Source organism: Rhizobium sp. UGM030330-04 (assembly GCF_003208455.1).
GTDB classification, from domain to species: domain Bacteria; phylum Pseudomonadota; class Alphaproteobacteria; order Rhizobiales; family Rhizobiaceae; genus Agrobacterium; species Agrobacterium rhizogenes_A.
On sequence record NZ_QKML01000013.1, the window covers coordinates 57,290 to 114,960 of the forward strand.

At 61.4% G+C, this 57,671-nt stretch carries 49 protein-coding genes (2 of these 49 running past the window's edge); 33 read left to right on the plus strand and 16 right to left on the minus strand.

Annotation, left to right across the window (positions count from 1 at the left end):
• The 4 genes in view from N434_RS19375 to N434_RS19390 are tightly spaced (at most 9 nt apart) and all read right to left on the minus strand, a layout consistent with a single transcriptional unit that may run on beyond the window.
• Positions 1-38, minus strand: partial view of an ABC transporter ATP-binding protein gene (locus N434_RS19375; RefSeq protein WP_110759926.1) — the beginning only. It extends 766 nt beyond the left edge of the window; the window shows 38 of its 804 coding nt (coding positions 1-38); it begins with the start codon at positions 36-38; its stop codon lies beyond the left edge, outside the window.
• Positions 35-865: an ABC transporter permease gene (locus N434_RS19380; protein ID WP_110759927.1), complete on the minus strand. Its 831-nt coding sequence runs from the start codon at positions 863-865 to the stop codon at positions 35-37. The genes N434_RS19375 and N434_RS19380 overlap by 4 nt, the downstream gene beginning before the upstream one ends.
• The gene (locus N434_RS19385; RefSeq protein WP_110759928.1) at positions 862-1,851 is read right to left on the minus strand and encodes an ABC transporter permease; all 990 of its coding nucleotides are present in this window, start codon (positions 1,849-1,851) and stop codon (positions 862-864) included. Before N434_RS19385 ends, N434_RS19380 begins: the two co-directional genes overlap by 4 nt.
• Before the next feature lie 9 nt (positions 1,852-1,860).
• On the minus strand, positions 1,861-3,468 hold the full coding sequence (locus tag N434_RS19390) for an ABC transporter substrate-binding protein (protein ID WP_181424021.1): 1,608 nt from the start codon (positions 3,466-3,468) through the stop codon (positions 1,861-1,863).
• A gap of 377 nt (positions 3,469-3,845) precedes the next feature.
• Between N434_RS19390 and N434_RS19395 the strand changes: the two genes are divergently transcribed.
• Together N434_RS19395 and N434_RS19400 are read left to right on the plus strand one after the other, a co-directional pair.
• On the plus strand, positions 3,846-6,569 hold the full coding sequence (locus N434_RS19395) for a DNA translocase FtsK (RefSeq protein WP_110759930.1): 2,724 nt from the start codon (positions 3,846-3,848) through the stop codon (positions 6,567-6,569).
• A 289-nt stretch (positions 6,570-6,858) separates the two neighbouring features.
• Positions 6,859-7,935, plus strand: coding sequence for an Ldh family oxidoreductase (locus N434_RS19400; RefSeq protein WP_110759931.1), 1,077 nt, complete (start codon positions 6,859-6,861; stop codon positions 7,933-7,935).
• Between the two features lie 18 nt (positions 7,936-7,953).
• Here N434_RS19400 and N434_RS19405 read toward each other — a convergent pair whose 3' ends face one another.
• Positions 7,954-9,948, minus strand: a complete 1,995-nt coding sequence (locus N434_RS19405) for a putative bifunctional diguanylate cyclase/phosphodiesterase (protein ID WP_110759932.1) — start codon at positions 9,946-9,948, stop codon at positions 7,954-7,956.
• A gap of 316 nt (positions 9,949-10,264) precedes the next feature.
• Between N434_RS19405 and N434_RS19410 the strand changes: the two genes are divergently transcribed.
• From N434_RS19410 to N434_RS19420, 3 genes are all read left to right on the plus strand, one after another.
• Positions 10,265-11,311 carry a class I SAM-dependent methyltransferase gene (locus N434_RS19410; protein WP_181424022.1) on the plus strand — a complete coding sequence of 349 codons (1,047 nt, stop codon included), beginning with the start codon at positions 10,265-10,267 and terminating at the stop codon, positions 11,309-11,311.
• 286 nt (positions 11,312-11,597) lie between these two features.
• Positions 11,598-12,422 (plus strand): bifunctional allantoicase/(S)-ureidoglycine aminohydrolase, encoded by an 825-nt coding sequence (locus N434_RS19415; protein ID WP_110759933.1) that lies wholly within the window; start codon positions 11,598-11,600, stop codon positions 12,420-12,422.
• 167 nt (positions 12,423-12,589) lie between these two features.
• Entirely contained in the window at positions 12,590-14,095 is a 1,506-nt protein-coding gene (locus N434_RS19420) for a sensor domain-containing diguanylate cyclase (protein ID WP_110759934.1), read from the plus strand.
• An 18-nt stretch (positions 14,096-14,113) separates the two neighbouring features.
• On the opposite strand, the gene N434_RS19425 is transcribed toward N434_RS19420, so the two are convergent.
• Positions 14,114-14,743, minus strand: coding sequence for a TetR/AcrR family transcriptional regulator (locus N434_RS19425; protein WP_110759935.1), 630 nt, complete (start codon positions 14,741-14,743; stop codon positions 14,114-14,116).
• A gap of 177 nt (positions 14,744-14,920) precedes the next feature.
• Here N434_RS19425 and gap point away from each other — a divergent pair, with 177 nt between their 5' ends.
• The 7 genes from gap to N434_RS19460 all read left to right on the plus strand — a co-directional run bounded on the left by gap (position 14,921) and on the right by N434_RS19460 (position 25,185).
• Positions 14,921-15,928 carry a type I glyceraldehyde-3-phosphate dehydrogenase gene (gap, locus tag N434_RS19430; RefSeq protein ID WP_110759936.1) on the plus strand — a complete coding sequence of 336 codons (1,008 nt, stop codon included), beginning with the start codon at positions 14,921-14,923 and terminating at the stop codon, positions 15,926-15,928.
• Between the two features lie 373 nt (positions 15,929-16,301).
• Positions 16,302-17,513 carry an efflux RND transporter periplasmic adaptor subunit gene (locus N434_RS19435; protein WP_077768025.1) on the plus strand — a complete coding sequence of 404 codons (1,212 nt, stop codon included), beginning with the start codon at positions 16,302-16,304 and terminating at the stop codon, positions 17,511-17,513.
• Between the two features lie 11 nt (positions 17,514-17,524).
• Positions 17,525-20,659 carry a multidrug efflux RND transporter permease subunit gene (locus N434_RS19440; RefSeq protein WP_110759937.1) on the plus strand — a complete coding sequence of 1,045 codons (3,135 nt, stop codon included), beginning with the start codon at positions 17,525-17,527 and terminating at the stop codon, positions 20,657-20,659.
• 104 nt (positions 20,660-20,763) lie between these two features.
• Positions 20,764-21,387: a TetR family transcriptional regulator gene (locus tag N434_RS19445; RefSeq protein WP_110759938.1), complete on the plus strand. Its 624-nt coding sequence runs from the start codon at positions 20,764-20,766 to the stop codon at positions 21,385-21,387.
• Positions 21,388-21,581: 194 nt separating this feature from the next.
• On the plus strand, positions 21,582-23,105 hold the full coding sequence (locus tag N434_RS19450; protein ID WP_110759939.1) for a sugar ABC transporter ATP-binding protein: 1,524 nt from the start codon (positions 21,582-21,584) through the stop codon (positions 23,103-23,105).
• Positions 23,106-23,157: 52 nt separating this feature from the next.
• On the plus strand, positions 23,158-24,159 hold the full coding sequence (locus N434_RS19455) for an ABC transporter permease (RefSeq protein ID WP_110759940.1): 1,002 nt from the start codon (positions 23,158-23,160) through the stop codon (positions 24,157-24,159).
• A 72-nt stretch (positions 24,160-24,231) separates the two neighbouring features.
• Positions 24,232-25,185 (plus strand): substrate-binding domain-containing protein, encoded by a 954-nt coding sequence (locus N434_RS19460; RefSeq protein ID WP_110759941.1) that lies wholly within the window; start codon positions 24,232-24,234, stop codon positions 25,183-25,185.
• A gap of 224 nt (positions 25,186-25,409) precedes the next feature.
• Here N434_RS19460 and N434_RS19465 read toward each other — a convergent pair whose 3' ends face one another.
• The gene (locus N434_RS19465) at positions 25,410-26,303 is read right to left on the minus strand and encodes a LysR family transcriptional regulator (protein ID WP_065117027.1); all 894 of its coding nucleotides are present in this window, start codon (positions 26,301-26,303) and stop codon (positions 25,410-25,412) included.
• A gap of 539 nt (positions 26,304-26,842) precedes the next feature.
• On the opposite strand from N434_RS19465, the gene odc2 reads away from it, so the two are divergent.
• From odc2 to N434_RS19525, 11 genes are all read left to right on the plus strand, one after another.
• Positions 26,843-27,976, plus strand: a complete 1,134-nt coding sequence (odc2, locus tag N434_RS19470; protein ID WP_110759942.1) for an ornithine/lysine decarboxylase — start codon at positions 26,843-26,845, stop codon at positions 27,974-27,976.
• Between the two features lie 192 nt (positions 27,977-28,168).
• Positions 28,169-28,738, plus strand: a complete 570-nt coding sequence (locus N434_RS19475; protein ID WP_110759943.1) for a GNAT family N-acetyltransferase — start codon at positions 28,169-28,171, stop codon at positions 28,736-28,738.
• 205 nt (positions 28,739-28,943) lie between these two features.
• Positions 28,944-30,185, plus strand: coding sequence for an MFS transporter (locus N434_RS19480; protein WP_110759944.1), 1,242 nt, complete (start codon positions 28,944-28,946; stop codon positions 30,183-30,185).
• A gap of 93 nt (positions 30,186-30,278) precedes the next feature.
• Positions 30,279-30,680: a MarR family winged helix-turn-helix transcriptional regulator gene (locus tag N434_RS19485; protein ID WP_110759945.1), complete on the plus strand. Its 402-nt coding sequence runs from the start codon at positions 30,279-30,281 to the stop codon at positions 30,678-30,680.
• 89 nt (positions 30,681-30,769) lie between these two features.
• Complete coding sequence (locus tag N434_RS19490; protein WP_110759946.1) at positions 30,770-32,065, plus strand: MFS transporter; 1,296 nt, start codon at positions 30,770-30,772, stop codon at positions 32,063-32,065.
• A 560-nt stretch (positions 32,066-32,625) separates the two neighbouring features.
• On the plus strand, positions 32,626-34,005 hold the full coding sequence (locus N434_RS19495) for a GH1 family beta-glucosidase (RefSeq protein ID WP_110759947.1): 1,380 nt from the start codon (positions 32,626-32,628) through the stop codon (positions 34,003-34,005).
• Between the two features lie 303 nt (positions 34,006-34,308).
• Positions 34,309-34,938 (plus strand): NAD(P)H-dependent oxidoreductase, encoded by a 630-nt coding sequence (locus N434_RS19505; RefSeq protein ID WP_110759949.1) that lies wholly within the window; start codon positions 34,309-34,311, stop codon positions 34,936-34,938.
• Between the two features lie 370 nt (positions 34,939-35,308).
• Positions 35,309-36,349, plus strand: a complete 1,041-nt coding sequence (locus N434_RS19510) for a methionine ABC transporter ATP-binding protein (RefSeq protein ID WP_110760018.1) — start codon at positions 35,309-35,311, stop codon at positions 36,347-36,349.
• Positions 36,339-37,007: a methionine ABC transporter permease gene (locus N434_RS19515; RefSeq protein ID WP_110759950.1), complete on the plus strand. Its 669-nt coding sequence runs from the start codon at positions 36,339-36,341 to the stop codon at positions 37,005-37,007. The genes N434_RS19510 and N434_RS19515 overlap by 11 nt, the downstream gene beginning before the upstream one ends.
• 33 nt (positions 37,008-37,040) lie before the next feature.
• A complete protein-coding gene (locus N434_RS19520; protein WP_110759951.1) occupies positions 37,041-37,820 on the plus strand; it encodes a MetQ/NlpA family ABC transporter substrate-binding protein in 780 nt (259 codons plus the stop codon).
• A 197-nt stretch (positions 37,821-38,017) separates the two neighbouring features.
• The gene (locus N434_RS19525; RefSeq protein WP_181424024.1) at positions 38,018-40,261 is read left to right on the plus strand and encodes a putative bifunctional diguanylate cyclase/phosphodiesterase; all 2,244 of its coding nucleotides are present in this window, start codon (positions 38,018-38,020) and stop codon (positions 40,259-40,261) included.
• Between the two features lie 114 nt (positions 40,262-40,375).
• Here N434_RS19525 and trhO read toward each other — a convergent pair whose 3' ends face one another.
• The 3 genes from trhO to N434_RS19540 form a co-directional block, all read right to left on the minus strand.
• The gene (gene trhO / locus N434_RS19530) at positions 40,376-41,320 is read right to left on the minus strand and encodes an oxygen-dependent tRNA uridine(34) hydroxylase TrhO (protein WP_110759952.1); all 945 of its coding nucleotides are present in this window, start codon (positions 41,318-41,320) and stop codon (positions 40,376-40,378) included.
• 101 nt (positions 41,321-41,421) lie between these two features.
• Positions 41,422-42,330, minus strand: coding sequence for a CHAD domain-containing protein (locus N434_RS19535; protein ID WP_110759953.1), 909 nt, complete (start codon positions 42,328-42,330; stop codon positions 41,422-41,424).
• Entirely contained in the window at positions 42,314-42,802 is a 489-nt protein-coding gene (locus tag N434_RS19540; RefSeq protein WP_110759954.1) for a CYTH domain-containing protein, read from the minus strand. Before N434_RS19540 ends, N434_RS19535 begins: the two co-directional genes overlap by 17 nt.
• 172 nt (positions 42,803-42,974) lie before the next feature.
• Here N434_RS19540 and N434_RS19545 point away from each other — a divergent pair, with 172 nt between their 5' ends.
• From N434_RS19545 to N434_RS19565, 4 genes are all read left to right on the plus strand, one after another.
• Positions 42,975-43,613: a 2-dehydro-3-deoxy-phosphogluconate aldolase gene (locus N434_RS19545; protein ID WP_065117012.1), complete on the plus strand. Its 639-nt coding sequence runs from the start codon at positions 42,975-42,977 to the stop codon at positions 43,611-43,613.
• A gap of 109 nt (positions 43,614-43,722) precedes the next feature.
• Positions 43,723-44,418 carry a tellurite resistance TerB family protein gene (locus N434_RS19550; RefSeq protein ID WP_065117011.1) on the plus strand — a complete coding sequence of 232 codons (696 nt, stop codon included), beginning with the start codon at positions 43,723-43,725 and terminating at the stop codon, positions 44,416-44,418.
• A 279-nt stretch (positions 44,419-44,697) separates the two neighbouring features.
• Positions 44,698-45,390: a GNAT family N-acetyltransferase gene (locus N434_RS19560; RefSeq protein ID WP_110759955.1), complete on the plus strand. Its 693-nt coding sequence runs from the start codon at positions 44,698-44,700 to the stop codon at positions 45,388-45,390.
• Positions 45,377-45,604: a hypothetical protein gene (locus N434_RS19565; RefSeq protein WP_110759956.1), complete on the plus strand. Its 228-nt coding sequence runs from the start codon at positions 45,377-45,379 to the stop codon at positions 45,602-45,604. Before N434_RS19560 ends, N434_RS19565 begins: the two co-directional genes overlap by 14 nt.
• Positions 45,605-45,689: 85 nt before the next feature.
• Here the strand turns inward: N434_RS19565 and N434_RS19570 are convergent, their stop codons facing one another.
• From N434_RS19570 to N434_RS19580, 3 genes are all read right to left on the minus strand, one after another.
• Positions 45,690-46,751 carry a nickel/cobalt transporter gene (locus N434_RS19570; protein ID WP_065117008.1) on the minus strand — a complete coding sequence of 354 codons (1,062 nt, stop codon included), beginning with the start codon at positions 46,749-46,751 and terminating at the stop codon, positions 45,690-45,692.
• Positions 46,745-47,386, minus strand: coding sequence for a DUF1007 family protein (locus N434_RS19575; protein WP_110759957.1), 642 nt, complete (start codon positions 47,384-47,386; stop codon positions 46,745-46,747). The genes N434_RS19570 and N434_RS19575 overlap by 7 nt, the downstream gene beginning before the upstream one ends.
• A gap of 109 nt (positions 47,387-47,495) precedes the next feature.
• Complete coding sequence (locus N434_RS19580; RefSeq protein ID WP_065117006.1) at positions 47,496-48,674, minus strand: hypothetical protein; 1,179 nt, start codon at positions 48,672-48,674, stop codon at positions 47,496-47,498.
• A gap of 269 nt (positions 48,675-48,943) precedes the next feature.
• On the opposite strand from N434_RS19580, the gene N434_RS19585 reads away from it, so the two are divergent.
• The 3 genes from N434_RS19585 to N434_RS19595 all read left to right on the plus strand — a co-directional run bounded on the left by N434_RS19585 (position 48,944) and on the right by N434_RS19595 (position 51,798).
• A complete protein-coding gene (locus N434_RS19585) occupies positions 48,944-49,231 on the plus strand; it encodes a hypothetical protein (RefSeq protein WP_065117005.1) in 288 nt (95 codons plus the stop codon).
• Between the two features lie 533 nt (positions 49,232-49,764).
• Positions 49,765-50,412, plus strand: a complete 648-nt coding sequence (locus N434_RS19590) for an outer membrane protein (RefSeq protein ID WP_110759958.1) — start codon at positions 49,765-49,767, stop codon at positions 50,410-50,412.
• A 204-nt stretch (positions 50,413-50,616) separates the two neighbouring features.
• Complete coding sequence (locus N434_RS19595; RefSeq protein WP_110759959.1) at positions 50,617-51,798, plus strand: MFS transporter; 1,182 nt, start codon at positions 50,617-50,619, stop codon at positions 51,796-51,798.
• 213 nt (positions 51,799-52,011) lie between these two features.
• On the opposite strand, the gene N434_RS19605 is transcribed toward N434_RS19595, so the two are convergent.
• From N434_RS19605 to N434_RS19620, 3 genes are all read right to left on the minus strand, one after another.
• On the minus strand, positions 52,012-53,004 hold the full coding sequence (locus tag N434_RS19605) for a WD40 repeat domain-containing protein (protein WP_065117002.1): 993 nt from the start codon (positions 53,002-53,004) through the stop codon (positions 52,012-52,014).
• 483 nt (positions 53,005-53,487) lie between these two features.
• A complete protein-coding gene (locus N434_RS19615; protein WP_110759960.1) occupies positions 53,488-54,627 on the minus strand; it encodes a CobW family GTP-binding protein in 1,140 nt (379 codons plus the stop codon).
• A gap of 113 nt (positions 54,628-54,740) precedes the next feature.
• A complete protein-coding gene (locus N434_RS19620) occupies positions 54,741-55,541 on the minus strand; it encodes a creatininase family protein (RefSeq protein ID WP_110759961.1) in 801 nt (266 codons plus the stop codon).
• Between the two features lie 79 nt (positions 55,542-55,620).
• Here N434_RS19620 and N434_RS19625 point away from each other — a divergent pair, with 79 nt between their 5' ends.
• The 3 genes from N434_RS19625 to N434_RS19635 all read left to right on the plus strand — a co-directional run.
• Complete coding sequence (locus N434_RS19625) at positions 55,621-56,130, plus strand: MarR family winged helix-turn-helix transcriptional regulator (protein ID WP_065116999.1); 510 nt, start codon at positions 55,621-55,623, stop codon at positions 56,128-56,130.
• A 133-nt stretch (positions 56,131-56,263) separates the two neighbouring features.
• Positions 56,264-57,286, plus strand: a complete 1,023-nt coding sequence (locus N434_RS19630; protein ID WP_065116998.1) for a LacI family DNA-binding transcriptional regulator — start codon at positions 56,264-56,266, stop codon at positions 57,284-57,286.
• Between the two features lie 361 nt (positions 57,287-57,647).
• Positions 57,648-57,671 carry the 5' portion of a 2-hydroxyacid dehydrogenase gene (locus N434_RS19635; protein ID WP_110760020.1) on the plus strand. It continues 939 nt past the right edge of the window, so only the first 24 of its 963 coding nucleotides appear in the window; it begins with the start codon at positions 57,648-57,650; its stop codon lies off the right edge, out of view.

Sequence of the window (57,671 nt, forward strand, 5' to 3'; positions counted from 1 at the left end):
CTGAAATCGTCTATCCGGCAAAGGGCGTTGCCGCTCATGGCGCCTGCCTCCTCGTCGCCATCGCCCGGTTGATGCCTTCTCCGAAAAGATAGACACCGAGCACGGTGACCAGCAGGCCGATGCCGGGGATGACGGACAGGAACGCCGCTGAGCGGAGCACGTTGCGTCCTTCCGCGATCATCGAGCCCCAGGTGACGATATTGGGATCGCCAAGCCCGAGGAAGGAGAGCGCCGCCTCGGTGAGGATGGCCGCGGCAACGATGATGGCGGCGAGCGCCAGAACCGGCGGCAGGGCATTGGGCAATATCTGCCGGAAGGCGATTTCCAGCGGATGCATGCCGATGGCGCGGGCGGATTGCACATAGTCCTGCTCGCGGATGCTCAGCACCTGCGCCCGCATCAACCGCGCCGGATCCGCCCACGCGCCGAGCGCAATGGCCAGAATGACTGTCGGCATCGAGGGGCCGATGGTGCTGACAAAGGCAAGCGCCAGCAGGAAATTCGGCACGATCTGGAAGGCATCGGTGACGCGCATCAGCGCCTCATCCACAAGGCCACCGGCAAAACCGGCAATCGTGCCGATGACGGTGCCGAAAACAAGCGCTGCGGCGGCCGCACCCATGCCGACGAGCAGCGATGCCTGCGCGCCATGGGCAAGTTCGGCCAGCACATTGCGGCCCAGCCGGTCGGTGCCGAGCGGCAGGGCCGCATCTGTAAAGGGCGCAATCAGCGGCTCGCCGACGATCGCCAGCGGATCGCCGGGGAACAGGAGGGGTGCGGAGAGCGCAATTACCGCCAGCAACGTCAGGATGACGGTGCCCGTTACACCTTCGAAATTGCGCAGGAGCCGGAGAACGAAACTCATGCCGCACTCTCCCCGCTGCCGATGCGCGGATCGAGAATGGAATAGAGAATGTCGACGGCGAGATTGACGAAGATGACGAAGACGGCGCTGGTGAGGATGATGCCCATCAGAAGCGGCGTATCGCGGCCGCTGACGGCCTCCTGCGCCAGCCGCCCGAAACCCGGAATGGCAAAGACGCTTTCAATCACCACGCTGCCACCCAGCATGGTTGCGGCCTGCAGGCCAAGCACAGTGATAAGCGGCAGGGCCGCGTTGCGAGCAACATGGCGCAGCACGATGCGCCGTCTGGAAAGCCCTTTTGACGTGGCAAACAGCACGAAATCCAGCGGCCAGACCGCCGCCATGGCGGTGCGCATGACGCGCAGGAACAGTGCCAGATAGATGAGGCCAAGGCTGGCGACCGGCAGTACGAGATGGCGGGCAATATCCAGCGCCCGTGCAAAGCCCTGTTTGCCCGATGCGATGGTTTCTATGCCTGACGTGGGCAGCCAGCGAAGCTGCACGGCAAAGACGATGGCGAGAACGAGGCCGAGCCAGAAACCGGGCGTGGCGTAAAGCGTGAGCGACAAGGCGGAGAGCACGCGGTCGGTCACCCCGCCGGGGCGCGCGCCGGCGACGATACCGAGCGCGGTGCCGAGGATGAAGGCGAGTGCGGTGGCGCTACCCATCAAAAGCAGCGTGTTCGGCAGCCGCTCGAGGATCAACCCCAGGACCGGCCGGTCAAAGGCAAGCGACCAGCCGAGATCGAGCCGCAGCACCGAACTGGCATAAAGCCAGAAGCGGGCGAGCATCGAGCCGTTGAGGCCATATTGCTCGCGCAGCGCATCCCGCAGCCCCGCATCGCCGCCGCCGATGGAAACGAGATAGGCATCCACCGCATCACCGGAGGCATTTTCAAGCAGGGCGAAGGTGAAGATGAGAACGATCAGCAGCACCGGAATGGCGCTGATCGCCCTTCGCCGCAGCAAAGACGTCGCACGTTTCACGGCGCGGCCTCAACTATCGACCGCGGTATCCGCCCAGTTGGAAACTGCCCAGCGCGGATTGCTGGCGACATGTTTGACCGTATCGCGCGCCACCGTGATGAAGCCCCATTCGGCGACGTTGATGAGCGGCAGATCGGCTGTAACCTGTTTCTGGAAATCCTTGTAAAGTGCTGTCCGCGCGGCCGTATCCACGGTTTCCGCCGCCTTGTCGATCAGCGTGTCGAGCGCCTTGTTCTCATACCCGCCCTGATTGGAGAAGCCGACGCCGGCGGGAATGCCGGAGCGCACGAGAATCGTGGTGGAGATTGCCGGATCGCCACGGAACACCGGGGGAGCAACGGCCAGATCGAAGGCATGGTCGGTATAGACCGCCTTCTGGTGTGCTGCGGCATCATTATTGACCAGCTCGGCATCAATGCCGATTTCCTGAAGCGCCTGGCGAAGATAGGAGCCGAATTGTCTGGTTTCGTTGAAATAGGGCGCGGGCAGAAGCTTCAGCGCGAAACGCTTTCCGTCGGGTCCGCGCGCATAACCGGCCTCATCCAAGAGGGCATTGGCCTTGGCGACGTCGAAATCATAGGTCTCCACATCGCCGGTATAAAATTCAGGCGCGTTTTTCGGCACGGGGCCTGTCGATGCCGTGGCATAACCGAGGAACACCTTGTCGATGACGAATTTCTTGTCGATGGCGTGGGCAATGGCCTTCCTGACCTTGAGGTCGGCCAGTTCCTTGCGGCGGTGGTTGATTTCCACCACCAGCTGATAGGTCAGCGCCTCGTAGCCGTCAGCGATTACCTTGATGCCCGGCTCTTTGGCGATGCGGGCAAGATCGGCCAGCGGCACGGCGGAGAAGGCGGCCAGCTGGATTTCTTCGGCTTCCAGCGCCGAGGCTGCACCTGCGCGGTCGGGCAGGACGCGATAGATGATTTCTTCGAGCTGCGGCTGGTCTTTGCCCCAGTAATTCGGGTTGCGGGTCAGGCGGTAATATTCGCCGGGTTTGTATTCGGCAAAAATGAAAGGCCCGGTGCCGACCGGTTTGGTATTGGCCGGATTGGTGGCGATATCGGTGCCTTCATAGAGATGTTTCGGCACGACGCTGGTGACGACAGGCAAAGCATTGCGGATGAGCTGGAACGGCGTCGGCTTGGAAAAACGGAAGACGGCCGTGTGGTCATCAGGCGTTTCCACCTTCTCAAGATTGGCGAAGACCAGCCGGCCGAGGTTCTGCAACGGTTTCCACACCGAAAGCGCCGAAAAGGCCACATCCGCCGAGGTGAAGGGCTTGCCGTCATGCCAGGTCACGCCTTCGCGCAGCTTGAAGGTGGCGCTCAAGCCATCATCCGATCCCTGCCATTCGGTTGCAAGCCGCGGCTCCAGCCCGTCCTTGCCATTAAAGGAGGCTTCCGCCAGCGGCTCGACGATCTTGCTGGCGATATAAAACACGCCATTGGAGGCGACGATGGCCGGGTTGAGGTTTTTCGGCTCCGAATCGGCCGCGACGATCAGCCGCCCGCCGGATTTTTCCTGCGCTGCGGCAATTCCCGCCAGTCCCGTGGTTGCGGCAAGAGCAAGCGAGGTCTTGAGAAGCGAGCGGCGGGAAAGCTGGACAGGCGACATGAATTTCACTCCGGAAATGAGGGCGAGGCGGGCCTTTCCGCTTGGCCCGCGGCACGCCGATCTTAAGACTGCAACCTCGGCAGTGTCCACGTTAATTCGCGCCCTTTACAGCAATGATTTTACGTTGCGGGCGTATTTGCAGAAACAATATGCTTTACCGGCGGCAATCTGCTTTTCCCCGTTGCGGCGGATAACCGGAAGTCTCCGAAAAAAGACGATTTAAGAAATAAAAATCAATGATTTGATCATCGCCTGCGGCGGTGGGCGGTGCTTCTGCATACCTTCCGGTCATGCGAAAATCTGCCGGCGGCAGCCCGTTTGGAAAGGGGTAATTAACCTTTATTTTTTATTTCAGGGAGACCGAAATATGTACGTTTATGATGAGTGTGCACGCTGCCATGAGCTTCTCCCGATCCAGATTCCAGAATTCGTCCAATAGCGCAGGGGAGGGGAGCGAGAAGGCTCGCCATGCCGGCGGCCAGCCGTCTGCCGCGCAGCAGGCAATGGTGACGAAGGCTGGTGTCGCACCCCGGCCGAATGCCGACGTCAGCGCAGCCGACGCCATTGAAGGCCGTGCGGAGATGCCCGGCTGGCAGAATGCTTTCGTGCTTGGCCCGAATGTCCGTTTCACCCGCACGCCGGAAAGCGCTTTTGCGCGGCGGATGCCGGTCGAGACCCCCGATATTCCCGAGGACGACGTGGTTGCTGTCGTTCCGTCTGAAACGGCGGAGCCGGAGGCCGTGATGCAGCAGCAGGCCGCGCAGCCGGAAGCGGTTTCCTCTTCTGCGCCAGTCGTAAAGCCGGCGGAGCAGCGTGTGCCGCCACCGCGCATGCCGTTCCTGCCGCAGCCGCCGGATGCGCGGGGTGCCAGGGCATTGACCTATAAATTGCGGCTGGAGCTTGCCCGCAAGCAGGCGGAGGAAGCCGCTGCCGCCACTCAGGCGCCGGCCCATGCCGTCACGACCGCGCCCATGGTGGCGGACGCACCGTTGCAGCAGCGGATATTCTCCGCTTTTCAGCCGCAACCCGCCGAGATGCCGGTCGCTGCCGCCCAGGCCGCTGCGCCGGGTGCGTCCATTCCCGCCTTTGCCGCGCATCTGCCGGACGAGCTTTTCTGGGAAGTCATGACGCTCGATCTGCCGGGTGATGCCGGCGAGACCGTGCCCGCCTATCTGCGCGCCGATTTTGGGCCGCTACCCGTAAATCCCGCTCTGACGAACCCTGTGCAGGCGCAGCCTGTTTCCGTGTTGCCGGCCGCCACCGTCGTGCTGTCGTCGGAACCTCCTGTCGTCACCGTGCCGGGCGGTTCGGCGATCCGGCTTTATCGGGAAATCGGCGTGCGCCAGGCCGTCGTCCCCGCTACTATTCCGGTCATCGAACAGGAAATCGTGCAGCCGCCGGTGGCGGAAGCCCCTGTGGTCATCGAGCCGCAGCCGCCTGTCGAGCAGGCCCAGCCGGCGGAAAGAATAACGGCAGAGCCGCGCTTCACGCCACGCGCACCCATTCAGGCTTCGCAGCCGATGTTCCGCGAAGCGCCGGTCTTTGCCGAGGGGGAATATCAATATCCCTCCATCGATCTTCTGCAGGAAGCCCGCGTCCAGCAGACCACGACCATGACGCCCGAAGCGCTGGAACAGAGCGCCGGGCTTCTGGAAAGCGTGCTGGAGGATTTCGGCATCAAGGGCGAAATCATCGATGTCCGCCCCGGCCCGGTCGTGACGCTTTACGAGTTCGAACCCGCCCCCGGCGTCAAATCCTCGCGCGTCATCGGTCTGTCCGATGATATCGCCCGCTCCATGTCGGCGCTCTCGGCCCGTGTCGCCGTCGTGCCCGGCCGCAATGTCATCGGCATCGAACTGCCGAACCCGGTGCGCGAAACGGTCTATCTGCGTGAATTGATCGAAGCGAACGATTATGCCGAAACCCGCCAGAAGCTCGCGCTCTGCCTCGGCAAGACCATCGGCGGCGAGCCCGTCATCGCCGAGCTGGCGAAGATGCCGCATCTGCTGGTCGCCGGCACCACCGGTTCGGGCAAGTCGGTCGCCATCAACACCATGATCCTGTCGCTGCTCTACCGTCTGAAGCCGGAAGAATGCCGCCTGATCATGGTCGATCCGAAAATGCTTGAACTGTCGGTTTATGACGGCATTCCGCATCTGTTGACGCCGGTTGTTACCGATCCGAAAAAGGCGGTCATGGCGTTGAAATGGGCCGTGCGCGAAATGGAAGACCGCTATCGCAAGATGTCGCGTCTCGGCGTGCGCAATATCGACGGTTATAATGCAAGGGCAGCCGCTGCCCGCGCCAAGGGCGAAACGGTGTTCTGCAACGTGCAGACCGGCTTCGACCGCGCCACCGGCGAGGCTGTTTACGAGCAGGAGGAAATGGACCTTACGGCCATGCCTTACATCGTCGTCATCGTTGACGAGATGGCCGACCTGATGATGGTCGCGGGCAAGGAGATCGAAGGGGCGATCCAGCGCCTGGCGCAGATGGCGCGCGCCGCCGGCATCCACCTCATCATGGCCACGCAGCGTCCGTCGGTCGATGTCATCACCGGCACGATCAAGGCGAACTTCCCGACCCGCATCTCCTTCCAGGTGACGTCGAAAATCGACAGCCGCACCATCCTTGGCGAACAGGGCGCGGAGCATCTGCTCGGCCAGGGCGATATGCTGCACATGATGGGCGGCGGCCGCATCGCCCGTGTCCACGGCCCGTTCGTATCGGATGAGGAAGTGGAAAAGGTCGTGGCGCATCTGAAAACCCAGGGCCGGCCGGAATATCTCGGCACCGTTACCGAAGACGCTGAAGACGCGGATGAAGAGGCGGAAGAGGATACGGCTGTTTTCGACAAGACCTCGATGGGCGACGACGACAGCGACGATCTCTATGAAAAGGCCGTCAAGGTGGTGATGCGCGACAAGAAGTGCTCTACGTCCTATATCCAGCGCCGCCTGTCGGTCGGCTATAACCGCGCCGCCTCGCTGGTGGAGCGCATGGAGCAGGAAGGCATTGTCGGCCCTGCAAACCATGTCGGCAAGCGCGCCATCATCGCCGGTGAGCGCGATCCCTATGATGCCATGGGCGCGGACGACTGATTGATCTGCGCGCGGATTACCGCGACAAGGATACTCAGGTGCGGTTCCTCAACCTCGCCATGCCGGGCTTGACCCGGCATCCTGTCACGTCGCGTCCGCGACGTGAGGGGTTCCTTTCGCGATCCCGGGCTTGATCGCACGGGATGCCGGTTCGAGGCCGCAATGACGAAACTGAAGGCGGTCGCGTTCCATGAATTTATGAGCGTTTCAGGTACGATATTCGATTGCAAAAACGCGCTCCGTGAATAGCCTGTGCGGCATGGATTCTGGAATCGGGAGGGTTCCCCGCATGTCGCACAGCAATGAAAACGTCGCCGTTCTCGCAAGGCTGGATGAGCTGGAGCGGTTCTGCCGCAGCACCTTCCTCGCCGCCGGCACGGATGACGAGACGGCCGATGCCGCAACCCGCGCCATGATGCATGGCACAAGGCTCGGCGTCGACAGCCACGGCGTGCGCCTGCTTGCCCATTACATCACCGCCCTTGAAGGCGGACGTCTCAATCGGCGGCCGCAGATCCGCCGCGTCTCCGGTTTCGGCGCGGTGGAGACGATCGATGCCGACCATGCCCACGGCGCCCGCGCCACCTATGCGGCGATGGACAATGCCATGGCGCTGGCCGAAAAATTCGGCATCGGCGCGGTGGCGATCCGCAATTCCTCGCATTTCGGCCCCGCCGGCGCCTATGCGCTTGAGGCGGCGCGGAAGGGTTATATCGGCCTTGCCTTCTGCAATTCCGACAGTTTCGTGCGCCTTCATGATGGCGCGATGCGCTTTCACGGCACCAATCCGATTGCCGTGGGTGTGCCGGCGGCGGATGACATGCCCTGGCTGCTGGACATGGCCACCAGTGCCGTGCCCTATAATCGCGTTCTGCTTTACCGCAGCCTCGAACAGCAATTGCCTGATGGTGTCGCATCTGACGGTGACGGCATCGACACGCAGAACCCCCATGCCGTTGAAATGCTGGCACCGCTCGGCGGCGCTTTCGGCTTCAAGGGGGCGGCACTGGCGGGCATGGTGGAGATTTTCAGCGCCGTTCTCAGCGGCATGAAGCTCAGTTTCGATATAGATCCCATGGGCGGCCCTGATTTTTCCACGCCGCGTGGCCTTGGCGCCTTCGTTCTGGCGCTGAAGCCGGAAGCCTTCCTTGAACGCGAGGTGTTCGACGAGGGCATGAAACGTTATCTCGAGGTGCTGCGCGGCTCGCCGGTGCGGCAGGACTGCAAGGTCATGGCGCCGGGCGACCGGGAATGGGCGGTGGCGGCAAGACGGGAAAGGGAAGGCGCGCCTGTCGATCCCGTTACCCGCACGGCCTTTGCGGAGCTGGCGTCGAAATTCTCGATCGTGCCGCCCGCCTATCATTAAGGCAAGGCCCGCAGCCCGTCAGGCGGGGCGCAGCAGCATGTTCGGACGCGGGTAGGGGGCTCTCGCCGCCCCCAGCCTTTCGGCGACAACCGGGCGTCCGAGATAATAGCCCTGCGCATAATCGATCTCCAGCTGGCGCACCAGCCGCAGCTGCTCTTCCGTCTCCACGCCTTCGATGAGGATCTTGTGGCCGCGATTGCGGATGAGGCGGATCATGTCCTGCAGCATCGCCCGGCCGCGCGGCGTGTTGCTGTCATGCAGGAAGGAGCGGTCGATCTTGACGGTGTCGAAATCGGTCATGCGCAGCCAGGAAAGGCCGGCAAACCCCGTTCCGAAATCATCGAGCCAGATGTTGATGCCGAGCGTTTTCAGGTCGTTCAGGCAGCGCAGCACATCCGAATGCATCTCCATATCCAGACCTTCGGTGATCTCGAAGGCGAGCCTGTTGCCGGCGATGCCGGCCTCGACGAGGATTGCCGCAACCGACGTGGCAAAGCCCGGATTTTTCAGCTGCATGGGGGATACGTTGACGCTGACCACGCCCACCCGGTCATCGGCAAGAATCTGCTTGCAGACGGTCTTGATGGTCCAGAGGCCGAGTTCCATGATCGTGCCGGTGCGCTCGGCGATCGGGATGAAGACGCCGGGCGAGACGGCGCTGCCGTCAAGCAGGCGAAGCCGCATCAGCGCTTCGGCGCCCGGCGTTTCATTGGTCGAGACGTTGAGGATCGGCTGGTAGACAAGGGAAATGAGGTTTTCCGCAATGGCGATCTTCAGAAGAGCCGCGATGTTTTCCGTCTCGTCGCTGGTCTGCGGATCGTCCGGATCGAACAGCTTCATGCAGTTGCGGCCATTGCCCTTGGCGATGTAGAGCGCGCGGTCGGCCTCGTTGATGATCTTCTCCAGCTTGCCGTCCGGATTGGGGCGGGTGAAGGAGGCGCCGATGCTGACGGTGACGACGAAGGTGCCGTCGCGGCGCTGGTCGTGGGCAAGCGACAGGTCCTCGACCGTGTGGCGGATCGTTTCGGCAAGCTCGCCAACCTGCTGCTTGGAGCGGAAGGGGGCGAGCACGATGAATTCCTCACCGCCATAACGGCCGATGGAGGCACCCTGTCCAGAGATTGCGTCCTGCAGCGCATTACCCACCGTCACCAGGCATTTGTCGCCTTCCTGGTGGCCGTAGCGGTCGTTATATTTCTTGAAGAAATCGACATCGATGAGGAGAACGGCAAAACCCTCCTCCTTTTTGCTCCAGTTGTCCCACAGCAGGCGCAGGTGATGGTCGATGGAGCGGCGGTTTTGCAGGCCCGTCAGGGAATCCGTATTCGAAAGCCGCAGCAGCGCCTGGCCGCGTTCATCCGCCGCCTTCTGCTGGGCCTTGGCTTCCAGCCCGTTGAGGAAGACGTGATAGCGTTCCCGGTTCAGGTTCCAGTTCACATAGGACGTGAAGACGAAGCAGGAAATATAGAAGGTGCCAAAGGCCAGCTTGTAGAAAACATCTTCGGGAAACTGCATCACCGCCAGAAAATAGGTGACGAGAATGATGCCTGAAGACACGAGCGACAGATGGAAGCGGAACGTGAAGAACAGGTTGGCGCCCATCATGAAGATCGTCCCGAAAACCATGTAATAGGACATGTTTTCGAGATTGTCGGTCAAGAGCGACGGCAGCAGCCAGCCGATATAGCCCATCACCAGTGCCGCCGCGCAGGTGAGGTCCAGCGCTGACGTGCTGGCGCCCCTGCGCAGCTGTATTTCCAGCGTCAGCAGCGCCGACAGGGCCACGAGCAGGCGGGCGATGATGGCGTAAAGAGCAACATCGGGTATCAGAATGATGTCGGTGATGGCAAACAGCAGATAGATGAAAACGGCCGTCCAGAGGCCCTGTCGGATGGAGCCACGGCGGCTGCGTTCGCCTTCCTGCTGGTAGAGGGCAAGAAGCTCATCAGAAAACCGGGAGTCCGGCCGCCGATCATCCTGCTGTCCACCCACCTCTCCCAATGTGTGCCTCATGCACTTTCCCATAGTGTTGCGTATACTTTATCAAGTAACTGCTTATTCCACTTTTCCGTGTGCTTTCGCGCCCGGTGCGGGTTCCTGCCAATCTCTGCCGATGCCTTGGCAGAACATGGAAAGGAAGAACGCATCATACGTTCGCAACATTAAGTTTCGCTAAACCGCGTATTTGCTTTCTCCTCTGCCCAAGAGTGTGACCAAAAAAATACGCTAATGTACTAATCTATCCCTACACCGCTCAAAAATCGAAAGCGAGTGGCCTTCCGTCTCCCAGAAACGTATAGTTAACAATGTGTTAATACTGGAGGCTGAAGTGGTGCGGGTAAAGAAGAAAAATCTGGACGGGGCAAGTCTGATCACCCCGGATACTGTCGCAAAAGAGATTTTTGCGCGCAGAACGGAAACATTCGATGAGCATTTCGCAGTTGCGAAAGCAGAGGTGGCCATCATTCTCGAATTGGCACAGCAGCAATTCGACAATGGCGTTTCAGCACGTGAGATAATACATCGAACGGCCGGCGCACTGCATGGTCTAAGAGATAAACTCCACTCAAGCGTGTGGGCGGAACTGATTCCGCTGGTGCAGAATCACTCCGTTTCGGAACGGTTTCTCGAAGATCCCTTCACCCGGTGGTCGTTCGAAAAGCCGAGGGGGTATTCGGGCGATGCCCAGCTGCTCGATTTCATCTATGGCCACGACAGCGTTGCCGAGCTGATGGCGAACGCCTCGCCGCTCGGGGCGGCACTTTACGATTATACAAGGGATGCCAGTTCCTCGGTTGCCGTGCGCGAGCGCCGCGATCTGCTGACACGTTTCGTCGATGAGGCCGCCGCGCGGCACGGAACGGAGACGGAAATCCTCACCATCGCCTCCGGTCACCTGCGCGAGGCCGATGCTTCGGTCGCGCTGAAGGAGGGGAGGCTGCGGCGTTGGGTGGCGCTCGATCAGGACCCCCTCAGCGTCGGTTCCGTCACCCGCGATTTCGGCGGCCGCGGTGTCGAGGCGATCGACGGTTCGGTGCGTGACATCGTCCTGCGCACGCAGGAACTCGGCACCTTCGATCTGGTCTATGCCGCCGGCCTCTACGATTATCTGAACGACCGCGTGGCGATCAAGCTGACGCGGCGCTGCATGGAGATGCTCAAGCCCGGCGGCATGTTCCTCTTCGCCAACTTCTCCGAGGATATCGTCGTCGACGGCTATATGGAGACCTTCATGAACTGGGCGCTGCTGTTGCGCTCGAAGGCGGATATGTGGCGGATCGTCAATGCCAGCGCCGATCCTGCAAGTATCGAGGCGGAGGTGTTCTTCGGCGAGAACCACAATATCGTCTATGCGACGATGCGTAAGAAGGCGTGAGATAGAAAGCCGCGCCCGTTATTCCTTCGTGGGAACGAGCGCGTGCCGCGTGTTTCTTCTCCCCGCCGGGGAGAAGGTCGCGGCAGCGGGATGAGGGGGGTGAGGGTGCGGTCTATCGTTGACGTTGCCCCCTCATCCGACCCTTCGGGCCACCTTTTCCCCGGCGGGGAGAAGAAAGGCGGGGCGACGTCGTGCCCCATTCCGTCACTCGCCCCTTCGCCAATAACCATTTGATTAAACCCCGTCGCGGCCTTAAGAATCCGCGCCTGATGCGTTGCAGAATGGAATGGCTGAAATGAAGAGATATTATTCGGATATGGGCGGTCTGCCGGGGCAGACGGAACTGCTGTCGAGCAAGGCTGTTTTCAAGACCGCCTATGCGGTCATCCCCAAGACCGTGATGTCCGATATCGTGACGAGCGTGCTGCCGCACTGGACCGGCACGCGGGCCTGGATCATCGCCCGGCCGATGACCGGTTTTTCCGAGACTTTCGCGCAATATATCGTCGAAGTGCAGCCGGGTGGCGGCAGTGAGCGGCCGGAGCCGGACGAGCGGGCGCAGGCGGCGATCTTCGTCGTCGAAGGCGAGATGACCGTAACGTTCGCGGGCGCGCAACATGCGCTGCGGGAGGGCTCGTTCGCCTACCTGCCGGCCGGTGCTTCCTGGCAGGTCAAAAACTCCGGCAAGGCACCCGTCAAGTTCCATTGGGTTCGCAAGGCGTTTCAGGCGGTTGACGGGCTTGCGCCGCCGCCGGCGATCTTTTCGCATGAGGATGAGGTCCCCATGTCGGCCATGCCCGATACCGAGGGCAAATGGGCGACGACGCGCTTCATCGATCCCGAAGACGTGCGTTACGACATGCATCTCAACATCGTCACCTTCGAGCCGGGCGCGACCATCCCTTTCATGGAAACCCATGTGATGGAACACGGCCTTTATGTGCTGGAGGGCAAGGCGGTCTACCGGCTGAACGAGGACTGGGTGGAAGTTGAGGCGGGCGACTTCATGTGGCTGCGCGCCTATTGCCCGCAGGCCTGTTATGCGGGCGGACCGGGCCGGTTCCGCTACCTGCTCTACAAGGATGTGAACCGCCACGTGAAGCTCTGGTAAGCGGCATCCATCGGCGAAATCCATGAATTATCGCGCAATCCGGCGGCTTGCGTGATAAATGCTTGCGTTAAATCGAATATCCCTAATAAATCCTGATATGCGGACGGCCGTCGCCGTGCCGCATCATTTGGCATCCTCCCGCATCTACCCTTGAGAAGACTGCCCGTATGAGTGAGACGATCGATACCAATGTCTTCAATCTTGCGCCCGTGGCGATGTGGATCGAGGATTTCAGCGAAGTGAAGGGCCAGTTCGATATCTGGCGGGCGCAGGGCGTCGAGGATATCAGGGCATTTCTTCTGGAGGATTTGTCGCGGGTGGCGGCCTGTTCGCAGAAAATCCGCGTCATCCAGGTCAATGCCAGGACGCTGGAACTGTTCGAGGCCCGCGATCAGGCGCATCTGGTCGATAATCTCCACCGGATTTTTCGCGATGACATGCTGGAAAGCCATGTGAACGAGCTTTCCGAACTCTGGGCGGGCAGGACTGAATTTACCAGCAACGCGGTGAATTATTCGATCGGCGGCAGGCGGCTCGATATCCAGCTGCGCGGCGCGATCATACCCGGCCACGAAGAAACGCTCGGCCGGCTGCTTTTGACCACGGAAGATGTGACGGAGCGCGAGGAGGCCCGCCGCAAGGAGCTTTTCAACCGCCGTTATGCCGAGGGCATGTTCAAGCATTCCCCGGTCTCGCTGTGGGTGGAGGATTTCAGCCGCGTGCGGCGGCTGATCGAGGAGGTCAGGGATCGCGGCATTGTCGATTTCCGCGTGTTCATGGATGTGCATCCCGAATTCGTGCGGCAATGCATGAGCGAAATCCGCGTCATCGACGTCAACCGTGCGACACTCGACCTGTTCTGCGCGCCGGACCGGCAGGTGCTGCTGCAGCGGCTCGGCGATATTTTCCGCGGCGAGATGGAAAAGCCGTTCCGGGAGCAGCTGATGGAGCTCTGGAACGGCAATCTCACCCACCATCGCGAGGTGGTGAACTACGCGCTTGACGGTTCGGAGCGGCATGTTCTCCTGCATTTTTCCGTCTTCCCCGGCCATGAACACGACTGGTCGCTGGTGCAGGTGGCGCTGACGGATATTACCGCGCGCAAGAAGGCGGAAGCCTATCTCGAATATCTCGGCAAGCACGACGTGCTGACCAAGCTGCACAACCGCGCTTTCTATTCGGACGAGCTGAACCGGCTGGAGCGCAGCGCGCTCAGGCCGGTTTCCGCCATCGTCATCGATCTCAACGGCCTGAAGGACGCCAATGACAAGCTTGGCCACGATGCCGGCGACGCCCTGTTGCGGCGTGTGGGCGAGGTGCTGAACGGTGTGGTGACCGCGCCGAACCATGCCGCGCGCATCGGCGGGGATGAGTTCGCCATCCTTCTTCCGGGCGCCGACAGGCAGATCGCCGCGGCCATGGTCGAGACGGTTTATGAACTGCTGAAGATCAACAACCAGTTCTATTCCAGCGCGCCGCTCAGCCTGTCGCTGGGGGTGGCGACCAGCGAGGCCGGCGAGACGATGGAATCGCTGGTGCGCCGCGCCGATATGAACATGTACGAACAGAAGAACGCCTATTATGCGGCCCTTCGCAACCGACCCGCCGATAATAGCGATACGACGAAGCCTTGCCCGCAGTCGGAAACCACGCCGCTGAAGCGCCTCTTCTGAACGGACAGGTGGAAGCGGTTAGGGTGCTGGGCCAGCACCCGCGGCCCTGAGAACCAGTGCAATGCTGCTGCGGGCAATACGCTCCAGGTCCGCCCGCGCCGCGCCGGCGCGCGCGCGTTGCGCAAGGCTGTGCTGCAGGGCCGCCAGCATATCGGCAACGGCGTCAATGTCGGTGTCGGGCGGCAGCTGGCCGTCGTCGCGCGCCGCCGTGATCCGCTCGCGGAACCGCGCATCGGTGCGACCGAGGGCGGCGGAGAGTTCCGCTCCCATCACCGGGTCGGCCGTCGCTTCGCCGGTGATGACGCTGAGCACGGGGCAGCCGAGCGGGTAATCATCTCCTTGCGAATAGATTGCGACGATCATCATGAAATAGTCATCGAGCGCCTCTGCGAGCGAGGGGGTGGCAAAGAGCGCGTGGTGGCGGCTCTTTCCGCTCTCCGCGATATAATGCGCGATGGCCCTGAGATAGATGGCGCGCTTGTTGCCAAAGGCGGCGTAAAGGCTTGGCCGCGCCATTTTCGTCGCCTCCGACAGATGGTCGAGCGACGTGGCGGTATAGCCGTGGCGGCGGAATTCGAGGAGGGCCGCGCCCAGTGCGGCGTCGGTGTCATATTGGCGGGGGCGCCCTCTGGCGGACTTCTCTTTCATTTTTGTACCGTTTCGCAATAAATTCGTTGCGCCGTATTTTTGTGCGGTCTAGTATAAAAATAAGCGGCAGGGAAAACAATCCCTTCGGGGAGGGTTGCAACGCGTATGCGCGGCGTGCCCTTCAGGCTGCGCGGGCGGGGAATGCCCGCCTTTCCTTCTCGGTTAAAAGGACAATCGATGACTGACAAAATCCGTATCGGCATTAACGGGTTCGGCCGCATCGGCCGGACGGTTTTAAGGGCCGCGATGGCGCGGGGCGATGTCGAGATCGTGGCGATCAACGATCTGCTGCCGATCGACCATCTCGCTTACCTGCTTAAATATGACAGCGTGCATGGCGGTTTCCCGGGCAGGGTGGCGACATCGGAAAATGCACTTGTCATCGATGACAGGCCGGTGAGGGCCTTCAGCGAGCGGGAGCCGGGTGCAATCGGCTGGGCCGGCGTCGGCGTCGATGTCGTCATCGAATCGACCGGCTTCTTCCTGACCAGAAAGGCAGCGGAAGGACATCTTGCCGCCGGTGCGGGCAAGGTTCTGATCTCGGCGCCGCCGGACGACGATACGCCGGTCTTCGTCATGGGGGTCAACGCTGGCGGCTATGCCGGGCAAACCATCGTCTCGAACGCCTCGTGCACGACCAATTGCGTCGCGCCGCTCGCCAAGGCGCTGAACGATGCCTTCGGTATCGAAGAGGCGCTGATGCTGACGGTTCATGCGACGACCTCCAGCCAGAACACGGTGGATGGCGTCGCCCGCAAGGACTGGCGTTTCGGTCGCGGCATTCTGGAAAACATCATTCCGGCAACGACCGGCGCTGCGCGCATGGTGGGCCGGGTGGTGCCGGAACTGAACGGGCGGATCAACGGTCTGGCGGTGCGCGTGCCGGTCTCTGACGTCTCCATGATCGACCTGACATGCCGGCTCCGGGACAACGTCTCCTACGGGGATATCTGCGCGATGATCCGCACACGGGCGGCGGGCGACATGCGCGGCATTCTCGCCTATTGCGACGAACCCGTCGTCTCCACCGACATGCGCGGCAACCCGCATTCCTCGATCTTCGATGCGCTGGCCGGAATGCAGACGCAAGGCGGTCTTACCAAGCTGGTCGCCTGGTACGACAATGAATGGGGTTATGCCTGCCGCTGCCTTGACATGGCGGCACATATCTTCCGGGCCGGATAAACGGTTTACGCGCTGTCACTGGGCAGCCTCCATCGTCGAGACGCGTTCCGGTTCCCGGCGTGATCATCGGCCTGTCCCGAGGATCTGCCCCGCATCGGCAAGAGCGGAAGGTCGCAGATGCTTTGGGCAGCCTTTGGTGCGGCGGGGCGGGGACTCTCATCGGTTCCGGGTCTTCCGTCCGTCTCCGGCTGCCACCTGATATGGGCCCTTGCCTCCTGCTTCGCTCCGTCATTCAGCCAATCTCCATCCGTTTGCACGCATCTTCACAAGCGCGTGAGAGCGCTGTTGCGCCGCAACAATTTCGTTGCCGGAATTTTACATACGTCTTAGTATGTATGTAAATGTGACCTTTTTTATGGATTCGGAGCGCAGTATGGCGAAGAGATTGGGGCAGATCGTAGCGGTGTTGTTGACAGGCATCGTTCTGGTCGGATGTAGCGACGAGCAGGCCTCTGCGCCTGGCGCGCCGCCGCCCGGCGCGGTCAAGGTCGTGACCGTGAAGCAGGAAGAGCTGCCCATCACCAACGAATTGCCGGGACGCATCGCGCCGACGCGGCTTGCCGAAGTGCGCCCGCGCGTCTCCGGCATCATCGTCGAGCGGGTGTTCGAGCAGGGCTCGCTGGTGAAGGAAGGCGATGTGCTTTACCGGATCGACCCCGCGCCGTTCCAGGTGCGCGTCGACAGCGCCGAAGGCACGTTGCGCCGGGCGCAGGCGGCACAGCTGCAGGCGCGGCAGACGGCCGACAGGCAGCAGCAGCTGCGCCGTTCCAACGTCGGTTCCCAGCAGGAATTCGACAATGCCATCGCCCAGCTGGCGCAGGCGGATGCGGAAGTGGCCGTTGCCGAGGCCGGTGTCGCGGAAGCCAGGCTCAATCTGCAATATGCCAATGTCACCGCACCCATCAGCGGCATGATCGGCCGGGCGCGCATCACCGAAGGCGCCCTCGTCAGCGCCACCGGTTCGGAAAATCTCGCGACGATCCAGCAGCTCGATCCGATCTATGCTGACTTCACCCAGCCGGCCGCCGATCTCATCCGCCTGCGCAAGGCGCTGCAGGATGGCCAGCTGATGACCGGCCCGAACGAGGCCGAAGTCAACCTGCTGTTTGATGACGGCAGCCGTTATCCCGTTTCCGGTCGCCTACTGTTTTCCGAAGCGGCGGTGGATGAAACCACCGGTCAGGTGACGCTGCGCGGCGAATTTCCCAATCCGAACGGCGACCTTTTGCCGGGCATGTATGTCCGTGTCCAGATCCAGCAGGGCATCCAGAAGGCGGCCTTCGCCGTGCCGCAGCAGGCGGTGCAGCGCGATGCCGGCGGGCAGGCGAGCGTGCTTGTCGTGAATGCCGAAGACACGGTCGAACAGCGCCGGGTCAGCGTCGGCCGTTCCATCGGCGACCGCTGGGTGATTTCGGAAGGCCTGAAGGATGGCGACCGCGTCGTTGCCGAAGGTTTCCAGAAAACCGCGCCGGGCGCCAAGGTGAAGCCTGAACCATGGTCTGCGGAGCCCGATGTCGCCGCCGCCGGCAACGAGGGCGCGGCTTCGGCCGAGACCTCGTCTGAGACCCCGGCCGCCAAGCAATAAGGACCGATTTCATGGCACGTTTTTTCATCGATCGGCCCATTTTTGCCTGGGTCGTCGCAATCTTCATCATGCTGGCGGGCCTGCTCGCCATTCCCATGCTGCCGATTGCGCAATATCCGAATGTGGCGCCGCCGCAGATTTCGATCGCGACCACCTATCCCGGTGCCGCGCCCGAGGACATTTACCAGAGCGTCACGCGGCCCATCGAGGAAGAGCTGAACGGGGTTCCGGGTCTTCTTTATTTTGAATCGACCTCGGAATCGTCAGGCAGCATTTCCATCAACGTCACCTTCGCGCCGGGCACCAATATCGGTGAAGCGCAGGTCGAGGTGCAGAACCGCATCGCCCGCGTTCAGCCGCGTCTGCCGCAGGCGGTTACCCAGCAGGGCCTGCGGGTCGAACAGGCCGGCACCTCGTTCCTGATGATGGTGGCGCTCACCTCCGTTGACGGCAATACCGATGCCATCGGTCTCGGTGACTATCTCAGCCGCAACGTGCTTGGCGAATTGCGCCGTGTGCCGGGCGTCGGCAGCGCCCAGCTGTTCGCCACCCAGCGCTCCATGCGTATCTGGATGGACCCGGACAAGATGCTCGGCCTCAGCCTCACCTCGTCCGACGTCATCGGCGCCATTCAGGCGCAGAATTCGCAGGTCGCGGCGGGCCGTATCGGCGCGTCGCCAAACCCGATAGGCCAGCAGATTTCGGCCACCGTCAACGTGCAGGGCCAGCTGACATCGCCGGAGGAATTCGGCGCCATCGTGCTGCGCGCCAATCCGGATGGTTCGTCCGTCCGGCTGCGCGATGTGGCGCGGGTGGAAGTGGGCGGCGAAAGTTATGCCTTTTCCAGCCGCCTGAACGGCAAACCCAGTGCGGCCATCGGCGTGCAGCTGTCGCCCACCGGCAATGCGTTGCAGACCTCCGATGGCGTGCGCGCCACCATGGAGGAACTGTCGCGGTATTTCCCGCCGGGTCTGGAATATGAAATTCCCTACGACACCAGCCCCTTCGTGAAAATCTCCATCCAGAAGGTGATCAACACGCTGGTGGAGGCGATCATCCTCGTCTTCGTGGTGATGTTCGTTTTCCTCCAGAACATCCGCTACACCATCATTCCGACACTGGTGGTGCCCGTGGCGCTGCTCGGCACCTGCGCCATCATGTATGTCTCGGGTTTCTCCATCAACGTTCTCACCATGTTCGCCATGGTTCTCGCCATCGGCATTCTCGTCGATGACGCGATTGTCGTGGTGGAAAATGTCGAACGCATCATGGCGGAAGAGCATCTGTCGCCGAAGGAGGCGACCCGCAAGGCGATGGGCCAGATTTCCGGCGCCATCATCGGCATCACGCTGGTTCTGACGGCGGTGTTCGTGCCCATGGCCTTCTTCCCCGGCGCCGTCGGCATCATCTACCAGCAGTTCAGCCTGACCATGGTGGTCTCCATCCTGTTTTCGGGCTTCCTTGCGCTGTCGCTCACGCCGGCGCTCTGCGCGTCGTTCCTGAAGCCGATCAAGGCCGGGCACCATGAGAAGAAGGGCTTCTTCGGCTGGTTCAACCGCGGCTTCGACAAGGCCTCGCACAAATACTCCTCGTCGGTCGGCAGCATCATCAAGCGTTCCGGCCGCTTCATGGTCATCTATGCGGCGCTGCTTGCCGGTCTCGGCTGGGCCTATATGCAATTGCCCAGCTCCTTCCTGCCCAATGAGGACCAGGGTTACCTGATCGTCGACATTCAGGCGCCGGCGGAAGCCAGCAGCGAACGCACCCTGCAATCCATCCAGGAAATCGAAAAGATCTTCCTGGCGGAACCGGCGGTCGATCGCGTGATTGCGGTTTCGGGCTTCTCCTTCTCCGGTTCCGGCCAGAATGCCGGTCTCGCCTTTGCGACGCTGAAGGACTGGAGCGAGCGTGGGCCGGAGGATTCCGCATCCGCCATCGCCCAGCGTATCAACGGCAAGCTCTGGGGCCTACCGGGTTCCATGGCCTTCACGCTGTCGCCGCCGCCCATTCAGGGTCTTGGCAATTCCAGCGGCTTCACCTTCCGCCTGCAGGATCGCGGGGGTGCCGGACAGACGGCGCTGAGCGCCGCCGGAGCGCAGTTGATGGCGGCCGCGCAGAAAAGCCCGGTTCTGGCCGGCCTGCGTGTCGAAGGCATGCCGGATTCCCCGCAGGTTAATCTCATCATCGACCGCGAAAAGGCCAATACCTTCGGTGTGACCTTCAGCGACATCAACGCCACCATCTCCGCCAATATGGGCTCGTCCTACGTCAACGACTTCCCCAATGCCGGCCGTATGCAGCGCGTGACGGTGCAGGCGGAGCAGGGGCAGCGCATGAAGACCGAGGACCTGCTGCACCTCAACGTCCGCAACGCCAATGGCGGCATGGTGCCGGTAAGCTCATTCGCCACGGTGGAATGGGTGCGCGGCCCGTCGCAGGTGGTGGGTTACAACGGCTATCCGGCGATCCGTATCGGCGGCCAGTCGGCACCCGGTTACTCTTCCGGTGATGCGATTGCCGAAATGGAGCGTCTGGCGGGCGAATTGCCAAGCGGCTTCGGTTTCGAATGGACCGGCCAGTCGCTGCAGGAAATCCAGTCGGGTTCGCAGGCGCCGGCGCTTATCGGCCTCAGCGTGCTGTTCGTCTTCCTGCTTCTGGCGGCGCTTTACGAAAGCTGGTCCATCCCGCTCTCCGTCATGCTGGTGGTGCCGCTCGGCGTCATCGGTTCGGTGGCGGCGGTGATGCTGCGCGGCATGCCGAACGACGTCTACTTCCTGGTCGGCCTTGTCGCCATCATCGGGCTTTCGGCCAAGAACGCGATCCTGATCATCGAATTCGCCAAGGATCTGCGGGCGGAGGGCAAATCCACCTATGATGCGACGGTGGAGGCGGCGCATCTGCGCTTCCGGCCGATCCTGATGACCTCGCTTGCCTTCTCGCTCGGCGTGCTGCCGATGGCAATTGCGTCAGGCGCCAGCGCGGCGAGCCAGAACGCCATCGGCACCGGTGTGCTTGGCGGCATGATCTCGGCGACGATCCTTGCGATCTTCTTCGTTCCCGTTTTCTTCGTCTTTGTCATGAAGATTTTCGGGGATCGGAAGAAGCAGAATGAGATTGCTGCTGACGCCGTATCGCCGGCGGAATAAAACGGATGTGAAGGCCGTGCCATATTCATGTGAATGACAGCCCGGCACGACAAGAAAAGGCACGGTGCGAGAGCGCCGTGCCACGACTGGAAGGAGACATCGGAATGCGCCGTACCAAGGCCGAGGCAGAAGAGACCCGTCAGGCGATCCTTGCCGCCGCCGAGCGGGTATTCTTCAAGAAAGGCGTGGCCAACAGTTCGCTGGACGAGGTGGCGGCCGCAGCCGGGGTGACGCGCGGGGCGATATACTGGCATTTTTCCAGCAAGACCGACCTTTTCATCGGGCTATACGAATCCGTCGCTTTGCCCGAATCGGATCTGCTCGATTTCGGTGATCCTGATCTCAAGGGGTTGACCCTGCTGGCCAAGATCGAGGAGGCGGCCTGCAAGTGGCTGGCGCTTCTGGCGCAGGACGAACAACGCCAGCGCATCATGACCATCAGCCTGCGCACCAGCTATTCAGACGAGTTCGCGCCTGTCCTGCATGCGCAGGAGGAACTGGACCGCTATCACAAGGAGCGGCTGGAAGCGGCTTTCGAACGGGCGCAGGCGGAAGGTGCCTTCAACGACAACTGGACGGCGGAATCGGCGCTCGGGGCGCTCTACTGGCTGCTGAAAGGCATCTGCTCCGACTGGCTGCTGTTCGGCAAGCGCTTCGATCTGGCAAAGGAGGGCGGCGAGGCCGTGCACAGCCTCATGAAAGGTTTCAAGCGCTCCGCAAATCCCTGATCCGATCCGCCGGTTGGCCGGGACGCATCCTTCAAATTTCAGTGTATTCTAAAAGACGAGCGAAATTTGCTTTACGTACCTCAAAACGGACGTTAGCTTCTTCTCCGAGCTTTGGGAGGAGTTCGCTCATGGTCGCTTCAAGGAAAATCGAGGGGCAAAAACCGTCCGTTCTCACCGGCTGTCGGTGACGGCGCATGGCTTTTGCTGACGAAACTTCAGCCCCGGCCCTTGTCCGGACCGTCGGGCTGTCGAAATCCTTCGGGCCGGTTCAGGTTCTGAAGGATATAGAGATCGCGGTGCGCGCCGGCGAGGTGCACGCCATCATCGGCGAGAACGGCGCCGGCAAGTCGACGCTGATGAAGCTGCTGGCCGGCAATGAAAAGCCGTCGGGCGGTGAAATCCTCATCGATGGCGCAGCCGTTGCGCTCGGCGGGCCGGTGGATGCCGAACATCGCGGCATCGTTCTCGTGCATCAGGAAATATTGCTGGCGCCGGATCTGACGGTGGCGCAGAACATCTATCTCGGCCGCGAATTGCATAAAGGTCCTGTTGTGGACGACCGCGCCATGCGCGACGGCGCCCGCAAGGCCGTTGGCGATCTCGGCGGCACGATCGATCCCGACGCCATCGTCGGCAGCCTGTCGATAGCGCAGCGGCAGCTGGTGCAGATTGCCCGCGTTCTGCTGGTGCCGCATCGTGTGGTGATTTTCGACGAGCCGACTGCGAGCCTGACGCCGATCGAGACCGACGCACTCCTGAATGTCATCCGGGATATCAGGGCGAAAGGCGTGGCCGTGCTTTATATTTCGCACCGCCTGCCGGAAGTGAAGGAGATCGCCGACCGGGTGACGGTGCTGCGCGACGGCAGGCTGGTCGCCTCGCATCCGGCCTCAGAGCTGGAGCCGGCCGATATGGCGCGGCTGATGGTGGGGCGGGATGTCGCCAAGCTTTATCCCGACCGCAATGCCGGCGGTGAGCGTGAGCCGGTTCTTGAGGTCGAGCATTTTAACGTTCCCGGCTATGCGCAGGATGCCGGTTTCCGCCTGCGCAAGGGCGAAATCCTCGGTTTCGCCGGTCTGGTCGGAGCCGGGCGGACGGAGCTGATGGAGGGCGTGCTGGGCCTGCGGGCCGGGCGGGGAACGGTTCGCCATCTTGGGCGCGCGGTCACTTTCGCCAAGCCCGAAGACAGCCTGAAGGCGGGCATCGTTTACTTAAGCGAGGATCGCAAGGGCAAGGGACTGCTGCTTGCCAAGGATCTGCGCATCAATCTGACGCTTGCTTCGCTGAAGAAATTCAGCCGGCTGCTCCAGATCGACACCCGCCGCGAGACGGCGGCGCTTGATGATGCGGTGCGTGATTTCGATATCCGCACCGGCCGCAAGGATCTGCTGGCGGGTCAGCTCTCCGGCGGCAACCAGCAGAAGCTGCTGCTCGCCAAAATGATGTTGCTCGATCCGTCCATCGTCATCATCGACGAGCCGACACGCGGCATCGACATCGGCACCAAGGAGCAGATTTACCGCTTCATCGCCGGGCTTGCGGAGGAGGGGCGCTCGATCATCGTCGTCTCCTCGGAAATGCCCGAGCTGATCGGCATCTGCGACCGCATTCTGGTGATGCGTTCCGGCCGGATCGTCGGCGAGGTGACGGGGGATCGCATGACCGAAAACGACATCGTGGCGCTGGCGACCGGTGTTCACACGCAGGAACCCGCCTGAGGCTGCGGGTTTCGAAAGAGTTGGCCTGAAGAAAAGACAATTGAGGAGAAACATGACCGAGGCCGCAACTGACACCGGCAAGACGCCGAAGACCTCGAAGGACTGGGATCTGCGCGCCGTCGCGCCGTTTGTGGCGCTGGCCCTGCTGCTGGTTCTCGGCACCATCGCCAATCCCAATTTCATCGGCATCGACAATCTCCTGAACGTCGTCACCCGCAGCGCCTTCATCGCCATCATCGCGCTTGGCGCGACCTACGTCATCACCTCGGGCGGGCTTGATCTTTCGGTTGGCGCAATGGTGGCTTTCGTCGCCAGCCTGATGATCCTGTTCATGAACAGCGGCGTCATCGCCAGCCCGCTTTTAATGCTGCTGGCCGCCATGGTGCTGGCGCTTGCCATCGGCGCGGCCTGCGGGCTGGCCAATGGCCTCATCACCACCATTGGCCGCATCGAGCCCTTCATCGCCACGCTCGGCACCATGGGCATCTATCGCGGGCTGACCACATGGCTGTCGCAGGGCGGCGCCATCACGCTGCGCAACCCGGAAATCCAGACGCTTTATCGCCCGGTCTATTTCGGTAATGTGCTGGGCGTGCCGGTGCCGGTCATCGTGATTTTCGTGACCGCCGCCATCGCCGCCTTCGTGCTTTACCGTACCCGTTACGGCCGGCATCTGACAGCGGTCGGCTCCAGCGAGGATGTGGCGCGTTATTCCGGCATTTCCGTCGCCCGGGTCCGCACCATTGCCTATGTCGTGCAAGGTCTCTGCGTTGCGGTGGCGGTGCTGCTTTACGTGCCGCGCCTTGCCTCCACCTCGGCCACGACGGGCATGTTGTGGGAGCTGCAGGCTATCACGGCCGTCGTCGTCGGCGGCACGGCGCTGCGCGGCGGGGTAGGGCGCATCTGGGGCACGATCTGCGGCGCCTTCATTCTGGAGATCGTCGGCAACATCATGATCCTGTCGAACTTCGTCAGCGAATATCTGATCGGCGCCATTCAGGGGGCCATCATCATCATCGCCATGCTGGTGCAGCGTTCGCTCAGCCGCAGGTGACGTATCACGCCGCGCCATGTGGGGCAGGTGCGGTTGAAGGAGGAACGCCCCGGTCTTGGGAGGAAAGAGACTATGCGTAGAAAATTCATCGGCGTGGCCTTTGCCGCGCTGGCTGCGGTGCTGGCGGGCTCAGTGCATGCGCAGGACAAGAAGGTCACCATCGGCGTCTCCATTCCGGCCGCCGACCACGGCTGGACGGCCGGTGTCGTCTATCATGCCGAGCGCGTGGCGAAGCTTTTGATGCAGGAGCATCCGGGGCTTAATGTGATCGTCAAGACATCGCCGGATGCTGCCAATCAGGCCAACGCGCTGCAGGATCTGGCGGTGCAGGGGCTGGACGCACTGGTCGTTTTGCCGTCCGATCCCGATCCGCTGGTCAACGCCATCAAGGAGATCAAGGACAAGGGCACCTTCGTTGCGCTTGTTGACCGTGCGCCGAGCGTCAACGACAATTCCATCCGCGATCTCTATGTTGCCGGCAACAACCCGGCGCTTGGCCAGGTGGCGGGCGAATACATCAAGAAGACCACGCCGGATGCGGAAGTGGTGGTCATTCGCGGTCTGCCGATCCCCATCGACCAGCAGCGTCAGGATGGGTTCGACAAGGGCATCGCCGGTTCGAACGTCAAGGTTCTCGACCGTCAATATGGCAACTGGAACCGCGACGACGCCTTCCGCGTGATGCAGGACTATCTGACCAAGTATAAGAAGATTGACGTGGTCTGGTGCCAGGATGACGACATGGCGATCGGCGTGCTGGAAGCGATCCAGCAGGCGAAACGCACCGATATCCAATATATCGTTGCGGGTGCCGGCTCCAAGGACATGATCAAGAAGGTCATGGACGGAGACAAGCTGGTGCCGGTCGACGTGCTCTATCCGCCGGCAATGGTGGCGACAGCCATGCAGCTGACGGCCGGGCATTTTTACGATCAGGTGCCGGTTGCCGGGAATTATATTCTCGACGCGACATTGATCACCAAGGAGAATGCCGAGCAGTTCTACTTCCCGGATTCGCCGTTCTGATCTGATTTCCAGCTAATGCTGACGCCCGCCGCAAGGCGGGCGTCAGCATTAGGGATAAACGTCTCTCGCAACGCGGGAAGAGGGGCGCGGCAAACATTTCGTCACACGCGGCGTCATCCTCGGGCTTGACCCGAGGATCCATCAACCGTTGAAACATGGATCCTCGGGTCAAGCCCGAGGATGACGGAGGTGAGGGCGGTGTGACAACTTAACCGTCCGTCGCATCACCCGTTCTTCCTGAACCACGCCGAAAGATAGTCCACGAAGCTGCGCACCTTGGCCGGCAGGTAGCGGCGATGCGGATAGACCGCGTAAATGCCGCGGTCCTTGGAAATATAATCGTCGAACAGCGTCACCAGTTCGCCGGACTGGATATAGGGCCGGGCGATGAAGTCAGGCACCATGGCGATGCCGAGGCCGGCGCGGGCGGCGCGCAGCGTCGCCTGGGGGCTGTTGACCTCGATAGGCCCGCTGATGGTGACCGAATTCGAGCCGCCATCCGGCTCGAGATAGCGCACCGTATTGTGAAAACGGGTATTGGTGTCGATGATGAAGGGAACGCGGGAGAAGTCCTGCGGCCCGTCGAGCGGCCCGTGCTGGGCCACGAAATCCGCCGTCGCCACCGCATAGACGCGGAAATCGGAAAGCTTGCGGGCGATGAGGCCCGAATCCTCCAGCCGGGTGATCCGGACGGCAAGGTCGAAACCTTCTTCGATCAGATCGACAAACCGGTCCTCGGCGACGATTTCCAGCGACAGCTCCGGATTTTCCTTGGCGAAATCGATCAGGCTCTGGCCGACATCGGCATCGATGAAGGTGCGCGGAACCGAAATCCGGAGCTTGCCCTTGAGATCGGCATTCTTCTCGCGCACCAGATCGGCGAGGTTGTCGATCTCCTTCAGAATGTCGGAGGCGGTGCGGTAATAGGTGTGCCCGGCCTCGGTCAGCGAAAACTGCCTTGTCGTGCGGTTAAGGAGCAGCGCGCCGAGATCGTCTTCCAGTTCCCGGACATATTTGGACAGAAGCGCCTTGGATCGCCCCGTCTTGCGCGCGGCGGCGGAAAAACCCTCCGCTTCGACGACATCGATAAAGGCGCGGATGCGGGTCAGCGTGTCCATGAAAATCCTCCGGTTCGTTCCATATAATTGAACGCTGACGAAGGACTGTTCAACCCCAAAATGGTTGCTGAAAAAATCCGCTATCTGGTGAAAAAATCCTCTTGATTATGACGGCGAATATTCTTATCTCCCGTGCTGCCCAAAGTCGCACGTGCCCATGTGTGTCCGCCGGGTCCTCGATGTGGTGAGGATCTCGGTAAGGTACCTGGAACTAACCCCTCCAGTCGCTATTCCGGCCAACCGGAAAATGCGAGGACATACGAAGCAACGACGGTGCGGGCCTTTCTGGTTCTCTGCCGGCTCTCCATCAGCCGGGGTACTAAAGAGGCACACCATCATTGCCTGAAGTGCGGTCGGGTCATTCCCTCCAATCCATGGCAGACAAAGCCGAATGATGCTCTGGCAGGGCATCGTTCACATTCGCGCCTTGAGCGTATGCTATCGATTCTGCGCCTCCACCGGCTGATTCGAATGCATATCTCGAGCGTCCTTTGTCCTTCGGATTTTTTTCCGGAGTCGGTTTTATAGGGAATATATCGATGACGACTGCACGCATTCTCGACTTCATCAAGACCCGACGTCCCGAAGGCCCTTGCCTTGTGGTTGATCTCGACGTCGTGCGCGACAATTTCAACGCGTTCCGGCATTCCCTGCCGAACAGCGCGATCTATTATGCCGTGAAGGCAAATCCGGCTCCCGAAATCCTGAAGCTGCTCGCTTCGCTCGGCTCCAATTTCGATTGCGCCTCCGTGGCTGAAATCCAGATGGCGCTCGATGCCGGCGCGACGGCCGACCGTATCTCCTTCGGCAACACCATCAAGAAGGAACGCGATGTCGCCCGCGCTTACGCGCTCGGCATCGATCTCTTCGCCGTTGATAGCCATGAGGAAGTCGAGAAGGTTGCCCGTGCCGCTCCCGGCGCGCGCGTCTTCTGCCGCGTGCTGACGGATGGCGAAGGTGCGGAATGGCCGCTCTCTCGCAAGTTCGGCTGCGTGCCGCAGATGGCTGTTGACGTTCTCGTCTACGCGCATCAGCTCGGCCTCGAATCCTACGGCGTGTCCTTCCATGTCGGCTCGCAGATGATGAATCTCGACGCATGGGATGCCGCACTTGCCGATGCCAAGCGCGTCTTCGCTTCGCTGGCCAAGCAGGGCATCCACCTGCAGATGGTCAATATGGGCGGCGGTTTCCCGACCAAGTACCTGCGCGACGTTCCGGCTGCCGAAGAATACGGCCAGGCGATCGACACGGCGCTGCGCAAGCACTTCGGCAACCAGATCCCGAAGACGATCATCGAGCCGGGCCGCGGCATGGTCGGCAATGCAGGCGTCATCAAGGCGGAAGTCGTTCTTGTCTCGCGCAAGTCCGACAATGACAACCACCGCTGGGTGTTCCTCGACATCGGCAAGTTCGGCGGTCTCGCCGAGACGATGGACGAGGCGATCCGTTACCCGATCCGCACGACACGCGATCAGGATGAGATGCAGCCCTGCGTTCTGGCCGGTCCGACCTGCGACAGCGCCGACGTGCTGTATGAAAAGAACATGTACCCGCTGCCGGTCTCTCTGACCATCGGCGATGAAGTTCTGATCGAAGGCACGGGCGCCTATACGACGACCTATTCGGCGGTTGCCTTTAACGGCTTTGAGCCGCTGAAGGCTTACGTCATCTGATCCGAACGCCGTCCGCTGAAAAGGGCGGCGTCTCGACCAAGCTTCCGTTCCGGCCCTGCCGATTGTGCTGTTGCGCAAATCCCTGCTTGCTGCACCTCTTCCAGCCGAGGAAAGCGTGTCGGCGGGCCGGAGCGGCTCCACCAATTTTTATCAAGGGCCGCGTGTGGGCGGTAGTGTGACGGGAGGCCAAGGATGGCCGCTCTTTTGAATTCGGTACGGGCATTTTTCACACCGCAGACATTTCATGTCGATCAGGAAAATCCGGGCGATGTCGTCGCCCGTGAGAACCTGCTGGACCGCGCCATGGGCGTCGGCCGTCGCCGCAAGTCTTCCGAAAAGCTGCGCGCCGGCCGCATTCCGGCCGAGGGCCTGGCGCTGGTCGCCCGCGATGAGGACGGCCATGTCATCGGCACGGTGCGCCTGTGGAATGTCGAAGCCGGCATCTCGCGTGAAGGCCGTGCCGTCGAGGCGCTGCTGCTCGGCCCGCTGGCCGTCGATGCCGCCCATGAGGGCAAGGGCATCGGCTCGGCACTGATGCGCGCGGCGATCGCCGAAGCCACCAGACGCGGCCATGGCGCTATCCTTCTGGTTGGCGACGCACCCTATTACGAACGTTTCGGCTTCTTCGCCGACAAGGCGCAGCACCTCATCATGCCGGGTCCGTTCGAGCGCAGCCGTTTCCTGGCGCTGGAGCTGAAAGCCGGCTGGCTGGAAGGCGCCGCCGGTCTTCTGGTGGCAAACGGCCGCCGGCTTTCGGCCTGAGGTGAACAATGTCGGCGCTCCGGCCCGGTCTAGTGGCCGGGACCGGATCGCCGGAAATTCCGTTTCCGCAAAATAGTCTTTCATGCAAAGCTGCGATATCGGATTGGATGCCGGTTCGCGGGGGCGGGCAATATCGTAATGCCTGTCAGATATTTGCGTCGGCCTGCAAGCGCTCCGGTGTGATTTTCAGCGGCGGGGATCAGGCATGCAGGCAACTCTTCTTCGGGTAAACCGCGACTACCGTCTTCTTTTTTCCGCAAGCGCCGTATCCAATCTTGCCGATGGCATATCCATGGTGGCGATACCCTGGCTTGCCACCCTGCTGACAGGCGATCCGCTGCTGATCTCCATGATTGCGGTGGCGCAGCGAATGCCCTGGCTGCTCTTTGCGCTTCCCGTCGGTGTCTGGACGGATCGGAGTGACCGGCGCCTGTTGATGGTGCGGGCTGATCTGGTCCGGCTGGCGTTGATGGTCTGCGCCGTTGCCATGATCTCCGCCACCACCGTGCTTCCGCGACCGGCGGATGCCGGTATGACAGTGATTTTTTCGCTGGCGGTGGTCGCTTTCCTGCTGGGCTGCGCCGAGGTGGTCCGGGACAATGCGGCGCAGACGATCCTGCCGTCGCTGGTTGCCCCCAGCGATCTCGAACATGCCAACGGCCAGATGTGGAGTGCCGAACAGGTCACTGGCCAGTTTATCGGTCCGCCGCTAGCCGGCCTCCTGATTACCGCCGGTATCGCCTTTCCTTTCGGTCTGGATGCCGGGTTTTATGCGGTGTCGGCCCTGTTGATCTGGTTGATCGTGCTGTCGCCGCGCAAACCGTCCGGCACCTTCTCCTTCCGGCCGGCATTGCGGGAGGGGCTTGGCTGGATGCGGCACAACAGGATGATCCTGCGGCTTGCCCTCATGCTGGGCGTCATCAATGCCGTCTTCATCGGCGGAATGACGATCCTCGTCCTTTACGCGCAGGAAGTGCTGCAGCTGTCGGCGGCGGCCTATGGCGTGTTGCTGACCTGTGGTGCGGCCGGCGGTGTTCTTGGCGGGCTCGCCTCACCCTGGCTTGCCCGCCGGCTTGGGGCGCGGAAAAGCCTGGTTCTGGCGCTCTGCACCTTTGCGCTGTTCAATCTGGTGCTGGGCCTTTCCGGCTCCGTGCCACTGGTGGCATTGGGCCTGTTTTTCGAGGCCGCAGCCGGCATGCTCTGGAATGTGGTGACGGTCAGTTACAGGCAACGGCTCATTCCGGACGGGTTGCTCGGCCGCGTCAATTCCGTCTACCGGTTTTTCGGCTGGGGCGCGATGTCGTTCGGTGCATTGGCCGCAGGTCTGCTCGTCACCCTTGCCGAGCCCACGCTTGGCCGTATCGCCGCGCTGCATCTGCCCTATCTGATCGGGGCGTCGGTTTGCGCGGTTCTGGCGACATATGGTTTCTTCCGGCTGCGTTTTTAAAATAGGTATGTGGCCAGCTATTCCGCGACCAGGTGTGAATACCTGCCTGATGTCTCTTGCTTCCAGCACATTGCGGGTATATACCCGAGACAAATGCCAAACGATAGCTGCCACTGCATTCTGTTGCGCAAAGCATCCCGCAAGGTCTCGTCCTATTATGACGAGGCGCTGGCGCCGCTTGGCGTCAATATTGGCCAGTTCAGCCTGTTGCGGAACATCAATTGCACCGCGCCGGTCTCGCTCACCGATCTTGCCGCGCGGGTGGAGCTGGATCGCTCCACCGTCGGCCGCAATGCCAGGGTGCTGGCGCGCATGGGGCTGGTGGCGATTGGCCACGGTGAGGACCAGCGGGAGGCGATGCTGACCGTGACGGAGGAGGGGCAGGCGATCCTGAAGACGGGCGCACCGCTCTGGGACAGCGTTCAGGACGAGATCGAGGCCCGGCTGGGGCCGGAAAAGACCGCGCAATTGCAGGAACTGCTCGCCGCCCTGTAATTTTTTGATCATGAAGCGGGTATCTGCCCGTAAAATCGGGTATATACCCGCAAGACTCGGCCGAAGGCCACGGGAAAGGGACCTTGAACATGCTCTCCACACGCCTTGCCAGCTGGATGGCCGGCAGAAACCTGCATTATGGCTGGCTGGTCGCAGCCACCACCTTTCTGACCATGCTGGCCACCGCCGGGGCCATGGGCTCTGCGGGGGTGATGATCCAGCCGCTGCATCAGGAATTCGGCTGGGATATCGCCGATATTTCTTCCGCCATGGCTGTCCGGCTGGTGCTTTTCGGCCTGCTCGGGCCTTTTGCCGCCGCCTTCATGAACCATTTCGGCATCCGCCAGGTGGTGTCGACGGCGCTTGCGCTGATCATGGGCGGCATCGTCGCCTCGTTTTTCATGACAGAGGTCTGGCAATTGCTGCTGCTGTGGGGCGTGGTAATTGGCGTCGGCACCGGCATGACGGCGCTGGTGCTGGGCGCCACGGTTGCGACGCGCTGGTTTTCCAAACGCCGCGGGCTGGTGATCGGCCTGATGACGGCCAGCAACGCCACCGGCCAGCTGGTTTTTCTGCCGCTTCTGGCGGCGCTGACGGAAGCCTATGGCTGGCGGACAGCCCTGACACTTTCTGTCGCGGTGATTGCGGTCGCCATGATCCTCGTGCTGCTTCTGATGCGCGACCACCCCGCCGATCTCGGCCTGCCGGCCTATGGTGAGACTGTCGTGGCGCACCCGCCCAGGCAGGATCACAGGTTCCTCGCAACGCTGGTATCGCCGATACTGACGCTGAAAAGCGTCTCCGGCAACCCGGTCTTCTGGGTGCTGTTCGGTACTTTTTTCGTCTGCGGCCTTTCCACCAACGGCCTCATCCAGACTCACTGGATTTCGATCTGCGGTGATTTCGGCATGGCCGCCGTCACGGCGGCGGGTACGCTGGCGGTGATCGGCATTTTCGATTTCTTCGGCACGATCTTCGCCGGCTGGCTTTCCGACCGTTTCGACAATCGTTTCCTGCTGTTCTGGTTTTATGGTCTGCGTGGCCTGTCGCTGCTTTATCTCTCCTTTTCCGGGTTCAGCTTCGTGGAGCTTTCGGTCTTTGCCGTCTTTTACGGGCTGGACTGGGTGGCGACCGTGCCGCCGACCGTGAAGCTCGCCGCCGAGAATTTCGGCCGCGAAAAGGCGGGGCTGGTGTTCGGCTGGGTCTTTGCCGGCCATCAGCTGGGTGCAGCCACCGCCGCCTTCGGCGCTGGTTTCTTCAAGAGCGACTTCGACACCTATATGCCCGCGCTGCAGATTGCCGGCCTGATGTGCATGATTGCCGCCGTCTCGGTGCTGCTGCTCAGAAAGCCGGGCTCCGCCAACCTTGCGCCGCAGGCAGCGTGACCGCTACCCATGGGTCGGACAATGCGAGCGGCGGCGGATGATTTTCCGCCGCCGCCTCTTTTGGCCCAATCACTTGCCGCAAAATTGCTCCCCGCTTTTCCCCGTTGCCCCGTTCGGCCGCATCATTGTTCCCGCAACCGGTAAGGAAGGGCGATACGCGCGGCGCCCTTCCTTACCGGAGGCCGGCATCGACAAGCATGGTTCTGGCAGGCCATGTTTCGGAAAGGCACCCCGCAATGCCAGAAGCGGGGAGGGACCGAACCGATAGGCGCCGTGACAATACCCTGACCAAAGCGGGCCGGTATCACGGTTCAAAAGATGCGGTCCGGCAAATGCACGACTTCCCCCACACTTCCATTCCATCCGCATTTGCCGGACCGATGTCCCGCCCCGCTGCCTTGCCGCTGCGGTGAATTTCCGTGTGCAAAGCGCTTTGGACTTGTTAACCTCCCATTCTGAAACGTTGTAGATTTCAACGGCTCCGGCTGTACCTGCTGGCCAACATGGTCTAAACCGCTGTTCATCTTTTCACGCTCGATGGATATGAGAAGGCCTCTCCGATGACCGATCCCAAAGCGCTTGCAGCCCGTTTTCCCGGCGATTTCCTGTTCGGCGTCGCAACCGCCTCGTTCCAGATCGAAGGTGCCACCAAGGCGGATGGTCGCAAACCCTCCATCTGGGATGCCTTCTGCAACATGCCGGGCCATGTCTTCGGGCGGCACAATGGCGATATCGCCTGCGACCATTATAATCGCTGGGAAGAAGACCTCGACCTCATCAAGGAGATGGGCGTCGAGGCCTATCGTTTCTCCATCGCCTGGCCGCGCATCATTCCTGACGGTTTCGGGCCGATCAACGAGAAGGGGCTCGATTTTTACGACCGGCTCGTTGATGGCTGCAAGGCGCGCGGCATCAAGACCTATGCGACGCTTTACCATTGGGACCTGCCGCTGACGCTGATGGGCGACGGCGGCTGGGCCTCGCGTTCCACCGCCCATGCCTTCCAGCGTTACGCCAAGACCGTCATGGCCCGCCTCGGCGACCGGCTGGATGCGGTAGCGACCTTCAACGAGCCGTGGTGCGCGGTGTGGCTCAGCCATCTCTACGGCATTCACGCGCCGGGCGAGCGCAACATGGAGGCAGCCCTTGCCGCCATGCACCACATCAACCTTGCCCATGGTTTTGGCGTCGAGGCATCGCGCCATGTCGCGCCGAAAGTGCCGGTGGGACTGGTGCTGAATGCCCATTCCGTCATTCCCGCTTCCGACAGCGAAGCTGATCTGAAAGCGGCCGAACGCGCCTTCCAGTTCCACAATGGCGCGTTTTTCGATCCGGTCTTCAAGGGTGAATATCCGGCGCAGATGATGGAAGCGCTGGGCAGCCGCATGCCCGTCGTGGAGGCGGAGGACCTCGCCATCATCAGCCAGAAGCTCGACTGGTGGGGCCTGAATTATTACACGCCGATGCGCGTTGCCGACGATGCGACGCCGGGCGCGGAATTCCCCGCCACCACACCGGCTCCCGCCATCAGCGATGTGAAGACCGATATCGGTTGGGAGGTTTATGCGCCGGCGCTGCAGTCGCTGGTCGAGACGCTCTACAAGCGTTACGACCTGCCGGAGTGCTACATCACCGAAAACGGCGCCTGCTATAATATGGGCATCGAAAACGGTGAGGTGGATGATCAGCCACGTCTCGATTATTATGCCGAACACCTCGGCATCGTCGCCGATCTCATCCGCGACGGTTACCCGATGCGCGGTTATTTCGCCTGGAGCCTGATGGATAATTTCGAATGGGCCGAAGGCTATCGCATGCGCTTCGGCCTCGTGCATGTGGATTATGACACACAGGTGCGCACGCTGAAGAACAGCGGCAAATGGTACAGCGCGCTGGCTTCGGGGTTTCCGAAGGGCAACCATGGTGTGGTGAAGGGGTAAACCTACCCATGGCGTGATTGCGTCAAAGCACCGACCTCTCGTTCGTCATCCTCGGACTTGATCCGAGGATCCACGATCGGGTCGTATTGATGGATCCCCGGGTCAAGCCCGAGGATGACGGAGAGCAACTTCGAAAGTTGCGTCCCCTTATTATCAGTTTCCCAAACTTTTTTATCGGTTACCTTTCGGTGCCTGCTTGCGCCCGCCATCCCGTCCCTTATGTCAGGCAAGCTACGAAGGCGTAGCGTCCGTTTCTGTCACCCAAGGGGCAGGGCGGGCTGGTCCTCCCAAGGGAAAACGAACATGCTTATCGAAAAACTCAACTGGCGTTATGCCACCAAGAAAATGGACCCTTCCAAGACGGTGTCCGAAGACAAGGTCGAGCGCATCGTCGAGGCGGCGCGGCTCGCCCCCACTTCCAGCGGTCTTCAGCCTTTCGAGGTGATCGTTGTCACCGATCCTGACGTGCGCGCCAAGATCCGCGAGATCGCCTGGAACCAGGCGCAGGTTACCGATGGCTCGCATCTGCTGGTATTTGCGGCGTGGGACAACTACACCGAAGAGCGGATCAACCATATGTTCGATCTGGTCAATGAAGAACGCGGCATCAAGAATGAAGGCTGGGAAGCCTATCGTCAGATGCTGCTCACCTCCTATCCGCAGCGCGACCAGCAGGTGAATTTCGAACATGCCGCCCGTCAGGCCTATATCGGCTTTGGCATGGCGGTGGCGCAGGCGGCTTTCGAGGGCGTTGATTCCACCCCGATGGAAGGTTTTGATCCGGCCAAGCTCGATGAAATTTTGGGCCTTCGTGAAAAGGGTCTGCGCTCCGTTACCATCCTGCCGCTGGGTTATCGCCAGCCCGATGGCGACTGGCTGGTGAACCTGAAGAAGGTTCGCCGCCCGGCCGAAGAGTTCGTCAGCCGCGTCTGATCGTCGCGCAATCGCAAAAGCTTGACTGCCGCAGGGTCGCCAAGGCGGCTTTGCGGTAGATTTTTTCTCTCTTTTCAGATAATTGAAAAAACATCCCTGTTAAAAGGTGGCGCCTGCGGGCAAGTATGCGCCATCGAATTGCCGATCCCCGGCATTTCTGAGTGAAAGCCTGACGAAATGACCCGGAAAATCAGCTGTCATCGAATGTGCCCCTAGGCTGCATGAAGAGAGCGGTTTCGTGCCGCAGCAGGATTTTTTGAGACCCGATCCGTCACGCGTTTTCCCAGAGTTTACAATGAATTTTCCATCATCCGCGGCACCGCCCGCGACCCGGCCACAGGCGGCCCCGGAGCGGGCGGTCAACGACCCGATGGTCACGTTTGAAGGCGTGACCAAGACATTCGGCGGTACGAGCGGCAAGCCCGGCTTTGCTGCTCTGGCCGGTATCGATTACGTCGTGCCGAAAGGCTCCATCACCGGCATCATCGGCCGCTCCGGCGCCGGCAAGTCGACGCTTATCCGCCTCGCCAACGGCCTTGAAAAACCCTCGTCCGGCCGTGTGGTCGTCGATGGCGTCGATGTCGCGGCGCTGGATGAAAAGAACCTGCGCACGCTGCGCCGTTCCGTCGGCATGATCTTCCAGCACTTCAATCTTCTCTCCTCGCGCACCGCTTTCGACAATGTGGCTCTGCCGCTCGAAATATCAGGCATGGGCAAAAGGGAAATCGAGACCCGCGTTGGACCGCTGCTTGATCTCGTCGGGCTTTCCGACAAGGCGAAGCGTTATCCGGCGGAACTCTCCGGTGGCCAGAAGCAGCGTGTCGGCATTGCCCGCGCGCTTGCCACCCAGCCGAAGCTGCTTCTTTCCGACGAGGCGACCTCGGCGCTCGATCCGGAAACGACGCAGTCCATTCTCGAGCTTCTGAAGCGCATCAATGCCGAGCTTGGCCTGACCGTGCTGCTCATCACCCACGAGATGGAGGTGGTGAAGACCATCGCCTCGCAGGTGGCTGTCATCGACAGGGGCCTGATCGTCGAGGAAGGCACGACCTTCGACATTTTCACCGCGCCGAAACACGAGACGACCCGCAGCCTGCTGTCGTCCTCGGTCGGCGTGAAGCTGCCGCACTGGGTCACTTCGGGTCTGAAGCCGCAAGCGGCGGAAGGCGACCGCGTTCTGGTACGTCTGGTCTTCTTCGGCGAAACGGCGTTTCAGCCGCTGACGGCCCGTCTGGTCGCTGAAATCGGCCCTGACGTGAACATTCTCGCCGGCACCATCGAGGAAATTTCCGGCGAACCCTTCGGCTCGCTCGTTGTCTCCTATCCGGCCTCGGCTGAGGTCACGGCCCGCGCCGGCCGCTTTTACGCGGAAACCGGTCTTCACACGGAGGTGCTCGGTTATGTCGCCTGATATGATCTTCAACCTTCTCTTGAAGGGCCTGCTGCAAACCCTGCATATGGTCGCGGTCGCCGGCATCGTCGGCTCCATCATCGGCGTGCCGATGGGCGTTTTCCTCGCCACCAGTGGCAAGGGTGAACTGTTTCCAGCACCTGTGACCAACCGTATTCTCGGCCTCATCGTCAACGCGGCGCGCTCCACACCCTTCATCATTCTTGTCGTGGCGATCATTCCCTTCACCCGGCTGGTGGCCGGCACGTCGATCGGCACCAACGCGGCCATCGTGCCGCTGACAGTCGCGACCGTGCCCTTCATTGCAAGGCTGGTGGAGGCGGCAATCCGCGAGGTGGACAAGGGTCTGATCGAAGCTGCCCGCGCCATGGGTGCGACACCGCTGCAGATCGTCACCAAGGTGCTGCTTGCCGAAGCAAAGCCCGGCATCACGCTGGCGCTCACGCTCACCCTTGTCAGCCTCATCGGTTATTCGGCCATGGTCGGCGCTGTCGGTGGCGGCGGGCTGGGCGATCTCGGCATCCGCTATGGCTACCAGCGCTTCATGCCTGACGTGATGCTGGCCGTGGTTCTGGTGCTCATCGTGCTGGTGCAACTGGTGCAGAGCGCCGGCGACCGGCTGGCGCGCAGCTTCGACAAGCGGACCCGCAAGAATTAACTGCGTTTATAATAACAACCCAAGGAGACACCCATGAAGAAACTCATCCTCGCGGCTTCGCTCGCCGCCCTCTTCACGGCCGGTCAGGCGCTGGCCGAGACCATCAAGATCGGCGTCACCCCCGCCGAGCACGCGCAGATCATGGAACAGGTGAAGAAGATCGCGGCCGCCAAGGGCCTCGATATCGATATCATCGAATTCTCCGATTATGTCGTGCCGAACCAGGCACTGAATGATGGCGAGCTGCAGGCCAACTCCTTCCAGCACCAGCCTTACCTCGACAACCAGATCGCTGACCGCAAGTTCGATCTCGTCAGCGTCGGCACCACCATCACCACCCCGATGGGCGTTTATTCCAAGAAGGTGAAGAACCTTGACGAGCTGAAGGACGGCGCGACCATCGGTATCCCGAACGACCCGACCAATGGCGGCCGTGCGCTTCTGGTTCTTGCTTCCAAGGGTGTGCTCAAGGTCAAGGAAGAAGCCGGCCTGAAGGTAACGCCTGCCGACATCACCGAAAACCCGAAGAACATCCAGATCGTCGAACTTGACGCCGCCCAGCTGCCGCGTTCGCTTGACGACACCGACGCTTCGGTCATCAACACCAACTATGCCACGGCAGCGGGCCTCAACCCGAAGAAGGACGCCATCGCCATCGAAAGCGAAAAGTCCCCTTATGCCAACATCATCGCCGTCCGTGCGCAGGACAAGGACAAGCCGTGGGTGAAGACGCTGGTGGAATCCTACCACAGCCCGGAAGTGAAGGCCTTCATTCTGGAAAAGTACAACGGCACGGTCATTCCGTCCTGGTAATCTTTGTCGCCATGGCGAAAGCTTCGGCCTCTCCCGTTCGCGGGGGAGGTTTTTTCTTTTTGGCGCGCGTTTAAATCCATTTTTTATGAAAAACCCCCGGTATTTCACGGAAGGATTTTTCAGGTTCGCAGCCAGACTGTCGTTTTATACCCGTTGTTTTTTGGGGCGCCGCCACAATGCCGTTTAACGGCTTCTGAATGTTTCCTTCGCAAGATGATGCTTTCGAAGGGGAATTTATGCGGATTGCACCGCGAAACATCGGGGATTATTTGCCGGTCGGGCGCAGAACCGCCGTCGGCGTCGTATTGTCCACTTTCGCGCTGGTGCTTATCATCGTCACCGCGCTGGTGCTGTCCGCCCTCAGCCAGGTCCGGGAAAAGGCGAACCTGCTTGACAATGCCCGCTCACGCGAGACCACGGCGGGCGCTCTGGTCACCTTCCGCGAGCAACTGGGCGCAACGCTCAATGACTATGCCGCCTGGGACGATGCCGCCGAATATGTCTATGCGCCTGACAGGTTTGACTGGATAGCCAGCAATTACGGCGACATGACGGTCAACAACGATCTCTTCGATACCGCCGTCGTCCTGGATGAAGACGGCAAGGTCCTGATGGCCTATCAGAATGGCAAGCCGGCGAAATGGGCGTATGACGCCTATTTCGCCGCTGGCCTGAAGGAGATGATCGAGCGGGTGCAGGCCATGCGGCCCGGTATCACCTCGCAGGCCACGGGTTTCGTCAGGACCGGTGACGGTGTCGCTGCCGCGGGCGTCGCGCTGGTTCGGCTCAAGTCCGGCGTTTTGCCGTCGGTGGGTGTGGAACGGCGTTATCTGATCTTCGCCCGTCACCTGAAGCAGGCGACGGTGGACAAGCTTGCCCGCAACTACGTCATCGATGGTCTGGAACTGCAATATGGTGACGGGCCTGCCGACAATCACGTGGATATCGTCAATCCGCTGGGCGATGTGCTGGCGCGGCTCGTATGGCGCTCGCACCTGCCGGGAGACGTCAGTTTCCATGAGGCGCGGCCGGTGGTCTTCACCGCGCTCGGCATTGCCGGCGCGTTCTTTCTGGTGCTCCTCATCATCGGTTCGGCCGCGCTCGACCGGCTGAAGGCGGATGAGGCGGCGGCGCGCGAGGAAGCCTTGCGCGACCGGCTGAGCGGTCTCAGCAACCGCGCCGGCCTGTTTGCAAAGCTGAACCGCATGGTCGGCAAGGCCCGGCACGACAAGACCGATATCAAACTGCTTTACCTCGATCTCGACGGTTTCAAGGAAATCAACGATTCCTACGGCCATGCCGCCGGCGACCGGCTGATCAAGGGCGTGGCGGCGGCGCTCAAGGTCCTGGTGCCGGAAGGGGCGGTGCTGGCGCGGCTCGGCGGCGATGAATTCGCCATTGCCATTCAGGGCAACGACGTCTGGTCGGAAGGCCGCAAGCTCTGTCTGGCCCTTCTCGAACTCTTCACGGAACCCTTCAGCATCGGTGAAAGGGTGGCGAGCATCGGTTGCAGCATCGGCACCTCGATCTCGCGGGCGGGTGACATCAATGGCGAGGAACTGCTGCGCCGGGCCGACATGGCCATGTATCAGGCAAAGGAGAACGGTCGCGGGCGTTACGTTTCCTACGAGCTGAAGATGGATGCGCTGCGCGTGGAAAAGCTGCAGCTGGAGGCCGATCTTCGCTGCGCGATCCTGAACGACGAGATTTCGGTGGTCTATCAGCCCGTCGTCAGCGCCGCCACGCGTTGCATCACCGGGGTGGAGGCGCTGGCGCGCTGGCAGAGGCCGGGGCACGGTTTCGTGCCGCCGGATATCTTCATCGCAGCGGCCGAAACCAGCGGCCTCATCGACCGGCTTGGCCTCATGGTGCTGCGCAAGGCGTGTGAGACGGCGCGGCAATGGCCATCCATCAAGATGTCCGTGAATATTTCGCCGGTGCAGTTCCGCAATCCGGCATTTTCCGGCCATGTCGCGGATATTCTCGACGCCACGCAGACGCCGCCCGAAAGGCTGCGGCTGGAAATGACGGAAGGTTATTTCATCCAGCATCCGGAGCGGGCGAGTGCCGCGATCGACAAGCTGAAGCAGCTTGGCCTGCATATTGCGCTCGACGATTTCGGTGCCGGTTTTGCGAGTGTCGGATATCTGCGCCGCTTCGGTTTCGACCGCATGAAGATTGACCGGTCGCTGGTCATGGCGCTGGAAAAGGGCGGGCGGTCGCTGGAAATGCTGCAGGCAACGGTGGCGCTGGCCAAGTCACTCGACATTCCCGTGACGGCGGAAGGCATCGAAACCGAAGAACAGGCGGCTATCCTGCATCTGTGCGGCTGCGACGAATTGCAGGGCTACCTGTTCTCGAAACCGGTGGCCGCCGAAGAAATCACCGCCATGGTGGAAGGGCAGGCCGCGCCGCTGTTTGCGCTTCGGGCAGGGGCCTGAGCGGCAGCGGGTTCCGCGCTCCGGTAGCGTACCCCGCTTCTCTCTTCCCCGCCGGGGAGGAGGTCGAGGGGCGAGATCGACCGGTTCCGCCGCCCTCCGTGAAAGCCGCCTGCCTTATCGTCCCAGATGTTGTTCGCCGCGCTTCTTCGCCAGTTCGATCTGCTGCTGGCGGTCGCGGAAACGCTGGCGGTCCTCTTCGCTGCGCTCATCGTAGCAGCTCGGGCAGGAAACGCCTTCCTCGAATTTGGGTGACAGACGCACTTCCGGGGTGATCGGATTGCGGCAGGCATGGCAGAGTTGATGATCGCCTTCGGCAAGGCCGTGCACCACCGAGACGCGCTCATCGAACACGAAGCAGGCGCCTTCCCACAGGCTTTCTTGTTCCGGCACCTCTTCCAGATATTTCAGGATGCCGCCCTTGAGGTGATAGACCTCGTCGAAACCCTGTTCCTTCATGAAGGCGGTGGCCTTTTCGCAGCGAATGCCGCCAGTGCAATACATGGCGATCTTCGGCTTGTTGTGCAGGCCGGGATTGTTCTTCACCCAGTCGGGAAACTCGCGGAAGGTCTTGGTCTTCGGGTCGACCGCACCCTTGAAGACACCGATGGCGGTCTCGTAATCGTTGCGGGTATCGATGACGATGGTATCCGGGTCGGAAATCAGCGCGTTCCAGTCCCGCGGGTCGACATAGGTGCCGACGATGCGGTTCGGATCGATGTCCGGCACGCCCATGGTGACGATCTCTTTCTTGAGCTTCACCTTCAGCCGCACGAAAGGCATGTGCGAGGCGCGGCTTTCCTTGTGCTCCAGCGCGGCAAATTCCGGCAGGGCGCGCAGGAAGGAGAGCACGGCGTGAATGCCCGCATCCGGCCCGGCAATCGTGCCGTTGATGCCTTCGGCGGCGAGCAGCAGCGTGCCCTTGACGCCGTTCTTCCGGCAGAGCTCGAACAGCGGCTCGCGCAGGCTCTCGAACCGCGGCAGGCGGGCGAAATGGTAAAGTGCGGCCACAAGGAAATCGCCAGAGACTTCCGGGCGGGGGAGAATGGTCGTGTCGGTCATGGGCGCTGAAATACAGCGACGGCCGCTGCAAAGCAATATTTATCGGCGGGGAGCGCTATTTTGAAAATCGTCAAATCCCGGGATTTCACGGGTTCTCCCGCCTATTTCGCCGCCTGCCGCCACAAGAGGCCGACAATGCGGCTTTCGGTGCGGGCGGATTCGGAAAATACCTCGTTCGCCAGTTCAAGACCTTCGCTGCGCAGCGCCTGCTGCCTTTCGATGATCGCATCGAGAAGAAGCGCCAGCCGCTCGCCATTGCCGAAACGCTCCGGTTCCCGGTCGGCGACGGCGGCGAGAATGGAGAGATCATGCTCATGGCCGAGAATATCGACCAGCCGCTTGGTATCGGCCCGCTTGGCGCGCATGGCGGAAGGCCAGAGACGGCGCAGCAGGCCGAGATGCATCCAGTACGCCTGTCCCGCCTTGCGCAGTTCATGGAAATGTTCGACATCCGCCTGGTCGTGACAATCGGAAAGCGCCTTGCGCGCTTTCATCCTCTGTTTCGCCCAGCTGGTCCTCACCAGCCTTGCCGTCTTTTTCAGATCGCCCGGCAGGGAGAGGGCTTCCAGCTCCTCGCGTCCCGCCTCGCAGCCGGCGATGGCCGCCGCAATCGCCTCATCGAGGCCGGCCTCATGATCAAGGGCATCGTCGCGACGCTCGCGCAGCATTGCCGTGATCGACCGCAATGCCTCGCCCTGTGTATCGGAAAGCGCAAAAGCCTCGAGATATTCCGCGGTTTCCACCAGCGCCGTCGCATCCCGCGCAAAGGCGAGCGAGCGGGCGATATCGCGGAAACGGGCATTTTCGGCGCGGCTGAAATCGGGCGCCGCCTTGCGGATGAGGCGGTAGAGCGCCCGCAGACGCTTGAAGCGCTTGCGGGCATCGTGCACGGCCTCATGCGAACCCGAAGGTTGGTCGCGCAGGATGGTGATCGCGTCCTCGATCAGTTCCAGCCCGGCACGGCGGATTTCGTCGCCGAAGGGCTTCTTCGGATCAATTCTGAAGGGCATCCGGCAAGTCTCCACTCGGACAGTCCATGGCGAGCGACTGGTTGGAAAAGCGGCGGTCGCCCGTCACCTCCTTGCCCAGCCAGGAGGGCAGGTCTGGATCGGCATTCTCGTCGTTCATTTCCACTTCCGCGACCACCAGCCCCTGATAACGGCCTTCGAAAACATCGATTTCCCAGGTGAAACCGCCATGATCAACCGTGTGACGCGTCTTCTCGATCACCACGCCCGGCGCGCTGGCCATCAGCTCTTGCGCGTCTTTGAGGGGGATGGAATATTCATATTCATCGCGGACAAGCGCGCTGGCGCCGATCTTGATGGTCAGTGTCGCATCATGCCCGTTGACGATCCTGACCCGGACGGAGCGATTTTCCAGCGAAGCGACATAGGCCTGCCGGAAAGCCATGCTATGCGTCACCTCATTGCGCCATTCACCGCCTGCAACAAGAAACTTCCGTTCGATTTCCTTGGCCATGCTGTCTCCGCAAACTGCGGCGCCAGATTATCGCAAGAGGGCTTCATGAAGAAGCGAATTGATTGAAGTATCTGTATAAAAAATGGCCTTGCCACGCCTCGACATCAAAGCCGGGGCAGGCTAATCGGTAAACCGGATTTCAATCGTTTCAATCGCGCAAGGGAGGCTCATCTTGGCCCAGGACTCCGAAAAACTTCTCTCCATCCTCAAACTTCAGCCGGTTGTTCCGGTGCTGATCGTGGATGATGCCGCGTCTGCCGTGCCCTTGGCGCGCGCTTTGGTCGCAGGCGGCCTGAAGGCAATCGAGATCACCATGCGCACGCCGGCGGCGCTGGATGCCATCCGCGCGGTTGCGGCGGAAGTGGAAGGCGCCAATGTCGGCGCCGGCACCATTCTCAACGCCCGGGATTTCGAAGCGGCAGCCGAAGCGGGCTCCACCTTCATCGTCAGCCCCGGCATCAACAGGAGCGTGCTGGAAGCCGCGCGCGGTTCCAAGGTGCCGTTGCTTCCCGGTGCCGCCACCGCCAGCGAAGTCATGGCGCTGCGCGACGAGGGTTACAAGGTCCTGAAGTTCTTCCCCGCCGAACAGGCCGGCGGCGCGCCTTACCTCAAGGCGCTGTCCTCGCCGCTCGCCGGCACCGTCTTCTGCCCGACCGGCAGCGTTTCGCTGAAGAACGCCAATGATTACCTCTCCCTGCCGAACGTCGTCTGCGTCGGCGGCTCCTGGGTTGCCCCGCGCGAACTGGTGGCGACGGGCGACTGGGCGGGCATCACCAAGCTTGCTGCCGAAGCGGCCGCACTGCGCGCCTGATCCACATGGCTTCAAACCCGTTCACGAAGGCGTGAGCGGGTTTGACATTTGTATTCGGCCCACGGCTTCCTATCTCCCCCTGTAGATTTGACCTCTACAGGAGATTTTGATGTTCGACGCCAAGAAGCTTCTTGAACAATTCCTCGGTTCGCAGGTGCCGGGCCTTTCGGGAAGCGTCCGTGACAGAGCCGGGCAGGCCGCCGATATCGCCAGGAACAATCCCCTGAAAGCCGGTGCGCTTGCCGCCGCCATTCTGGGCACCAAGACCGGCCGCAAGCTCGCGGGCAATGTCGCCACCATCGGCGGTGTCGCCGCCATCGCCGGCCTCGGTTACCTCGCCTACAAGAATTACAAGTCCGGACAGGCCCCGGAAGCCGCGCCGAAACCCGAGCCGGAGCTTCTCGCCCCGCCCGCCGATTCCGCCTTTCACCCGCAATCACCGGCCCTTTCCAATGATTTCGCGCTGAAACTCATCCAGGCGATGATCGCCGCCGCCAAGGCCGACGGCCATATCGACGAGAAGGAGCGCGCCAATATCATGGACAAGGTGCAGGTCTCCGGCCTCGATACGGAAGCGGAGCGTTTTCTGGAAAAGGAACTGGCCGACCCGCTCGACATAGACGCGCTGGTGGCCGCCGCCGGCACGGAGGAGCAGAAGGTGGAGCTCTACACCGCCTCGCGGCTTGCCATCGAGGCCGATACGCGGGCGGAGCGCGGTTATCTCGATCTTCTGGCCGGGCGCCTGGGGCTGCCGGATGCGCTGGTGGATCACATCGAGGCGACTGTGGTGGCGGCGAAGGTCTAGGTCGAAGTTGTGGCTCACCCCCCTCTGCCCTGCCGGGCATCTCCCCCTCAAGGGGGGAGATCGGCAGGAGGCGGCCTTTAGGCTATTTTCAACGTTGCGAGTGAGTGAGCGTTGCCTTCTGGCTGATCTCCCCCCTTGAGGGGGAGATGCCCGGCAGGGCAGAGGGGGGTGAACCACACCCACCAAAGCGGAAACGCGGCCACCGCCGCAATACCCCACTTCCCGGTTGTCATCCCGCCTCGCTTGCCCTAATCCTGTCCCCAGACAATGGGGAAGAGAATGCGCGATCTGAGTGATTTCAAGGGATGTCCGGCGCCCAGGCCAGTGGTGCTGAAGGGCCGTTATGTAACCGCCGAGCCGTTCGATCGCGAACAACATCTTTCAAAGCTCTGGACCGCACTTGGCGGCGAGGGCGTGAATGCGCTTCTCAAATATTTCCCGCAAAACGCCTTTCCCGATGCCGATGCCTTTGGCGACTGGCTGGTCGGCGCGGGCCAGAAGCTCAACTGGGTCACGCTGGTCTTCGTGGAAAATGCCAGCGGCGATGTCGTCGGCATGGCAAGTTACATGCGGCCCGATCCCGCCAATGGCGTGGTCGAGGTGGGTTCTGTCGCCCATGGCGCGAAAATGAAGCGCTCGCCGCTTGCCACCGAAGCGCATTACCTGATGGCAAAACATGTGTTCGAGGATCTGGGGTATCGCCGCTACGAGTGGAAATGCCACAATGAAAACGAGCCGTCGAAAATCACCGCGAAGCGGTATGGTTTCACCTTCGAGGGCGTTTTCCGCCAGCATATGATCTCGAAGGGGCAGAACCGCGATACCGCATGGTTTTCGATGATCGACGGCGAATGGCCGCTGATTGGCAGGGCCTTTGAAATCTGGCTCGCGCCGGAGAATTTTGCAGCCGATGGCGCGCAGAAGCGCAAGCTTGAGGATATTCGTGCGGAGCTTGCCGATGCCAGCGCCTGAAAAACCTGCCGGCAGGAAGGATCGCTCGCCGGCCATTGCCGCTGCCCTCATCATCCTGGGCTTCGGGCTGGTATTCTTCGTCATGCCGAAAATCATGCTGTGGCTTGGCGACTATTCGCCCTGGCTTGCGGCTGCCTTCGGCACTGTAGCGGTGCTCTGTTTCTTCCTGCTGTTCTGGCTGCGCGCGCGTTACCAGCGCCGCCGCGACGGTTAGCGCACTTCAGGTCCCGGAGGCTCCGGGCCTTTGCCGTGGCGCATTTCCGGGCGTAAGCCCGCCACGCGCTTTTACGGGAAACGCGTTATAATTGCAGCGACGCGCCTAGCAGCATCAGGCCCATCAGGAGCACGAACAGCGCGCCGGCGATCTCGATCGCGTGGCTGATGCCGGCCGCCTTGCGGCTGCCGGGGCCGGCGAAACGCACGGCAAGACCCTTGGCCGATACCGCCATGATGGCAAGGAGCGACACCATGATGGCGGTGCCGAGCGACATGGCCAGCACGGAAAGGACGCCGCCGAGATAAAGCCCGTTCAGAAGCGCGAAGCTCATGACGATGATCGCGCCCGAGCAGGGCCTGAGCCCCACCGCGATGATGGCCGACCAGGCCTCGTGCAGGCTGAAGTTCTTGCCTTTCAACAGCATGGGATCGGGCGCATGGGATTTGCCGCAGGCGGCGCAAAGGTCGCCCGTGCCATCATGGTCGTGATCGGCAAAAACCGGCTTTCCCTGGAACCGCAGCCCGGTGCCCATGCCGGTGGCTCTGCCGGCCGATGTTTCCCCCGCCGTGGCGAAGACGGCGACGGGTTCGCGCCGGATGCGCAGCGACCAGAGCTTGCGCACCAGCAGCCAGGCGCCGAACAGCGCCACCATGGCGAAGCTGGCGATCTCCATGGCCTGTGTCGCCCTGGTCATGGTGATGGACGTGCCGCGCAGCACGAGCCAGGCCGCGCCAACCAGGCCGATGGCCACCGCCCCCTGAATGAGCGCCGAGACGAAGGAGATGAGAATGCCGCGTCTCAGCTGCGTTTCATTGGCGATCATGTAGGACGAGATGACGGCCTTGCCATGGCCGGGGCCGGCGGCGTGGAAAATGCCATAGGCAAAGGAAAGGCCGATCAGCGAGCCAAGCGCCCAGCCATCCTCGCGCATGGCCTTCAGCGCGCCGGTCAGCGCCCGGTAGAACATCTGCTGGTGTACGTTGATCCATTGCATCAGCGGCGCGAATGGCCCGCCGACGGAAAAGGACGGCTCGGCAGACCCGATGCCGAGCGGCGACTGCGCATGTGCCGCGCCGGCAAGGGCAAGCAGGCCGATGGCCACGAAGGCCAGAGGCCCGGCCAGACGGCCGCTGCGGCTCAGCATGACACCTCCAGCCGGGTGGCGAAGAGTTTCGTCATGTCGGTGCCGGTCGGGTCGTTGAAGAAGGCGTCGGTAAGCGAGCTCTGGTTCTGCGAGATCACCTCGTCGGGATCGGGGCGGACGACATGGTGCTTGCAGGCATTCAGATCCTTGCCCTCCGTGGCAATGTCGGCGTCCCTGGCAAAATCGATTGCCGTATACATGGTCGGATCCCAGGCGCCGAAGCTGAGCTTGCCCTTGACCGCCAGCGGCTTGTTGGGCTTCACGGAAAAGAACATCAGGATCTGCTGGTCCTTGTAGTCCACGTGAATGGCATCCGGCTTGCCAAACTCCACCGGTTTTCCATTGGCGGTGATGAAGGTGTAATAGGAATATTCGGCGAGCGACTCCAGCACGGTGGTGCCGATCTCGGCCAGTTCGTCCTTGTCCAGCTTCAGGTCGCCGTTCTTGTCGTAATCCATCACCACGCTTGCCGAGAACATCTCGTCGAAACGCCAGATATTGCGCACTTCCTGAATGGTGCCGTTCGGTCCCTCGACGATTTCCATGCGCGCTTCGGCAAAGATGTGCGGATGCGCCGATGCCGCGACGGGAACGCAGGCGAGGCCGGCCGCGAGAAGCAAAAATCGTCTGTTCATTATCCGGTCTGTCCTGCGCTCGAATCTCGACGGCCCGACTCTAGCAGAAATTGGGACCGAATTTCGACCTGATGCGCTGTTTCATCCTTTGCGCGGCCGCCGGCCGGTCCTAGAATGTGCCGCTGAAACGCGAGGTGACGCTGGAACCGCTATAGGCGAAATCGCTGTCGCGCTCGCCATGCAGAAGGCGGTTGAACTCCACTTCCAGCTTGCTGTTCCTGCCGGTGTCGAAGGACAGCGTGGCCACCAGCCTGCGTTCGCTGCTGTCGTAATTATAATAGATCCAGTCCTTGTGGACACGCTGCAGCGCAAGGTCCAGCCCCACTTTCTCGGTGAGCCTGCTTTTCATGACGAACTGCCAGCGGCGATGAAATTCGGCGATCGGGTCGTCCGGGTCGAAAAGCGCATAATCCTGCGAGAAGCCGACGCCGAAGGCGATGCGTTCGCTGGCCTTCATCTCCGCTTCCGCCCGCAGATAGGGGCGCGTGCGCTTTACCGTGTCGCTGATTTCGTCGCCGGAAATCGAGGTGAGGCCCGCCTCGGCCAGAACCGCCAAACGCTCGGAGAACCTGTAACCATAGGCCAGCGAACCGCGCAGCGTGCTGGCCTGAAAGCGCTCGTATTTTTCCCGCTGACCCTGCGGGACGGCAAGGCGGTCATAGGCAATGGTGAGCCCCGCCTCGCCGCCGGCCAGCGGCCGCTCGTGTTCGGCCTTCAGCGACAACAGCGCTTCATTGGCCTCCAGCCGGGTGGGCATGAAATAGGCCGGACGGAACCGCGCCTTGCCTTTCATCAGGCTGGCAAGGCCGGCCGTCAGCGTGTTCTTGCCGCCAAGGGCAAGGATGCCGAGCCGGGAGGAGGCTTCCAGCTTGTGATCCAGCCGCCGGTAGCCAATGTCCTCCTCGGGCAGATGCAGGAAGATATCGCCGGCATCGCTGCGCGTGCCACGCAGCTCGATGGCCCATTCCAGCTTTTCGGAAAAGCGTCTCGTCAGCCCCAGCGCTGCGATGGTGTTGTGTTCATTGGCGAAACGGTATCGGGGAAGGCGAACCTCCTCGTGTTCGAGCGAATATCGCAGCTCCGCCCCTTCCAGCGCGACCTTGCCATTGAGCCCGAAGCCGGCGCGCAGCGAAATCGCGCTCAACCGGTTGGTGTCGGCGAAGTAATTGCTGTCATAGGCGATACCGGACTTGTAGGTGACATTATGCTCGTCGACGCTCTCTCCCGCCCGCACGCCGCAGGCGCAGGCAAGGCCGAGAACAAGCGCGATATATCCCCCCAGCCGCATTCGCATCTCCGGTCTCTAATTAAGCAATATCTTATATTTGGATGGTTAACAAAGTTCTCCGTGGAGCGTTACTGTCGTGACAGTCAGCTTGACGGGCGACATCGAATTGCGAATAGTCCCGGCAATGACGGGAAATGTAAAATTCTATTAAAATCACAAGTATTAGCGTTAATTATTTATTGTAATATTAGGCTTTGCTTGAATTAGAATCCTCTAAATATACAGTCCGGTTACGCCAGATGGCGTGATCAAACAAAGAGGAGAGAGAAATGATTGCAAAGTTTGCTTGTGTAGCCGCCATTCTTACTGTCGCTTCCGTTGGTCAGGCCAATGCCGGCGGCCTTCTGGGCGGCATCCTGTCTGGAAACAGCAACAAGGGTGGCGCACTTGTCGTCGTCTCGCCGAGCATCGATCTCGGCGTCAGCGGCATCCTGTCCAATAACGGGATTCTGAACGGCAACAAGACGGGTATCCTGAACGGCCTGCTGAATGGCAACAGGACCTCCGTCGATGTCATCGACAACAAGAATGACGGCGGCAAGAAGCGCCGGCACTAACTGAAACGGGAGCGGGATGGCCGGGCTTCCAGCCATTCCGCTCTTTCGCAACAGCTCGAAAATCTACAGGGATTTTCGGCGCCCACGGTGCGCCCGGGTATAAACCGGGAATGATCCTCGAGTTGCGAGTGTATGACGCACGGCATTTCCGGCAGAACAAACGGCGCATCGCATGACTGGAAGGGGGGCCTTGCGGCCCTCTCTTTTTGTCCGTGCCGCCAACGCGGGCCGGGTGCACAAAAGTACCGGATGGCCGCTACTCATGATGGTTTTTTGATGTGGTGATGGCCCCTGCGCATCAGGGAGGGTCGCTCGTGAACATCTGCGTTAATTCTAATTTATATTTGGTAAATATTATAAATATTAACAGGAATACCTTCCTTCAGGGCTTTTTGATCTGGGTTGTTTACGTGATTTTAACCACGATGTTCTTCAATCTGTGGGTGCGCTAACCCCGTCGCTACGCTGCGCTTCTGGTCGCGAAATATTCGCAGCCCGCAGGTGACGGGATGTAATTTTCAAGGAGCTATCGCATGTTGAAACAATCTCTTCTCGCACTCGGCCTGCTCGGCGCCCTCTGCGGCGTGGCTGCTGCCGCCGACGCCGTCAGCGACATTCCGGCCGCGCCCGTCGTCAACGACGTTGCGCCCGCCTTTTCCTGGGATGGTGTTTATGTCGGCGCTTCCGCGGGTTACGGCTGGAACCGGGTTAAGTCGACCACTTTCGGTGTCACCACGGAGCATGAATTTGACGGCGGCCGTTTTTCCGGTTTCGCGGGCTATAATTTCGAAGTTTCCCCCTCCGTCATTCTCGGTGTCGAGGGCGATCTCGGTTACGCCTGGGGTGAGAAGACCATCGTCACCAGCGAGGTTTCCGCAGGCCTGAACGGCTCCGCACGCCTGCGCGCCGGTTACGCCATCGACCGTGCGCTGATCTATACCGCCGCCGGCTACACCGCGACGGACAGCGAAGTCAAAGCGCCGTTCGGCGAGGACAGCAAGGTCCTGCACGGCTGGACGGTTGGCGCTGGTATCGATTATGCCTTCACCGACAACCTGTTCGGACGCGTCGAATATCGTTACAACGACTTCGGCAAGGCAACCTACCATACCGGTCCCATCACTTCGACCGGCGATGTCAGCGAACACGTCGTCAAGGTCGGTCTTGGCGTGAAATTCTGACGGTTATTCCGTTTTCGACAGGGGGCGGCGCAGCGTTGCGACGCCCCGTGCGCCTGATGCGGCAATCCGGTATCAATCCAGCGGACGTTCCGCCGAAGGCGAAAACGCACATTGCCTTTCAAGGCAGGCTTGAACAGCGGGCCGTTTTGGTGTGATGGTGGTCGCCGTCATTCCGTCCCGCCTCCCAGCCTTCAGTCGATTCCCATGCTACAGAAAAGCACGTCGCCGGGCGCGTTCGATCGTCAGGCCTATATGATCGCCCTGCTGGTTTTTATTGCCGGCAGCACCAATGCGGCCGTTGTGCCGTTTATCGGTTTCTACATCATCCAGGTGCTCGGCCATCCGCCGGCCACGGTCGGGTTTTACAGCGTGACGGCGGCGCTGGCCTCGATTGCCGCCAGCCGTATTTATGGTGAGCGTGTCGATGCCGGGGTGCGGGTGAGGCCGCTGTTGATACTTTCCGTGTGCGGCGCTTTTGTCGCGGCCGCAGCGGCGAGTTTCGGGCATCTGGCGCTGCTGGTGGCGATAACGGCGACCGGCATGGGGCTTTCCAACGCCGCCAGCACGCTCATCTTCAGTTACGGCCGTTATCATGGCCGGGTGCAGGCGCTGGATACGGCCTCCTATAACGCCTTCCTGCGCACGATGGTGTCGCTGGCATGGATGCTGATTCCCGCCGCCGCCTATCTGATCTTCGACCTTGCCGGCGCGAAGGCCGTTTTCGCGAATGCCATGCTGATGGCGGTCATCTGGGGCGGGCTTGCCCTTGCGGTGGTGCCGCGAGACCAGACCAGCCCGATGGAGCGGCGGGCGGAAAACGACGGCGACGCGCGGCGCAACATGCCGCTGCTTCTGGCGGCTGCGGCCAGCTTCTGCATGTCTTTCGCCCATGCCCTGTGCGCCTCGGCGCTACCGATATTTCTGGTGCGCGAGGTCGGCCTGCCGGATTACGTGCCGGGCCTGTCGCTCAGTGTCAAATGCGCCATGGAGGTTCTGTTCATCCTGCTTGCGCCGCGAATGATGCGCCGCTTCAGCGCCCGCCTGCTTCTTGGCGTCTCGGCGGTGATGGCCATCATCGCCTTCAACGTCATCGCCTCGGTCACCACATTGCCGGCCATGATCGCGGGTGCGGCGCTGGAAGGTGCCTATTACGGGCTTTGCGCCGGCACCTGCCTCACCTTCGTGCAGGGTTTCGCACGCGGCCGCACCGCCCGTGCGACGGCGCTCTACATGAATTCCATCTTCCTCGCGGCGCTTTTTGCGGTGCCGCTGATGGGGTTCGTGTCGCAATATGCAAGTTTCGGCACCTCAATCCGGCTTGCTTCGGTCGGTGCCGGCGCGGCGCTGCTGCTCTTGTTCCTGACGCGGCGGCAGGTGGGGGAGTAGGGTATGCAGGGGGCGGCAATCTTACACAAAGGCTTGTCTGGCGGCGACATAGCGGATGAGCCTCATTCCTGTGCTTGTCACAGGAATCCAGTCGACGCGCGTCTGCGCGGCGGGAGACCCCTTTCAGCCCAAGGACTTGGGCTGGCTGGATTCCTGTGACAAGCACAGGAATGAGGGGAGTGTGGGGCAGCCGGTCACGCCCGCGGCAATCCCTCAAGCCGAAATATCGATGATCCCGCAATCTCCCGCTTCCGACGCGAAGGCGAGCAGCTTGCCGGTGGCGCTCCAGTCCATGCCGGTAATGGCGCCCTTGCCGGGGCGGCGCAGCAGGGCTTCCTTGCCGTCCGCGAGCCTTACGCCGAGGATCATGCCGTCGATGAAGCCGATGGCGAGTACGTCTTCCACGGGATGGAAGGCGACATTGGTGACCATGATGTTGGCGCGGCTGCCGAGTTCTTCCGGGGCCTTGCCCATCGGGCCGTCCTTACCGGCAAACGGCCAGACGATGGCGGCCGGCGCGCCTGATGAGGCGAGCCATTTGCCCTTTGCCGACCAGGAGACGGATTTGACCTTGGCGGGATAACCCGTCATGCGCATGTGGCGGGCTTCCATGCCGCCCTTGGTGGCTTCCATCTTCCAGCCGTGCAGGGCATTTTCCTGCATGGTGGTGACGAGGAACTTGCCATCGGGCGAGAAGGTGACGCCGGTATGCGCGCCCTTCCATTCCAGATCGACGGGATCGCCCGCGGTTGCCACCCAATGCAGCGTCACGCCGTTATAACGGGCAACGGCAATGCGCAGGCCCTTGGGCGCGAAGGCGATCGCCTCCACCGTGCGCTCTTCCTTGAATTCCTTGACCGTACCGTCCGACAGCCGGACGAAACTGGACTTGCCGACGCCATAAGCGACAGCCTTCTGCGGCCCGCCGGCAACCACGCCCACCCATTTGCGCGGCACATTGGCGATTTCGCTGATGCTGCCGTCATGGCCGATGCGCAGCACACGGCCGTCTTCACCGCCGGAAAGCAGGGTGGCGCTATAGGGATCGCGCACGCAGGTCAGAAGCCCCTCATGCGCCTCAGTCACCTTCTCGCCGCCATCCAGCCGGTGAATGGTGCCGGCGGCGGTGGCAAACAGGGGAATGTCGCCGAGAAAATGGGTCGAGACCACGTGGCCTTCGATATCAAGCGGGGCAACAGTCGGCATGGGGCATCGGTCTTTCGTATCTGTGTCGGATTGGCGGGGGTGTCATTCCCGCTGGCTGGCATGGTTCTAGAGCATTTCCGGCAAAAGCGGAACCGCTTTTACGTTCGGACGATTCGTGAAATCAAGGAGATAGAGCGCTTTGTGGTAGAGGAACCACCCTACACGGCAGTTGAAAATCACTGATATTCCTGCGCTCCGGGCTCACCCCCCTCTGTCCTGCCGGACATCTCCCCCTCAAGGGGGGAGATCGGCAAGACGCTCTCTCGTCACTTCATTCTCGATCGTCGAGAGGTGCGAAACCTCGCCACGGGACATCTCCCCCCTTGAGGGGGAGATGTCCGGCAGGACAGAGGGGGGTGAGCCCGGAGCACGGGAGTATCAGTGATTTGCAACTGCCATGTACCGTGTCGAAGAACGCGCGTCGGGCGGATGACGGACGCAGCCGTACCCCGGCGAAAGGCCGGGGTGACGGAGGGATAAGGATCAGGCCGTCGCGAGGCAGGCGTTGAAGCTCTTTTCCAGCTTCTCGCGGTCCAGTTCGCGGCCGATGAAGACGAGGCGGCTTTCGCGTTTTTCGTCTTCCTTCCACGGGCGCTGGTGGTCGCCCTCGATGATCATGTGCACGCCCTGCACGACGTAACGTTCCGCATCGCCCTTGAAGGCGATAATGCCCTTGAGGCGCAGGATGTTCGGGCCGTCGGTCTGGGTAACCTTCTGGATCCACGGGAAGAACCGCTCGGGGTTCATCTCGCCGCCGCGCAGCGAGACCGACTGCACCGTCACGTCATGGATCGGCGAAACCGCGCCATGGTGGTGGTGGTCGTGGCCATGGTCATGCCCATGGCCATGGCCATGGCCATGATCGTGATGATGATGCCCGTGATCGTGGTCATGGTCGTGATGATGGTGGCCGTGATCGTGATTGTGGTCGCAATCGGGGCCGCAGACATGATCCTCATGGCCGTGTTCGAGGAAATGCGGATCGTTTTCGAGCGCGCGTTCCAGATTGAAGGCGCCCTGATCGAGAACCCGGGCAAGATCGACGCCTGAACGCGTCGTCTTGTAGATGCGGGCGGAAGGATTGATGGCGCGCACGATATCCTCGATGCGGGCCACTTCCTCCGGCGAAACGAGATCGGTCTTGTTGACGACGACGACATCGGCAAAGGCGATCTGGTCTTCGGCCTCGCGGCTGTCCTTCAGGCGCAGCGGCAGGTGCTTGGCGTCAACGAGGGCAACGACGGCGTCAAGCTCGGTCTTGGCGCGCACGTCGTCATCCATGAAGAAGGTCTGGGCGACGGGAACGGGATCGGCAAGACCTGTCGTCTCGACGATGATGCCGTCGAAACGGCCGGGCCGGCGCATCAGGCCTTCCACGACGCGGATCAGGTCGCCGCGCACCGTGCAGCACACGCAGCCATTGTTCATTTCGTAGATTTCTTCATCGGACTCGACGATCAGATCGTTGTCGATGCCGATCTCGCCGAATTCATTGACGATGACAGCGTATTTCTTGCCGTGGTTCTCGGAGAGAATGCGGTTGAGAAGCGTCGTTTTGCCGGCGCCGAGATATCCCGTCAGGACGGTGACTGGAATGGGCTTGGCTATAGCTGTTTCGGTCATGGAAAACCCCGCGTGGAGAGAGGCTATCAAGCCTCAGGAAGATGTGTCGTCGTCCATATAGGCGCGACGTCCGGGCAGTTCAAAGAGATTTTGGCCGAATTCGGCCATGTCACTCAAATTTTGTTATGAAATAACGTTATGTCAAAAGCGTGGATATCTTCAAGCAGTTCGACAAGGCCTTTCACGGCATGGGAAATCAGCCTTTCGCCCTTTTCCGAGGTCGCGGCGGCGGCGTTTCCGGCAACGCCGTCAGGGTTCAGATCGCTCATCAGCCAGCCGAAGGCATGCGGGCCATAGGCGCGCAGGTGTTTGAAGCGGCTGGTGAAATCGCTCTGGCGGGAAGGGAAGTCGGCGGCCTTCTGCATCGCCACGCGCTCGGGGTGAAGCGCCAGCATGACCGATGTCTCGATATCGCCGCCATGAATATCGACCGCCTTGTCCTGCGGCTTCACGATATCGGCCGGCACGCCGAAACGGGTCCAGCTGGTGGCGACCGCCAGCATGCCGAAACGGGCGCGGGCCTCGGTGGCGACGATGGTCATCAGCGGTGAATTGCCGCCATGGGCGTTCAGCATCACGAATTTGCGCACGCCCTTGTTATATTCCGCCTCGGCGATGCCGAGCCAGCGCTCGATGGCCTCATCGTATCGCAGTGTCTTCGTGCCCGGCACATTCATGTGTTCGATGGAATATCCGACCGGTTCCGCCGGCAGGAAGGAGACGGGCAGATGGCCGGGCAGGGCGGCGGCGAGACGGGCGACGATGCCTTCGGCAATCAGCGTATCGGTCTCGAAGGGCAGGTGCGGCCCGTGCTGCTCATGCGCGCCGAGCGGCAGCACGGAAATTGCACCTGTTGCGCGAAGATGCGGGTCTGTTACGTTTTCGTCGTGATAATGCGTGTATGAGTTTGGCATCTGGCAGTCCGCGCGTGCATTCGTTAAGGATTTCCAGCAACATATATCGGTTCCGCCACAGGGTAAAAGGCACTCGCATATGAGCAAGGACAAATCCGGGCATAAGGACAAAAGCGCCAAGAAGGAAAAAGGCGGCAAAAAATCAAAGGACGCCAAAAAAAGGGATGAGAATTTCAACCCCGAGGAACTGGCGCAATCCATCACCCAGGCCGCCCGTTCCATGCGCACGGCGCTGAGCCACAGCCTGGCCGAAAGCGGGCTTTATGCGGGCCAAGACGGCGTCATCCTGGCGCTGGCGCAGGAAGGCAGCCTCACGCCGGGCCAGATCGCCCAGAAACTCGGCGTCAAGGCGCCGACCATGACGCGCACCATCGGCCGCATGGAAGCCCAGGGTTTCGTGGAGCGCAGCGGTGACGACGAGGATGGCCGCGTGACGCTGGTGAAGCTGACCGAAGCGGGCCTGAAAAGCGTCGAACACATCAACGTCTCGATTGCCGATTGCGGTTCAAGGGCCGTAGAGGGGCTTTCGGCCAAGGATGTGCGAAACATCGTTAAACTTCTGAAGGTCATCGACGCCAATCTTCAATAATTTTGTTGAAATTTTTAAAAGAACCGTTGGTTTTGTGGGTATTCCTTAAACGGGTTGCGGATTTTGTTTAAATTGTTTAATTGCAATTTAAACAGGGACATCCGTCGCTGACACGCGTTTGGGGAGGAATGCCGTGGCCCAAAAGGTCAAACTGTCCACCATTGCCGAAAGCCTCGGTCTTTCAACCGCCACCATTTCGCTTGCCCTGCGCGACAGTCCGCTGGTGGCCGCCGATACGCGCGACAAGATCAAGGACCAGGCGCGAGCGCTGGGTTATATCTACAACCGTCGCGCCGCCAGCCTGCGCACTTCGCGCTCCGGCATTGTCGGCGTGGTGTTCCACGATGTGATGAATCCGTTCTATGGCGAAATCCTCAAAGCCATCGAAAGCGAGCTGGACCGCAGCCGCCAGACCTTCATTCTTTCCAACCATTATGATTCGGTGGAAAAACAGCGCACCTTCATCGAAACGCTGCTGCAGCTTGGTTCGGATGGCATCATCATGTCGCCGGCCATCGGCACGCCGATCGAGGATATGACGCTGGCCGAAGAAAACGGCATGCCCGCCATTCTGGTGGCCCGTTCGATGGACGGCGTCGACATGCCGACCTATCGCGGCGACGACAGCTACGGCATTTCGCTTGCTACCAACCACCTGATCAGCCTTGGCCACCGCACCATCGCCATGGTTGGCGGCACCGACCAGACATCGACCGGGCGTGACCGTTACCAGGGTTACGTCAATGCGCTGCGCAAGGCCGGTATCGAGGTCGATCCGAACCTGCGCATTCCCGGCCCGCGCTCCAAGCAGGGCGGTTTCGAGGCCGCCGTGCATTTCCTCTCACTGCCGCAGAAGCCGACCGCCGCCGTCTGCTGGAACGATCTCGTCGCCATCGGTCTCATGAACGGCATTTCCCGCGCCGGTCTGGTGCCGGGTGTCGATATTTCCGTCACTGGCTACGACGATCTGGAAGAGGCGGCGATTGCCACGCCGGCGCTGACCACGGTTTCCAACGGTCAGGCCGAGGTGGGGCGCCTTGCGGCCCGCGCGCTGCTGGACAGGCTGGCGGGCAGCCACGAGCCTGACGGCATTCACCTCATCAAGCCGGAAATGCGTATCCGGCAATCGACCGGGCCGGTGCGGCCGCGGGTTTGAATATATCGCCCGGGAGTATGGATGCGGCAGGCTGCATGTTTCTGGTTGTTCGCGATGTTTCCTTCTTCCGTCATTCCGGCCTTGAGCCGGAATCCAGCCACCGCGTGTCTGCGCGGTGAAAAGGCTCTCTCAGCCCAGGGACTTGGGCTGACTGGATGCCGGATCAAGTCCGGCATGACGGCGAGGGGTGCCGCAAAAAAAATCGGCATGAAACTTCCGTCTGCCCCCATAGCATCCCCTTATTGCCCTTTTCACGGCCGCCGTTGTTTGAAAAGATCGCCGCCCAGAGGAGTGGGATGGCGAGCGGTTCGCCTGAAACCCGCTCCGGCTATTGGAATGTTATCAGGAGGAATATCCGCTCATGTCTGACAAAAAGGCCGTCGTT

Coding starts and splice junctions, on each gene's coding strand:
- N434_RS19380 (WP_110759927.1), bottom strand. CDS start 865: ATGAGTTTCGTTCTCCGGCTCCTGCGCAATTTCGAAGGTGTAACGGGC.
- N434_RS19390 (WP_181424021.1), bottom strand. CDS start 3,468: ATGTCGCCTGTCCAGCTTTCCCGCCGCTCGCTTCTCAAGACCTCGCTT.
- N434_RS19395 (WP_110759930.1), top strand. CDS start 3,846: ATGATGAGTGTGCACGCTGCCATGAGCTTCTCCCGATCCAGATTCCAG.
- N434_RS19400 (WP_110759931.1), top strand. CDS start 6,859: ATGTCGCACAGCAATGAAAACGTCGCCGTTCTCGCAAGGCTGGATGAG.
- N434_RS19405 (WP_110759932.1), bottom strand. CDS start 9,948: ATGAGGCACACATTGGGAGAGGTGGGTGGACAGCAGGATGATCGGCGG.
- N434_RS19415 (WP_110759933.1), top strand. CDS start 11,598: ATGGCTGAAATGAAGAGATATTATTCGGATATGGGCGGTCTGCCGGGG.
- N434_RS19420 (WP_110759934.1), top strand. CDS start 12,590: ATGAGTGAGACGATCGATACCAATGTCTTCAATCTTGCGCCCGTGGCG.
- N434_RS19425 (WP_110759935.1), bottom strand. CDS start 14,743: ATGAAAGAGAAGTCCGCCAGAGGGCGCCCCCGCCAATATGACACCGAC.
- gap (WP_110759936.1), top strand. CDS start 14,921: ATGACTGACAAAATCCGTATCGGCATTAACGGGTTCGGCCGCATCGGC.
- N434_RS19435 (WP_077768025.1), top strand. CDS start 16,302: ATGGCGAAGAGATTGGGGCAGATCGTAGCGGTGTTGTTGACAGGCATC.
- N434_RS19440 (WP_110759937.1), top strand. CDS start 17,525: ATGGCACGTTTTTTCATCGATCGGCCCATTTTTGCCTGGGTCGTCGCA.
- N434_RS19445 (WP_110759938.1), top strand. CDS start 20,764: ATGCGCCGTACCAAGGCCGAGGCAGAAGAGACCCGTCAGGCGATCCTT.
- N434_RS19450 (WP_110759939.1), top strand. CDS start 21,582: ATGGCTTTTGCTGACGAAACTTCAGCCCCGGCCCTTGTCCGGACCGTC.
- N434_RS19455 (WP_110759940.1), top strand. CDS start 23,158: ATGACCGAGGCCGCAACTGACACCGGCAAGACGCCGAAGACCTCGAAG.
- N434_RS19460 (WP_110759941.1), top strand. CDS start 24,232: ATGCGTAGAAAATTCATCGGCGTGGCCTTTGCCGCGCTGGCTGCGGTG.
- N434_RS19465 (WP_065117027.1), bottom strand. CDS start 26,303: ATGGACACGCTGACCCGCATCCGCGCCTTTATCGATGTCGTCGAAGCG.
- odc2 (WP_110759942.1), top strand. CDS start 26,843: ATGACGACTGCACGCATTCTCGACTTCATCAAGACCCGACGTCCCGAA.
- N434_RS19475 (WP_110759943.1), top strand. CDS start 28,169: ATGGCCGCTCTTTTGAATTCGGTACGGGCATTTTTCACACCGCAGACA.
- N434_RS19480 (WP_110759944.1), top strand. CDS start 28,944: ATGCAGGCAACTCTTCTTCGGGTAAACCGCGACTACCGTCTTCTTTTT.
- N434_RS19485 (WP_110759945.1), top strand. CDS start 30,279: ATGCCAAACGATAGCTGCCACTGCATTCTGTTGCGCAAAGCATCCCGC.
- N434_RS19490 (WP_110759946.1), top strand. CDS start 30,770: ATGCTCTCCACACGCCTTGCCAGCTGGATGGCCGGCAGAAACCTGCAT.
- N434_RS19495 (WP_110759947.1), top strand. CDS start 32,626: ATGACCGATCCCAAAGCGCTTGCAGCCCGTTTTCCCGGCGATTTCCTG.
- N434_RS19505 (WP_110759949.1), top strand. CDS start 34,309: ATGCTTATCGAAAAACTCAACTGGCGTTATGCCACCAAGAAAATGGAC.
- N434_RS19510 (WP_110760018.1), top strand. CDS start 35,309: ATGGTCACGTTTGAAGGCGTGACCAAGACATTCGGCGGTACGAGCGGC.
- N434_RS19515 (WP_110759950.1), top strand. CDS start 36,339: ATGTCGCCTGATATGATCTTCAACCTTCTCTTGAAGGGCCTGCTGCAA.
- N434_RS19520 (WP_110759951.1), top strand. CDS start 37,041: ATGAAGAAACTCATCCTCGCGGCTTCGCTCGCCGCCCTCTTCACGGCC.
- N434_RS19525 (WP_181424024.1), top strand. CDS start 38,018: ATGTTTCCTTCGCAAGATGATGCTTTCGAAGGGGAATTTATGCGGATT.
- trhO (WP_110759952.1), bottom strand. CDS start 41,320: ATGACCGACACGACCATTCTCCCCCGCCCGGAAGTCTCTGGCGATTTC.
- N434_RS19535 (WP_110759953.1), bottom strand. CDS start 42,330: ATGCCCTTCAGAATTGATCCGAAGAAGCCCTTCGGCGACGAAATCCGC.
- N434_RS19540 (WP_110759954.1), bottom strand. CDS start 42,802: ATGGCCAAGGAAATCGAACGGAAGTTTCTTGTTGCAGGCGGTGAATGG.
- N434_RS19550 (WP_065117011.1), top strand. CDS start 43,723: ATGTTCGACGCCAAGAAGCTTCTTGAACAATTCCTCGGTTCGCAGGTG.
- N434_RS19560 (WP_110759955.1), top strand. CDS start 44,698: ATGCGCGATCTGAGTGATTTCAAGGGATGTCCGGCGCCCAGGCCAGTG.
- N434_RS19565 (WP_110759956.1), top strand. CDS start 45,377: ATGCCAGCGCCTGAAAAACCTGCCGGCAGGAAGGATCGCTCGCCGGCC.
- N434_RS19570 (WP_065117008.1), bottom strand. CDS start 46,751: ATGCTGAGCCGCAGCGGCCGTCTGGCCGGGCCTCTGGCCTTCGTGGCC.
- N434_RS19575 (WP_110759957.1), bottom strand. CDS start 47,386: ATGAACAGACGATTTTTGCTTCTCGCGGCCGGCCTCGCCTGCGTTCCC.
- N434_RS19580 (WP_065117006.1), bottom strand. CDS start 48,674: ATGCGGCTGGGGGGATATATCGCGCTTGTTCTCGGCCTTGCCTGCGCC.
- N434_RS19585 (WP_065117005.1), top strand. CDS start 48,944: ATGATTGCAAAGTTTGCTTGTGTAGCCGCCATTCTTACTGTCGCTTCC.
- N434_RS19590 (WP_110759958.1), top strand. CDS start 49,765: ATGTTGAAACAATCTCTTCTCGCACTCGGCCTGCTCGGCGCCCTCTGC.
- N434_RS19595 (WP_110759959.1), top strand. CDS start 50,617: ATGCTACAGAAAAGCACGTCGCCGGGCGCGTTCGATCGTCAGGCCTAT.
- N434_RS19605 (WP_065117002.1), bottom strand. CDS start 53,004: ATGCCGACTGTTGCCCCGCTTGATATCGAAGGCCACGTGGTCTCGACC.
- N434_RS19615 (WP_110759960.1), bottom strand. CDS start 54,627: ATGACCGAAACAGCTATAGCCAAGCCCATTCCAGTCACCGTCCTGACG.
- N434_RS19620 (WP_110759961.1), bottom strand. CDS start 55,541: ATGCCAAACTCATACACGCATTATCACGACGAAAACGTAACAGACCCG.
- N434_RS19625 (WP_065116999.1), top strand. CDS start 55,621: ATGAGCAAGGACAAATCCGGGCATAAGGACAAAAGCGCCAAGAAGGAA.